Genomic DNA, 48608 nt, shown 5'->3' with positions numbered 1-48608 from the left:
AAGTATTATTGGTGAACTGGGAGATATTCGCCGTTTTCAGTCTGCCAATCAAATCAATGCCTTTATCGGTATTGACCTGAGACACTATGAATCTGGTAACTTCCTCGCTAAGGAACACATTACCAAGTGTGGCAATCCCTACGCTAGAAAGATTCTGTTCAAATGTATTCACAATATCGCTTCAGCCAGTCACACCAATCCCTGCCATATCTCAGACTTTTATGAGAAACGAAAAAGACAATCGCAAACGACTTCAACGAAGCCGCACACGATTGCCTCCATACATCGTCTCATTCGGACAATGTATTACCTCATTATGCATAACAAACTTTACGATTACGCTTCAACCCAAAATCGATAAAACTGTTTATGCTCTATCATTGTAACACCTTATCAAAAATTTTCAACATAAGGTGTTAATTTCGTGTACTCTTTTTTACACGAAACTTTAGTCCAAAAGAAAACAATTTCCTTATTTTGACTATTGAACTCAAAATATTTTTCGTCAAATACCTTGATGAACTTGACAAATGGTAGAAAAAGAGTTCCCGAAGGAACCCTTATATGTTTTTAACCCAAACGTTGTTTTGCATCGGCAGCACGTTGGAAGGCTTGACCGACATAGTTGATACAAAGCATCATGACCAAGATGAAAATGGCTGCTGGCAACCAAATCCAAGTCTTGTTTTCCAAGATATCTGCGTTACGGGCATTTGAAATCAAGGTACCCAAACTTGGGACTGTTGATGGGAGACCAAAACCAAGATAGGTCAATGAAGTTTCAATACCGATATTACCTGCAAAGTTGAGTGTCAAGTTAACGATAATCAATGAACTTAAGTTTGGTAAAATCTCACGGAACATGATCATAAAGTCACTTGTTCCAAGTGTTTTCGACGCATTGACATAATCCAAACTAGCCTCAGACAACGTTCTTGTACGGAATAGACGGGCTTTGGCTGTCCAATAAAATGCACTCATGATAAAAATGAAATGATAGATTGTATAGTTTTTAATAACTGTTACAAATACAATAATCAACATTGTTACCGGCAAAATCATGATAAAATCGACAATACGCATCAAGAAACCGTCCAATCGACCACCATAATAACCTGAGATTAACCCAACTGAAATACCAATGATACTGGTGATAATGGTAATAGTGAAACCAATGACAATTGAGTTCCGAGCACCGATAATTAGTTGACCAAAGATGTCTTTACCACCTTCATCCGTTCCCAAAATATAGCCATCAACTCCTGGCTCCAAGTAACGTCCTAAAAGATTGACTTTCATAACTTGCTCTTGGTCCATCACCAAGGCACCGATGAAAACAGCCAAAAGAACTGTTACCAAGATAATCAATGAAGTCAAAGCCAGCTTATCCTTCGTAAATTCTCGTGCAATGACTCGAAAACCACCCGGAGGAGTTGAAGCTGATTGTACTTGTTTTTTATTTTCTTTACTCACCGTACTCCTCCTTCTATTTCACACGGATACGTGGGTCTACAATACTCATGATAATATCTGAAATCAAGGTTCCCAACAAAGTTCCCATACCAAAGATTAACAAGAGGGCCAAAATGACACTATAGTCACGGCTAGAAATCGAGTTAAAGAACAATTGACCGATACCAGGATAAGTAAAGATATTTTCAATAAAGATAGAACCACCAATCAAACCAGTCAATTCATACCCCAAGAATGATGCAATAGGTAAAATTGAGTTACGGAAGATGTGGCGGTTGTATACCACACGCTCAGGTACACCTTTGGCACGTGCTGTACGAACATAGTCCTGACTCTTAGCATCGATAATCCCCGTACGGAGGTATTGAATAGTTACAGTTGTAGATAAGATGGCCATGGTAATCGCCGGCAAAATCATATGATGGAGACGACTTAATATAGCTGCAAATCCTTCTACCCCACCACCGATAGAACCACGTGTTGGGAACCAACCTAAACTAAAACCAAATAACCAGAGCATCAAAATTGCAAATACAAAAGTTGGCGTTGAGAAAGTCAAGAAATTGTAAACACCAATGACTTTATCAGCAAGTGAATTTTGATAACGACCCGCAATCATACCTAAAGGAAGGGCAATAGCATAGGTCAAAATCATGGTAAGCAATGATAACCAAATTGTGTTATTCAAACGCTGCATAATCACATCGATAACTGGTTGTTTAAAGAGGAAACTTTGTCCAAAATCACCCTGCAAAAGATTTCCTACCCAGCGAATATATTGAACCGGAATTGGATCGTAGTATCCAGCTGCAATCCGTTTTTGTTCAATAATTGCAGGGTCAATATTTGGGTCAATCATACCGGTAAATGGATCACCAGGCATCATTTTTGCAACAAAGAATGCTATGACACTCAGAATGATAATCTGAGGAATCATCATGAGTAAACGTCGTAATACTGTTTTCCACATCTTAGTTCTTACCTCCTTCTGGAAGGGCTACTTGATGAGTTGCTGAAAAAGCTTTCAAATCGTACACACGACCGTTTTCATCATAGTACTGACCTTGTTTTTCTTGGTACTCCTTCTCTGCAGCCAAACGTTTTTCCTTATTTTTCAAACGATTTACTGGATCAATTGATGGAATCGCTGATAAGAGACGCTTGGTGTAGATATGCTGTGGATTACTATAGATATCACTCTTATTTCCTGTTTCTACAAAGCGACCACGGTACATGATGAAGAGTTCATCACACATGTGTTGTACCACACCAAGATCGTGGGAAATGAAGAGATAACTAAGTTTGAATTCATCTTGAATACGTTTCATATAATTCAAGACCTGTGCTTGAACAGACAAGTCCAAAGCAGAAACAGGCTCATCAGCAATAATCAAACGTGGGTTACTAGCCAAGGCACGAGCAACACCGATCCGTTGACGTTGACCACCTGAGAATTCATGAGGATACTTAATTAAGGCTTCTTCATTGAGACCAATTGTATCCAAGAGCTGAAGAACTTTTTTCTTTTCTTCATCTGGTGAAAGTCGATCAAAATTTCGAATTGGTTCTGCAATGATGTCCAAAATACGTTTTTTCGGGTTGAAACTTGAAAGTGAATCTTGGAAAATCATCTGTACATCACGATTAAAGTTGCCTTTTTTTCCACGCGATTTGTTGGTTACATTTTGTCCTTCATAAATAATTTGTCCTGAAGTGGCACGCTCTAAACCAATAATTGCTTTACCAATCGTTGATTTTCCTGACCCTGACTCACCAACCAGACCGTATGTCTTACCTTCTTCGATTTCAATGTTTACACCATCCACAGCATAGACATGATCTGTAACACGGTTAAAGAAGCCACTACGAATTGGATAATGGACTTTTAAATCTTTTACTTCAATAAATCCCACTATTAGGCCTCCCCTTCAAAATAGAATGTTTCATGGCAAGTACAACGTACAAAATGGTTAGGTCCAACTTCATGCATAACCGGATTTTCTTCGTGTGTTGCAGCTTCAATCCACGGAATACGTGGTGCAAATCGACAACCTTTACGCAGCATCTTTGTAATTGGCGGTACAATTCCGTCAATAACGTGCAACTCTCCGCCTTCGTTTTCTGATTGCGGATTTGATTTCAAAAGCGAACGGGTGTATGGATGTTTTGGATTGGTAAAGAGTTCCTCAACAGGAGCAACCTCTACAAACTGACCACCATACATAACTGCTACACGGTCTGCCGTTTCTGCCACTACTCCTAGGTCGTGAGTGATCAAAATAATACCTGACCCTGTTTCTGCTTGAATATCATTTAATAAATCCAAAATCTGTGCCTGAATAGTTACATCCAAAGCCGTTGTCGGTTCATCGGCAATAATAATCGGAGGTTTACAAGATAAGGCCATGGCGATAATGATACGCTGACGCATACCACCTGACAACTCATGAGGATACTGCTTAAATGTACGCTTAGGATTTGGAATACCTACTTGAGCTAATAATTCCAAAACACGCTCCGTACGGGCATTGGCATCCAAATCTGTATGATAGAATAGTGCTTCATCAATCTGTGCACCAATGGTCATCAATGGATTTAAAGACGCCAAGGGATCTTGGAAAATCATACCAATATCATTTCCACGTACCGTATTGTACTTGGCCTCGTCCATCCCAATTAATTCCATATCATTGTATTGGATGCTACCTGTAATTTTGGTATTTAATGGATTATGTAGCCCCATAATTGTTGTTGCCAAAGTTGATTTACCACAACCAGATTCCCCAACAATCGCTAGGATTTCATTTTTTTGTAAGGTAATATCAACACCGTCAACTGCATCAAAATAATCATCACCGATGCGGAATCCAACGTGCAAATCCTTAATGTCTAAAAGCGGTTTTTCAGTAGCCACGCTTTTTCCTCCTTTGTTCATCAGTTCATTCAACTTCTTTCATCCTTCAAATCAAATATCCTTAAGTCTATGAAAACTGATCTTTTATATCTTTATTAATAAATCCATCAAGTCTATATAGAATTTGATAGCGTTTACTAAAAACTAAAAATGACATCAATCATTTTTTGTATACTGGTTCTACTATACCATAATTATCAGAAAATTCCAATAGCAATCTGAAAAAAGCCAACCAAGTTGGCTTTTTCAGATTCTATTATCTTCTTTTATCTTCTTTATAAGACTATTCTGCCGCTACACCTTTATCAGCTGTCAATTCGATATTTTCAAGAGCAATACCTTTACCTGAAGCTGAACCATAGTTAGAATCATAGTTTTTCACACGTTTGTTAAGTGCTGTAATAGACTCAGATTCAAATGTTGGAATAGCAAATGCTTGCTCGTGAGCATATTTTTGCCAAGCCTTGTAGTTTTCAAGGTTTGTTTTCTCATCGAATGAAGCAGTAGAACTAATTGCATCCAACAATTTCGTATTTTCTTCAGATACGAAACGTGACATGTTGAAGGCAGCGATAGGACCCCAAGTACCTGTTGGGTTTGGATCGTAACCAGTAGACCAACCACCAGCATACATATCAATTGCAGGGTCGTTTGCTTGAAGTGCATCGTAGAAAGTATTTACTTCAACTGTACGGCCAGTGTACAATTCAACATTCAAGCCAACTTCTTTCCACCAAGCAATGTATTGTTGTACAAGTGCTTCGTTCGCTTCTGTACGTTTACGAGCTGCGAAAGTGATTTTGAATTCTTTACCGTCTTTACCTTCACGAATGCCGTCACCGTTTGTATCCTTGTAGCCTGCTTCATCCAAGAGTTTCTTAGCTTTTTCTGGATCGTATGTATAGCCTGCCAATTCAGAATCATGAAGTTCGCCAAAGAATGAAATAATCAATGAGTTTGCTGGGTGGTACAAGCCGTTATACAATTTCTCACCAGCAGTCTTGGTATCAATAGCATAGGCAATCGCTTGACGAAGATTCACATCATTCATCTTAGCATTCTCATCCATAACGTTCTTGCCAGCAGCTTCGTCATATTTACCAAGGTTGAATGAAATATATTCGTAAACTGAATCCAAAGATCCAACGATGTTCAAGTTAGAAGCATCTTTATATGAATCCAACTGGTCAACAGGCATATCTGCGATATCGTAGTTACCAGCCTTCATTTCAGAAACGATAGTATCAGGAGACACGATATCAATCTTGAATGAACTTGTTTTTGGTGTTGTACCCTTGAAGAAGTGTTCGTTTGGAACGTAAGTGATAGACTCACCGTTTACGATTTCCTTGATTTTCCAAGGCCCCATACCTACAAGTTTAGCAGTACGTGAATACTCGCTCTTTTCCCAATCAGCCACAGGAATATCTTTGTAGATGTGTTCTGGTTGGATATAGGCAGGTACATCACCACCGGCATACATCATAGAAGGTGACATTTCTTTCACAGTCAATTCTACTGTGTAGTCGTCAACTTTCTTAATACCAGAGATGTCTGATGCTGTTCCTGCAACATACTCTTCCATACCAACGATGTTCAAGAATTTGTCATCAAAACGAACACCGGTATAATCTTTGCTTGCCATGGACTTGATAGTGAAGATGTAGTCATTGATTGTAAATGGCTCACCATCTGACCACTTGTAGTCTTTACCAGTCAAGCTAACAGTGATTTTTTTGCCTTCCACATCAAATTCAGCTTTAGCAAGACCTGAGTCATCTAATTTACGATCTCCATCGTAACCAAACATTGAAATATCAACCATTCCACCAAATGTTGAATCGATTGTGTTTTCAGTCAATTCATCGATCAAAAGTCCTGATGAAGTTGTAGCTGAAACCAAAGCGTATTTCAATTGTGCGTCTGCAACAGCTGAACCGTCTTGTTTCACCTCAGATGGGAATGACAAGGTTTGTTCAGATGAACTTGATGACGACTTAGCACCACAAGCTGCTAAAACAGATGCAGATAAGAGTGTGATACCTGCTAAGGCAAAGAGTTTTGTTGTCTTTTTCATAAAACACCTCTGTTTTTCTTTTTCTTTGACACATAATCATATGTCGTTATAGAATTCATTATATCATAAATTTTTCTTAAATAAAGTCTTTTTGTCAGAAAATTTTGTAAAAACATATTTTTTCATCATTTTCAGACTCTTTCAATCAATTTTCCTGATTTTTCATGCCATCCTTTGTGTTATAATGGAATAAAATCAAGTAGGAGGGAATGATTATGCAACATTTCCTATTTTTTGAGAATTATCATAAAATAGATAATCAGTCTCAAATCGGAAGAATTACTCTAAAAATAGTAATCAGCATCATTATTCTATTCATTAGCCTCTCATCTCTTTCTAGAGGAGTACGGGCAGAAGAATTTACATCAAAGGCAAATCAAGCCTTAGCAATAGAAGTAACGAGTGGAAAAATTCTGTACGAGAAAGACTCGCAAACACCTGTTCCAGTGGCTTCCTTAAGTAAACTTTTGGGCATATATTTAGTCTACGAATCCATCAAAAAGGGGGAGATTGATTTAGACACCCCTGTTACAATCTCAGAATACCCTTTCCAGCTAACAACCAATCCCAATATTACTAGCGTTATATTAGATTATCGGCTCTATTCAGTAGAAGAATTGATACACGCTGCTTTGATTAGTTCATCCAACAGTGCAATGATTGCCTTAGCTGAAAAAATCGCTGGTAGCGAGATAGCATTTGTTGATAAAATGAAAGCCAAACTCAAGGAGTGGGGAATTAGCGATGCAAAAATTGTCAACTCATCCGGCCTTGACAACTCTTATTTAGGAGAAAATATCTATCCTGACTCTTCCGAAGAAGATACCAATACCCTGTCAACACTTGATTTAGCCATCATTGCTAGACGGTTAATCATTGATTTCCCTGAGGTGTTGGAGGTTACTTCCCAATTGAGCTATGCAATCGACGGTTACTCATATTATAGTTTTAACCAGATGGTAGCTGGAGGGATATATGAACGTGGTGGTGTTGATGGCTTAAAAACAGCTGTTTCCCAATCTGCTGGAGTTTGTTTTATAGCCACAACGAAACAGGCAAACATGAGAATTCTTACAATATTACTGAATGTAGAAGGGGGGTTAGAAACACCTGAAAATCGTTTCATCGAAACAAACCGACTAATGGACTACATCTACTCCACTTTTACCTACACCACACTTGTCAAAAAAGGCGATGCTTATGAAAATAGCAAAATTAAGGTCTTTAATGGAGCAAAAGAAACAAGTCCAGTTGTAGCTGCAGCAGACCTGTCTGTTGTCCAACGAAATCAAACCGAAAAACCTGCTATAGCAATATTTACTACCGATTTCAGTGAAATACAAGCACCTACAAAAGCAGGAACAAAAGTAGGAAAATTGCAAATAGAAGACACCGACTTAATTGGAAAAGGTTATATTGCTGACCAAGCCAGCATTGATATGGTTCTACCTACTGAAGTAAAAAAAGCTCCCTGGCCAGTTTCCTGGTGGAACAACTTTGTTAGATATGTAAATGAGAAATTATAGCACAAAAATTTAGGTATATAAAAAGTAGAGTATAGTAAAATAGATTTAATAATACAAAACAGCTTAGACTGACGTTATTAGAAACGTTGATCCTAAGCTGTTTTTGATTGTAAAATATTAACAAAAGGTAAGATTTTTTAGTATTTGTCTCGCCTCATCTCCTACGTCGAATGGAGGTTGAGTTGGTAAGAGTTCCTACGGAACTCCTAGCTACGTATCCTTTTCTGACAGGAAACGACGAGCGTGGAAGGAATAGGATTTTTATAAATTATTAGGATTGCAAAGAAAAGCGACTACCGTCTCACTATTTCCAACGAGCGTTGGCATTTCAATGTAGAGTGGCATTCGCTACTCCTCATCTCCCCCCTCGGTTGGTGAGAGTTCCTGCGGAACTCCTTATTACATATCGCTTCCTTACAGGAAGCGACGTCAGTAGGATAAAAATAGTCTCCCAGACTATTTTTATCCTACTGACCCCTCCATCTCATAGGCAATCAGTCTGTTGAGTTCGACTGCGTATTCCATTGGGAGTTCTTTTGTGAATGGTTCGACAAAGCCCATGACAATCATCTCTGTGGCTTCGGATTCAGATAGACCGCGGCTCATGAGGTAGTAGAGCTGTTCTTCTGAGATTTTTGAGACTTTGGCTTCGTGTTCGAGTGCCACTTGTGAGTTGTGAATTTCATTAAATGGAATGGTGTCTGACTTGGAAATATCATCCATAATAATGGTATCACACTCGATATGACTAATCGACTTGGCTGAGTTTTTGGCAAAAGTTACTTGGCCACGGTAGTTAACTTCTCCACCGCCACGGGCAATAGATTTGGATACGATAGACGATGAGGTCCGCGGTGCATTGTGGATCATCTTGGCACCGGTATCTTGGACCTGACCCTTGTTGGCAAAGGCAATGGACAACATGGTCCCACGCGCACCTTCACCTTCTAGGTAAACCGCAGGGTATTTCATGGTTGTCTTAGCACCAAGGTTTCCGTCAATCCACTCTACTGTAGCATTTTTCTCAGCACGAGCACGCTTGGTTACCAAGTTATAAACGTTGTCAGACCAGTTTTGAATGGTGGTATAACGCATATAGGCACCTTCGTGGGCAATGATTTCCACAATAGCAGCATGGAGACTTGCCGTTGAGTAAGTCGGAGCTGTACAGCCTTCCACGTAGTGAACACTTGCTCCTTCATCCACGATGATAAGGGTGCGTTCAAACTGCCCTGTTCCTTCATTGTTGATACGGAAGTAGGTTTGAAGCGGAATATCCAACTTAACACCTTTTGGTACGTAGATGAAAGTACCACCTGACCAAACCGCTGAGTTGAGGGCAGCTAGTTTATTATCTGACGGTGGAACGAGCTTTCCGAAATATTTTTTGAAAAGTTCTGGGTATTCCTTAAGGGCTGTATCGGTATCTGTAAAGATAATACCGTGCTTGTCATACTCTTCCTTCATGTTGTGGTAGACCACTTCTGATTCGTACTGGGCAGAAGCACCTGCTAGGTAGGCACGCTCAGCTTCTGGAATACCGATGCGTTCAAAGGTTTCCTTGATTTTGTCCGGTACATCATCCCAGCTACGTGCCGGCTTATCTGACGGTTTTTGATAGTAAACAATATCATCAAAATCCAGTTCAGACAAGTCGGCTCCCCAAGTCTGCATAGGCATTTTCTTGAATGTTTCATAGGATTTCAAACGGAATTCCAACATCCATTCAGGCTCGCCTTTGATACGGGACATTTCACGAATGACTTCTTCGTTCAAACCCTTACCTGTCGAAGCCACCAGTTCCACGTTCTCGTCATGGAAACCGAATTTGTATTCCCCAAGGTCAATGGGGGTTGGTTCAATTCTTTCTTCTGACATAATATAAGATACTAAGCCCCTTAAGAAAGCAAATGAAAAATAGGGAATCGACCTCGTGTGCAAACACACGCGGAGATTTATCTTTTTTCAAAAGCTTGAGGGCCTGTTCAATTCCAATCAGAAACTGAACAATCCTTTCTATCTGATTTTCATTTTTTATTTATTTGTTTGTTGATGCTTAGTTAGCACTGTCACTTCGTTCCAGTGCTTTCTTCAGGGCATTCCACGGTAATGTGGCACACTTGATGCGTTGGGGGAATTTGGCGACACCTGCAAGGAGCGAGGCATCCCCCAGTTCCTTCCGACGTATGTCTTCTTGGCCTTGGACCATTTGTGAGAAGATTTCGGCTAGTTCTTCAATATGCTTAATTTCTTTGCCAAGCACTGCCTCAGTCATCATAGAAGCTGATGCGGTTGAAATGGTGCAGCCAACGCCGTCAAAAGCAATATCGGTAATCACTTCATTTTCAATCTTGACTGATAGTTCAATCACATCGCCACAGGTTGGGTTGTGGAGTTCCAATTTTTCCACTCCAGCCAAACTCCCGCGGTGACGAGGCGACTTGGAGTGTTCAGACACAACTGCCATATAAAGAGAGTCTAATCTAGATAGGGCCATTGAAAAACTCCTTTGTCTTGATGATTGCCTCGACCAACTTATCACAGTCAGCCTTGGTATTGTAAATGTAAAAACTTGCTCGTACAGTAGCAGGCACCTGCAAATATCTGAGAAGCGGTTGGGCACAATGGTGACCTGCCCGTACCGCAACTCCTTCATAGTCCAGAGCAGTTGCCACATCGTGTGGATGCAAGTCGTCCAAGTTAAAGGCAATAACTCCCGTCCGCTTGGCCAGGTCCTGACTACCATAAATGGTCAAACCTGGAATAGCCTGCAATTTTGGAAAGACATAGTCAACCAGTTCTGCCTCGTGGGCCTGGATAGCGTCCATACCAATTTCGGTCAGGTAATCAATGGCCGCTCCCAGCCCAATCGCACCTGCAATATTGGGCGTTCCTGCCTCAAACTTCCAAGGTAATTCCTTCCAAGTAGCTGACTGCTCATAGACAAAGTCAATCATTTCACCGCCGAATTCAACTGGCGACATGAGATTGAGCAATTCTTCCTTGCCGTAGAGAACACCAATTCCTGTTGGACCTAACATCTTATGAGCTGAAAAGGCATAGAAGTCCACGTCTAATTCTTGCACGTTGACGGCCATGTGGGGAACTGACTGGGCTCCGTCCACCACCAAGTAGGCACCGACTTCATGCACCAGCTCTGCTATTTCCCCAATAGGAGCCACGCTGCCTAAAACATTGGATACGTGTGCTAGGGAGACGAACTGGGTCTTAGAAGATAGTAGTGACCGCAGGTGGTCCATGTCCAGCTCGCCGTCTTTTAGGGTCACATAGCGGAGCTTGGCACCTGTTTGCTGACAGGCTTGCTGCCAAGGGATGATATTGGAGTGGTGCTCTTGAACTGAGATTATAACTTCCTGGTCTGGCAGGAGAATTTCCTTTGCAAACTGAGCCACCCAGTTAAGACCGGTTGTCGTTCCTCTGGTAAAGAGAATTTCCTTACTAGACTTGGCCTGGATAAAATCTGCCACCTTCTGCCGAGCCGCCTCGTAGCGAGCAGTTGCCCGTTCCGAAAGGGTGTGAACGCCACGGTGAACATTGGCATTATCCCTCTGGTAATAATCCACCAGCACATCTAGTACCTGCTGCGGTTTTTGAGTGGTCGCCGCATTGTCCAAATAGACCAGCGGCTCATCGTTAACAACTTGGTCTAGGATTGAAAAATCCTTGCGAATGCGTTCCAAATCCATATCTTATCTCTTTGTTAGTTTTTCTTCAATCACGGCAATCAGTTGGTCACGAACTTCCTTGACAGGAATTTCGGTAATGACTGCGCCAAGGAAACCACGAACAACCAAGCGTTCAGCAGTTGCTCGGTCCAGACCACGACTCATGAGGTAGTACATGTCTTCTGGATCCACCTGACCGATTGAGGCTGCGTGTCCAGCTGTAACCTCATTCTCATCGATAAGGAGAATTGGGTTGGCATCGGAGCGAGCCTTGTCAGACAGCATGAGGACACGGCTTTCCTGCTGGGCATCCGCACCTTTAGCACCACGAACAATGTGTCCGATACCATTAAAAGTCAAGGTTCCGCTTTCTAAGATAACCCCATGTTGCAGGATGTGACCGACCGAATTATGACCGTAGTTGGTCACGCGCGTATCCACACCTTGGACCTGACGACCTGATGACAGTCCAACAACTTTGAGGTTGGCATGGCTACCGTTTCCTTTTAATTCACTATCCAAATCGGCAACCACATTTCCTTCGTTGAGCAGACCAATCGCCCAGTCAATCGTTGCATCGTTTCCGAGATAGCCGCGACGGTTGAGGTAGGTATCCAAATGCTTGCCAAGGCGGTCAATGGCCGCAAACTTGATTTGGCTACCAGCAAGGGCGATTACTTCCACGACAATATTGGCTGAAGTCGCTGCTGTGCCGTCGCCTAAACTTTCAAAACGCTCCAGGTAATTAAGCTTGGCATTTTTTCCAGTGATGATGAGGACGCGTTTGTTAAAGGCAACTGGACTAGTGCTGTCTTGGTAGAAAAGGGCCTCAACTGGCTGGTCGATTTCAACATTATCTGGTACGTAGAGGACAGCTGTTGCGTTAAAATAGGCTGTGTTGTAAGCCGCTAATTTGTGCTCATCGTAGGCTACGGCAGCACCGAGGTACTTTTCAAGTACATCTGGAATGATGTCCATAGCCGATGCGAAATCTGTAAAGACTACACCTTTCTCTACAAGGTCAACCGGCAACTGCTCTAGAACCGTTTGGCTGCCAACTTGGACCAACATAGGATTGTCACCGATAGCTGTAAAATCTGGAACGGCTCCGATTTCATCATTTGTGGCTAGGATTCCGTCACCAAGGTTCCAACGATGAAATTTGACACGCTCAATAACCGGCAAGTCCAGCTCTGCTATTTTGTCAAAAGCCTTAAGGCGCAGGTCTGTCAACCAGCTTGGTTCTGCCTGCAAGGCTGAAAATTCTTGAATCTTTTCTTTGGTCATAGCTTCCTCCAAAGACTTAAATGTCATCTTCTTTGTAGTCGATGCCAAGCTCTGCTGCAACTTGGACATATCCTTCTTTTTCCAAGCGTTGCGCCAATTCTGGTCCGCCTGAAAGCACGACACGGCCTTCCATCATGACATGGACAACATCAGGAGTGATGTAGTTGAGCAAACGTTGGTAGTGGGTGATAATCATAGCACCGAAGCCCTCACCACGCATGGCATTGATCCCTTTCGATACAACTTTAAGGGCATCGATGTCCAGGCCTGAGTCAATCTCATCAAGAAGGGCAAAAGTTGGTTCCAACATGAGTAATTGCAGAATCTCATTGCGTTTTTTCTCACCACCTGAGAAACCTTCGTTGAGGTAGCGCTCTGCCATTTCCTCTTTCATGTTAAGGAGTTCCATTTTTTCATCCAACTTTGTGATGAAATCACGGACAGAAATCTTGTCTTCGTCTTCCTTACCAGCGTTCATTGCGGCACGAAGAAATTCCGCATTGGTGATCCCCGGAATTTCCGACGGGTACTGCATAGCCAGAAAAAGTCCCATACGGGCACGCTCATCGACTTCTAATTCTAAAATATTGACACCGTCAAACAAAATCTCACCTTGGGTGACTTCATAACTTGGATTGCCCATGATGGCTGCTGAAAGGGTGGATTTCCCTGTTCCATTCGGTCCCATGATGGCTGCAATTTCACCTGTTTTAAGGGTCAAGTTGACGCCTTTTAAGATTTCTTTGCCTTCGATTTCCACATGAAGGTCTTTGATTTCTAATACTGACATGTCGGTCTCCTTTATTTATTATCCTTTCTATTATACCAAAAAAAGAGCCTGACGGCTCTTATCTTGTTTAGAAAGATTCTTATTTTCTTTTTTTTGAATGGCGACAAATTGCCCGTTTTTCTTTAAAATTAGCTATTGATTCTTGACGGTAACTACTATTTCCAATGAAACGAAGGAGATTTAACAGTGGGGTACGATTTTCGCCAAAAATACCAATTAACTCACTTAGAATTTCAACACCTAGCCCCATTGTTAAGACTAATAAAACCCCACCTACTCGACTGGAAACATTCAGCAAAAGAGAGGTCAATGAAAAAATAAAGGAAATGGCATAAATGACCAATACTGTTCCCCTATGTGTCAATCCTAAAGATAAGAGTCGGTGATGCAAGTGCATCCGGTCTGCCTCAGAAATCTTTCGACCAGATAACTTACGGCGGATAATAGCCATAACCGTATCTGTAATCGGTACTCCCAGGATAATCATAGGGGTCACTACTGCTACTGCCGTAGAATTTTTCAAGCCTTGCAACGACAGCACACCAATCATGAATCCGATAAACAAGGCACCTGTATCACCCAGATAGATAATCGCCGGATTATAATTATAAGGCAGAAAACCGATAATAGCCGCTACCAGAATAAAAATAGTCAAGGTCAAAAAGATATTGCTATCATGGAGGAAAAAGTAGGAAACAATTCCCATTGTCGTCAAGGAGATAATCGACACCCCAGAAACTAAACCATCTAGACCATCGATCAAATTAACGGCATTAGTTATAGCAACAATCCACAGTACAGTTAGAAAAAAGGAGAGCCATTCCGGAAAGATAATAAAGGGACCACCAAACGGAATCTTGAAACTATCAAAATGAAATTCCGTACAGAACCAGATAATAGAGGCAGCAATTACAATCCCTAGCATCTTAGGAGCCGGTGTCAATTCTTTTACATCATCAATATATCCAGTAACTACAATGATTACTGATGCTAAAATAAGAGGCCAAATGTAGTCAAAATAGGTACCATGATAACTGACATGTGTCACAATACCTGGCAAGAACCATATGGCAGCTAAGGTAAAGGAAATGAAAATTGCAAGGCCTCCCGCAGAAGGCATGGGTACTTTATTAATACGACGGGCATTTGGATGATCGACTGCACCAACTCTGAAAGATAAGAATCGAACTAATGGTGTGATAATCGCTGAAACAACCATGGTTGTAATGATGACCATGATGTACTTTAATGCGAAAGGAATCATTATAGCGAAACCTTTCTAAGCTCGTCAATGGCGGCAATTGGTACAAGCACATGACCATGTTCCTGAAGATAAGGACGCGTTAATTTGCTATCATTTGTAAACTCTAACATTCTTGAGAGTAAGTATTCTGGATAGCGTTTTGAACGGTGCTCAGTCTTGATTAAAACAGTCATATAATAACGCTTGTCCAATTTATATAGTTCCGACTCTTCAATTGGATAGTCAATCGAACCTACAAATGTTAAAACTTCCTCTATGTCGTCAAATTCTAAAATATAATAAATATAAGGTTCTTGAGGCTCCTCTTCTTCCTCAGCCTCCTCAACTTCCTCTAAGTGACGAACAGCAGCCATATCTTTTGAACTTTTCTCTCGAACAGTCTGCTCTAAACTCTTAAAAAATTCATCCGGAGACATACTAGAAACATCTCCAAAATCTGACAAATCTGTAAACTCATCAAAGTTTAAATTTTGATCCAAATCTGACTTTGTCACAAAAATATCCACTCTGTCTGGTTTTGGCGTTACTCTGAAACTAAGCATACCGCTCTCACGAAATGTTAAGGGTAGGTCCAATTCTTCCAAAACAGAATAGAAAAATTCTTCCGTCTTTTCTTGAGGAATCAAGAAGTCCGAGAGTTCCATCCCTCTTTCTTCTAAATCATCCATTTTAATTGTAATCTTCAATGTTGAATCACTTATTTGTTTTACTTTCATAATTACCTCATACAATGAATGATTTTCTAAAATTTTACCATCCATTTTCAATACTCATACATATCTCATTCCATTATACTAAATGACCGCTTGAAAAACAAAAGAAAAGCAGGTTGCCCTGCTCTTAAAACAAAAATGTAACAAAGGAGTATACTAACAAAATAGCTCCCAAAATAATGCGATAATATCCAAATACTGTGAAGTCATTTTTCTTCACAAAATCCGTCAAGAAGCGAATAACGACCAATGATACCAAATAGGCTGTCAAACTTGCAACAAGTAGAATTATTATTTGATCAAGTGTCAAGCTGTTGCCATCCAAGAAGTATTTTACGGCTTTCAAACCACTGTAACCAAACATAGTCGGAATGCCGAGGAAGAAGGTAAAGTCAGCTGCGACTGTTCGACTAGTCCCAAGAATGATTGCTCCAAGGATAGTAGCCCCAGAACGACTGGTTCCTGGAACAATACTTAAAACTTGGAAACAACCGATGAGAAGAGCGGTTTTATAAGACATTTTAGATAGGTCTGTCACCTGGGGTTTTACATCTTTGTTTCGATTTTCAATCCAAATAAAGGCAACACCATAAACAATCAAGGCAATGGCAATAGGCACCATGAAGTTAAAATGTGCTTCAAACCAACTATCTAAAGGTACAGCAATTAAAATGGAAGGAATACAGGCAATCACAACTTTCGCCCAGAGTTGCCAAGTCAATTGAACATCATGTTTTGTCTTCCCTGGCTGAAAGGGATTCAAGCGCTCAAAATAAATGGTCATCACCGCTAGAATAGCACCCAACTGGATAACAATATTAAACATTTCTAAAAAATTTTCAGATTGGTTCAACTTCACGAATTCCTGAAATAAAATCAAGTGACCTGTTGAAGATACAGGCAACCACTCTGTAATTCCTTCAACAATGCCTAAAAATATGGCTTTCAACAATTCCAAAATCATAATAAACTCCTTTTTATCAATTCTAATTATTATACCATAAAAAAATAATACAATGATAGTTCAAGGATATTGAAATTTGTCAGAATTTTTAATAAAATGGTGTAATACCATTAAATAAGGAGAATTTATGAAACATAAACTTAGCATATTTCTGCTGACACTAATTGCTGTCTTTTCTATGGCAACCGGTGTTAAGGCAGATGAATACCTTCGGGTCGGTATGGAGGCAGCTTATGCACCATTCAACTGGACTCAAGAGGACAACAGCAATGGAGCTGTCCCGATTGAAGGAACCAACCAGTATGCCAACGGCTACGATGTGCAGATTGCCAAAAAAATTGCAGCATCACTAGACAAGGAACTTTTGGTTGTTAAAACAAAATGGGAAGGACTTGTCCCTGCTCTTACTTCTGGCAAAATCGACATGATTGTCGCTGGTATGAGCCCGACCGAAGAACGAAAAAAAGAGATTGCCTTCTCAGATAGCTACTACACCTCGATTCCAACTCTTGTGGTTCGTTCGGACAGTGAATACGCCAACGCAAGCAGTCTAGCTGATTTTGCTGGTGCAAAAATTACTGCCCAGCAAGGAGTTTACCTATACGACTTGATTGACCAAATTCAAGGTGCAAACAAGCAGACAGCCATGGGGGATTTTTCTCAGATTCGCCAAGCCTTAGAATCAGGTATTATCGATGCCTACGTCTCAGAACGTCCAGAAGCCCGTACAGCTGAAGCTGCAAACTCTGTTTTTAAAATGGTCGAATTGTCTGACGGCTTTACGACCAATGCAGAAGATGTGACCATCGCGGTAGGTATGCGTAAGGACGACAACCGAATCAACCAGGTCAACGAAGTTCTTGCAGGCATTTCTGAAGAGGACCAAATCGCCCTCATGGACAATATGATTGAAAATCAACCTGCTGAAGAAACCAGCGAAGGGGAAACCCCAAGTTTCATTGCCCAAGTTTGGAATATTGTTGTAAACAACTGGCAGCAATTGCTTCGTGGTACTGGAATGACCTTGCTTATTTCCATCTTAGGTACCATTATCGGTACAGCCATTGGTCTATTGATTGGTGTTTTCCGCACTGCGCCAAAAGCTGCTAACAAGGCCCTTGCAATCGGTCAAAAAGTTTTCGGTTGGTTCATTACTATCTATATTGAAATTTTCCGTGGTACTCCAATGATCGTACAATCCATGGTTATCTACTACGGTACTGCCCAAGCCTTCGGTCTTAACCTTGACCGTACCCTCGCTGCCATTTTCATCGTATCCATCAATACCGGTGCCTACATGAGTGAGATTGTCCGCGGTGGTATCTTCGCCGTTGATAAGGGACAATTCGAAGCTGCTACAGCTCTTGGATTTACCCACAACCAGACCATGCGCAAGATTGTTTTGCCTCAGGTTATTCGCAATATCCTCCCAGCTACTGGTAATGAGTTCGTCATCAATATCAAGGATACTTCTGTATTGAACGTTATTTCCGTTGTAGAACTATACTTCTCAGGAAATACCGTAGCGACACAAACCTACCAGTACTTCCAAACCTTTACCGTCATTGCCATTATTTACTTTATCTTGACTTTCACTGTGACACGCATCTTGCGAGCAGTTGAAAAACGCTTTGACACAGACACCTATACAACTGGTGCCAACCAAATGCAAATCGAGGTGCCTCATGACTAAGAACATCATTCTTGAAATTAAAAACCTAAAAAAATCCTATGGACAAAACCAGGTCCTAAAGGATATCTCAGTTAATGTCGAAAAAGGTGAAGTCATTTCCATTATCGGATCCTCTGGTTCTGGAAAATCAACTTTCCTTCGTTCCATCAACCTTTTAGAGACACCAACTGAAGGACAAATCCTCTACCATGGCCAAGATGTATTGGCCAAAGGCTATGATTTGACTACATACCGTGAAAAACTAGGTATGGTTTTCCAATCCTTTAACCTTTTTAACAACCTCAATGTCTTGGAAAATGCCATCGTGGCACAAACTACTGTATTAAAACGCGATCGTGCAGAAGCTGAAAAAATCGCCAAAGAAAACCTCAATAAGGTCGGTATGACTGAGCAGTACTGGCAGGCCAAACCAAGCCAACTCTCTGGTGGTCAAAAACAACGGGTAGCTATTGCCCGTGCCTTATCCGTGGATCCAGAAGTCATTCTCTTTGATGAGCCAACTTCTGCTCTTGACCCTGAAATGGTCGGAGAGGTACTCAAAACCATGCAGGACCTTGCCAAGTCCGGCTTGACCATGATCATCGTGACGCACGAAATGGAATTTGCCCGTGATGTTTCAGACCGTGTCATCTTTATGGACAAGGGTGTCATCGCCGAAGAAGGCACACCTCAACAACTCTTTGAAAATCCACAAGAAGAGCGGACCCGCGAATTCCTGCAGCGTTTTTTAGGATAAGCTTTCACACCTATAGATAGCAACCTTACCAGCTTTTGAAGCTGGTAAGGTTTTTTTGAAACAAAAAAAGAAGACCAAACGGTCTTCTCAGTAAATATTCTAAATAAAATGATTATTTAGATTAGTTTTCAAATTTCTTGTGGTTTTTATCGTAAAAATCAATCAAACCCAAGGCAGTAGCAAATGAGATATTGTCAATTTTAGCGCGTCCTTGTGCAAGAGCGATAACTGACATTTCACGAGCATTAGTTTCTTTAGAGATACGGTAGCCTGTGATTTTCTTTTCGCGTACCCAGCCGACAACAGCGGCAACTTTTTCGTAACTAGTCATAATGAGCCCCTTTCCTTTTTATTCGTGCAATTTAGTATAGTATAAATCGCTTTGACTTGTCAAGTAAAATGTTCGTTTTTTACTCATTTTTTTACCTGTAAAGCAGACAATATTTGTGTACGAACATCTTCTACTCCACCAGCATTAGCTGGTAAAAAGATTGTTTGATTACCTCCTTGTGCAAAATTATTTAATGTATCCAAGTATTGGTTGGTCAATAGGATAGACATAATCTGCTCTTCCGTCATACTGATGTTGGACTCTTTCAATTCACGAATAGAGTCCGCCAAACCATCTACAATAGCCTTCCGTTGTTGTGCAATCCCCACGCCATGTAGGCGGTCTTTTTCAGCCTCTGCTTCAGCAGCAGTAACTATTTTAATCTTATCGGCTTCTGCCAATTCTTGGGCCGCAACCCGTTTCCGCTGAGCTGCGTTGATTTCATTCATTGATTGCTTAACCTCGGCATCTGGTTCAACCTTGGTAATCAAGGTCTTGACAATGACATAACCGTAAGTCGACATCTCTTCTGCGACCTGTTTTTGTACTTCCAGGGCGATTTCATCTTTTTTCTCAAAAAGTTCATCCAAGGTCAACTTAGGCACCGAAGAGCGCAGGGCATCTTCGATATAGGATTTAATCTGAGCCTCTGGATGCATGAGTTTGTAGTAAGCATCTGTGACATTATTTTCATTGACACGATACTGCGTAGCCACATTCATGGTTACAAAGACATTATCCTGGGTCTTGGTTTCCACCACAATCTCACTCTGCAGCATCCGCAATTGGATACGAGCCGCAATGACATCTACCCCAAAAGGAATCTTAAAGTTAATCCCTGAGGTAGAAGTTTTTTGGTACTTCCCAAACCGCTCTACAATAGCAACTGTTTGCTGCTTGACCACATATAGCCCCGAAACAACTAAAACCAAGGTAAGCAATACAACAAATAAGAAACTAACAATAAAAATTATTGGACCAAGAACCATACCTACCTCCTATACTAGCATTTTATAAAGCGAATCATTTTCATGAAGATTGATATACTGAGGATCGAAATCTTCTAGGCGAGAAAGAAATTGGACATAATCTTCCTTATTGCCCAAAGCAATCCCGATCAAGACTGGACCAGTACCTTTATTGGCACGTTTGATGTACTCAAAGCGAGTAATATCATCATTAGGTCCTAAAATATCATTTACAAATTCACGCAAGGCACCCGGGCGTTGTGGGAAATTCACTACAAAGTAATGTTTAATTCCCTCATAAATAAGAGCCCTTTCTTCCATTTCCGGCATACGGTTGATGTCATTATTTCCGCCTGAAATGATACAGCAGATCGTCTGCCCCTTAATCTTATCTTTGATGACTTCTAAGGCTGCCACCGTAGCTGCACCAGCTGGCTCTGCAACAATTCCGAGCTTAGAATAGAGATCCAAAATGGTCGCTGAAATCCATCCCTCGTCAACACCAATCAGCTTATCGACATGTTTGCGAGCTACTTCATAGGTTGAAGCCCCAACCTTTTGAACAGCAATACCGTCCGCAAACTTATCAATGCTCGCCAATTTGATAGGACGTCCCTTATCAAAGGCTGCCTTCATGGAACGGGCACCGTTGGCTTCAACGCCGATAATCTTAATTTCAGGAGCATTTTCTTTCAAGAATGCAGAGACTCCGGCAACCAATCCACCTCCGCCTACTGGCACAAGGATTTGATCAAAACTAACGGACTGCTCCTCAGCTTCTTCTAAGATTTCGTAGGCTACTGTACCTTGACCAGCTTGTACATTGGCATCATCAAATGGATCAATAAAAGTTTTTCCACTCTCTTTTGTAAACTCTTGTGCTGCTTGGGCAGATTCATCAAAAGTATCGCCTACTAAACGAATATCAACAAAATCTCCACCGAAGAAACGAACCTGTCCAATCTTTTGCTGGGGGGTTGTAATCGGCATAAAGATTGTCGCAGGAATCTGCATTTCTTGACATGTATAGGCAACACCTTGGGCATGGTTACCCGCCGAGGCACAGACTACCCCTAGTGATTTTTCTTCATCAGACAATTGTGAAATCGCATAGTATGCTCCACGAATCTTAAAGGAGCGAACCCGCTGCTCATTCTCACGTTTGATATAGACGGTCGCACCATATTTTTCGGATAAATAACGACTGTAATCCAGGGGAGTTCGGACAACTACCCTCTTTAGAACTTCATATGCCTGTTCTACATTTTTTGCTGTAATCATTTTTTACTACTTTCCTTCTGTAACTATATTATACCAGTATTTAACAAATATTACTAACAATTATACGCATATTTATAATAATATCGCAGAATTGATTTATATCCGATCTTTTGTCAATCTTTTGAGTCATCTTATTAATAAAATGGTCAAAAGAGCTGGTTAACCCAGCTCCTTTATTCCTATTTTCTTGACAAAAATTGTATACTCTTCATCCAAGCCATGTAACACAGATACTTGGAACTACAGACTGCGAGTGGAGATGCACTTTACTTATACAAAGGGCATTTCCGTCCACTAAACTTGCCTCGCGTTTCCGTTTTTTTTGGCGAGGGCTCTAACAGTTTGGGGAACTATCGGAGGTAGGAGATAAAGCTTGCGACAGTAAGTGTCAATTGGACTTTCCTCACATTCTAGTTTTCAGGCGAGCAACTGCTTCCTTCAAAGGTTCCCCAACCTTTGAAGCTGTCAGAGGTGGTAGATAAAGCTTGCGACAGCAAGTGTCAACTAGTCCAACCCCGGACTTTCCTCACTCTCTCGTTTTCAAGCGAGGGCGTATGGTCGCTCTCACATTTCTAGGCGACCAGCTGAAAGAGTCTATCCCCAGACTCTTTCACTCCCCCGGACTTGCCTCGCTCTCTCATTTTTAGGCGAGGGCGTATGGTCGCTCTCACATTTCTAGGCAACCAGCTGAAAGAGTCTATCCCCAGACTCTTTCACTCCCCCGGACTTGCCTCGCATTCTCGTTTTCAGGCGAGGGCTAAAACAGTCCACTGGACTTTCCTCACTCTCTCATTTTTAGGCGAGGGCTAAAACAGTCCACTGGACTGTTTTAGTTATAAATCTTGAATGAATCGTCGTCGTTGCGGCTGACGAATGGCATTGCTTTGCGGAGTTCTGCTCCGACTTTTTCGATTTCGAGTCCTTCTGCTTCTTTACGGTATGCTTCCATACGTGGACGGCCTGCTTTATAGTCGTTAACGAAGTCATTAGCAAATTTACCAGACTGGATATCTGCAAGGACTGCCTTCATGTTTTCTTTAACTTGGTCTGTAATCACGCGTGGGCCTGATACATAGTCACCAAATTCAGCAGTGTTTGAGATAGATTGGCGCATTTTCTTGAAGCCACCTTCGTAGACAAGGTCAACGATAAGTTTCATCTCGTGAAGAACTTCGAAGTAAGCCAATTCTGGTGCATAACCTGCTTCTGTCAAGACTTCAAAACCTGCCTGCATAAGGGCTGTCAAACCACCGCAGAGAACCGCTTGCTCACCAAACAAGTCTTCTTCCGTTTCTTCCTTGAAGGTTGTTTCCAAAAGACCTACACGAGCCGAACCAACTCCTTTTGCCCAGTCCATAGCGATGTGCTTGGCATTGCCAGTAGCGTCTTGATACACAGCGTAAAGAGCTGGTACACCGAAACCTTCTTCAAAGGTACGGCGAACCAAGTGACCTGGTCCTTTCGGTGCACACATGAAGACATCCACATCTGCTGGTACCTTGATAAATTCAAAGTGAACATTGAAACCGTGGGCGAAGCCAAGAGCATTTCCCGCTTCCAAGTTTGGAGCAATTTCTTCATTGTAAAGGTCTGCCTGGATTTCGTCTGGAGCCAAAATCATGATAACATCGGCTTGTTTTGCTGCTTCTGCCACTTCAAAAGTTTCAAAACCGTCTTCTTTTGCCTTGTCAAATGACTTACCAGCACGCACACCGATGATAACATCGTGCCCTGTATCGCGCAAGTTTTGAGCATGGGCATGGCCTTGTGAACCATAACCGATAACGGCGATACGTTTGCCGTCAAGTGCTGCGACTGTTACATCTTTTTCATATTGCATTGCTACTGTCATAAAATTCTCTTTTCTATTTTTTTAATTATTCTATAAAGTTTTAAGACTAATCTCGACTAAAACCTGTTGCTCCCGTACGGGCGATATTCTTGATGCCGTATGGCTGAATCACACGCAAGAGGGCGTCAATCTTATCTCCGTCGCCAGTCATTTGAATGGTAATGGAGTGCGGTGCCACATCGACAACGCTAGCGCGGAAAGGTTGGATAATGGCTAAAATTTCTGCCCGTTTTGCTGGAGGTGCCGAAATTTTAACCAGAATCACCTCCCTTTCCAAGTGGGGAATATCCGTCAAATCACGGACACGGACTACATCAATCAAACGGTTGAGTTGCTTAATAATCTGTTCCACTTCGTCCATGGTTGCTACATCGACAATCACTGTAACTCGGGAAATGCCTTCTACTTCTGTCGGACCAACAGATATGGACTCAATATTGATTTGCCGGCGAGATAAAACACCTGTAAAGCGGTTGAGGACGCCTGATGAATTCCGTAATTTTGCTGTTAACATTCTACGCATTGAACTTCACCCCCAACATCTCTGCATTGCTCTTACCTGCTGGAACCATTGGTTGAACGTGTTCTGCTTTGGAAATATGCACTTCAATCAACATCGGTCTATCTTCCAAAATAACTTTCATATCCTCAGCCAGGGTCGCTGGATTGTCAAAACTGTAGTGAGCAATGCCGTAGGCTTCAGCTAGCAGCTGGAAATTTGGCTCCGCATCAAAGACAGACTGACTGCGGCGTTTGTCATAGAAGGATTCCTGCCACTGACGGACCATGCCAAGCGAATGGTTGTTAATCAGAACCACCTTAATCGGTACACCATAGCCATTGAGAATAGCTAGTTCTTGGTTGGTCATCTGGAAACCACCATCACCAACAAAAAGAACAACTTCACGGTCAGGGTTGGCTAATTTAGCACCGATTGCTGCTGGAATACCAAATCCCATAGTTCCCATGCCACCTGATGTCACTAACTGGCGAGCATGTTTATAAGGATAGAACTGAGCGGTCCACATCTGGTGTTGCCCGACGTCTGTGACCACAATCGCATCTCCTTTGGTTAATTGACCAATTAATTCAATAGCCTGTTGTGGTTTGATAAATTCAGAATCTCCCTCATACCAGAATGGTGCTCTGCGTTTATTTTCTAAGACCTGGGCGGTCCAGTCAGCGTAATCTGTTTCCACAGTTTCCAGCTTGAGCAAGGCTTGGAGAGTTGCCTTAGCATCTCCTACGACTGGTATGGCTGTTTTCTTAACCTTACCGATTTCAGCTGGGTCGATATCAATATGGGCAACGGTTGCGTTGGGTGCATAGCTGAGAGGATTACCTGTCAAACGGTCATCAAAACGAGCTCCGATATTGATGATATAATCCGCATCATTCATAGCCATATTGGCAGCATAGGAACCATGCATACCACCCATACCTAGTGCTAATTCATGCTCAATCGGCATAGCACCTAAACCTAGCAAGGTAGAAACAACTGGGATTCTGTAACGTTCCGCAAAGGCAATCAACTCTTGATTGGCATCTGCGTAATTGACCCCACCACCTGCAAGAATAACAGGTTGCTTAGCTTGACTCAGTTGTTTCAAAATTTTCTTGACCTGTAAACCATTTGGCTCAACAGTTGGTTGATAACTTGGAAGTTGAACAGTTGGATCGTGGTAAAAATCAACTATTCTCTCTTGAATATCTTTTGGAACGTCAATGACAACCGGACCTGGACGACCTGTTGTTGCGATATGAAGAGCCTCTGTAATGACACGAGGAATATCAGCGGTATCTCTAATTTGATAATTATACTTGGTAATTGGCATGGTCATTCCCAAGACATCGGCTTCTTGAAAGGCATCCTTACCGATACCTCGTGTAGCCACTTGACCTGTAAAGACCAAGAGGGGAACACTATCTCCCATAGCGTCCGCTATTCCTGTGATGGCATTTGTTGCTCCTGGACCAGAAGTTACAATCGCTACCCCCACCTTTCCTGATGATTTAGCGTAACCTTCTGCCTCATGCACTGCACCTTGTTCATGACGAGCCAAGATATGTTGAATACCCTCATATTGGTAAATCGCATCATACAAAGGTAAGACCGCTCCTCCTGGATAACCAAAGACCAGGTCTACCCCTAATTGATGCAAGGTATCCAAGATTAGATAAGACCCCGAACGTGGTTGGTCTAGTTGAATTTCTTGCACGAATACTCCTCCTCTCTGCAAATGTTATCTACTATAATATCACAAGGAGATAGAATGTCAAGGAATTTTCTGAAAATTCCTACATTTGTTCGTTTTCTTAAATATTTCCGAAAAAATTCTTAAAGCAAACTTAAGCTAATCTCAAGCACCCTCTGGTTTTAGCTTGCTTTTAGGAAAGTCCCGTATAGTAGACTCATCAAGAAAAACAGACGAGGTTTATGATATGTATTATGTAGTGATACCGGCCTACCAGCCAGATGAAAAATTGATACAACTCTTAGAGGTCATGAAAAACAGACTAAACTGCCAGGTCATTGTTGTAGATGATGGTAGTACAGGCGAATCCAAAAATATTCTGGATATTGCCAAAACCTTTGCCATTGTTCTCCACCACGATGTCAATAAAGGAAAAGGACAGGCCCTCCGAACAGCCTTTAGCTTTATCCAAGATTTGCGAAAGCCTGGTGTCATTGTTACCGCTGATGCAGATGGTCAACATGCTGTGGATGATATAGACCGTGTCGCACGCGCCGCCATGAACCTGCCCAGTCGCCTCATCCTTGGTGTTCGTCAATTTACCAAAGACATCCCTCTCCGTAGCCGATTTGGTAACAAACTAACTAGAGTCTTGTTCAGACTACAAACCGGTGTCAATGTATCCGATACACAAACTGGCTTACGCGGTTTCCACACCGACATAATTCCATTTATGTTGGACATTGAGGGTGACCGCTACGAATATGAAATGAATATGCTGACCCAAGCAAGTCAAGACTATAAAATCACGGAAGTTCCCATTCAAACTATTTATATCGATGATAATGCCAGTTCGCATTTTCGTCCCATAAAAGATGGATTGCTAATTTACAAAAATCTCTTCAAATTTGCCCTGGCATCTTTTGGTGGTTTCCTAGTCGACTATGGTATCTATGCCTTAGCTTTGTTGGTGCTGACTGGACTACCAACAGCTGCACGTTTGTTAGCTGCTAACACCATTGCTCGCATCTGCAGTGCTAGTTGTAATTTTGCTCTTAACAAGAGGTTAGTCTTTAAAAATAAAGAAAGTATTGCACGAACAGGTGCTGGCTACTTTACTCTAGCTCTCATTCTCTTCCTAGCTGATACAACTCTTCTTTATCTTTTCCATCAAATTCTTGGACTTAACCTCTACATTGTCAAACTTGTGGTCGGTATCTTCCTCTTTCTAGCCTCTTGGTTCATTCAAAAAAATATCATCTTTAAAGAAAGGAAATCATTTTCCCATGAAATTGCTTAAGAAACCCTTTGCCTATGCCTCCATCTTTGGAATGTTACTAACAAGTGGATTTTCCTACTCTATGTTGAAAACCTTCGTGCTTTCCGAAGCAATCACAACGGTTGCTGCAAGTAACGCCACAACTAGCAGCCAAAACACAGCTACTTCATCGTCGTCAACTGCCGCAACCACTGCAACTAATGTCTCTACAACGGATACTAGTTACACTGATGACAATATCCAAATTAACTTAGAAACCATTACTACCAACAACACAACTGTCTATGTAGCAGATATCCAGGTCAGCTCTCCAGAGTATCTAAAGACAGCTCTAGCCCAAAATACCTACGGTACCAACGTCACGGCCAAAACTTCTGAAACCGCCACTGCAAACAATGCTATCCTAGCAGTCAACGGTGACTATTACGGCGCCAACTCAACTGGTTATGTCATTAAAAACGGCGTCCTCTACCGTGACACTGTCCGCGACAATGCAGCTTACGGTGACTTGGCAATCTACGCCGACGGCTCATTTGAAATCATCTATGAAAATGAAATCACTGCTCAAGAATTGATTGACAAGGGGGTCGTCAACCTCTTAGCATTCGGTCCATCATTGGTAGAGAACGGTGAAATCGTGGTCGATACTTCAACAGAAGTTGGACGGGCCATGTCTTCCAACCCTCGTTCAGCCATTGGTATCATCGATGAAAACCACTATATCATTGTAGTCGCAGACGGCCGTACTTCTGAAAGTGAAGGTCTATCCCTCTATCAACTGGCAGAAGTTATGCAGCAATACGGTGCAACGACAGCCTATAACCTTGACGGTGGCGGTTCATCAACCCTCTACTTCAACGGCCAAGTCATCAACAATCCAACAACAAACGGAAATACTATTTCAGAAAGGGCGGTAAGTGACATTGTCTACATCGGTTACTAATCAAACATCTACGCGTACTGCACGCACCTTCATTACCTACTTGGCTACAACAGCCTTCCTCTTTATCTTCAGTCGTATCTACGAAAGCCTTAGTTATGGCGAGGTTTCGATTTTCATGCATTATATGTTTTGTGTGACCCTGATTGGTGGAGCTTTACTACTTGGTATGCTCACTCTAAAGCCAAACTTATCACGAATGACTTTTAATCTCTGGAATTCAGGTGTTGCCACCATTACAGCAGGCTTCCTGCTCCGTGGTATCATCAACCTGTCTGGTCGTTCAACCACCTTGGACCAACCCTATTGGTTTATCGGTGCAGGATTCTTAGTTCTTGCCTTGATTAGCCTCTTCTTCACTGGAAACAAGAAAGCACAGCTCCGAGCAACTGCTCAGTAACAAAAACAAACTAGAACAGCCTTTGGAACATCCAAGGTTGTTTTGTTTATTTTTGCAAAATTCAGAAATTTCACATCATTTAACAAATCCTTTTTCATTTCCCTCATAACTATGGTATAATAAGAGAACTAATCACCAGAAAGATAGGGAGAAGAGAAATGACAGATAAAGATACACTCAAAAACCTCCGTCACCGTAGCTCTGTTTACGATTCGATGGTCAAATCGCCCAACCGTGCTATGTTACGTGCAACCGGCATGACCGACGATAGCTTTGAGAAACCGATTGTTGGGGTTATTTCGACTTGGGCTGAAAATACACCCTGTAACATCCACCTGCATGACTTTGGAAAACTAGCCAAAGAAGGGGTTAAAGAGGCAGGGGGCTGGCCTGTTCAATACGGCACCATCACCGTTGCAGACGGGATTGCCATGGGAACTCCTGGTATGCGCTTCTCACTGACTTCTCGTGATATCATTGCTGACTCTATTGAGGCAGCTATGGGAGGACACAACGTGGATGCCTTTGTCGCTATCGGAGGCTGTGATAAAAACATGCCTGGTTCCATGATTGCCATCGCCAACATGGACATTCCAGCTGTTTTTGCCTACGGCGGAACCATTGCGCCAGGTAATCTCAATGGTAAAGACATCGACTTGGTATCCGTTTTTGAAGGAATCGGAAAATGGAACAACGGTGACTTGACCGCTGAAGAGGTTCGTCAAATCGAGTGTAATGCCTGCCCTGGCCCTGGTGGTTGCGGTGGTATGTACACTGCCAATACCATGGCGACAGCCATTGAGGTAATGGGCATGTCTATTCCTGGCTCTTCTTCTCACCCTGCTGAATCTCCTGAGAAGAAGGCTGATATTGAAGAAGCTGGCCGTGCTGTTGTACGCATGCTAGAACTTGGCATCAAACCATCTGACATTATGACGCGTGAAGCATTTGAAGATGCTATTACAGTCACCATGGCTCTGGGCGGCTCCACCAACGCTACTCTTCACTTGCTAGCCATTGCTCACGCTGCAAACGTTGACTTGACCTTGGAAGATTTCAATGATTTCCAAGAACGCGTGCCTCACTTGGCAGACCTGAAACCATCAGGAAAATACGTCTTCCAAGACCTCTACAATGTCGGTGGCGTCCCAGCTGTCATGAAATACTTGCTCAAAAACGGCTTCCTCCATGGTGACCGTATCACCTGTACAGGTAAAACCGTTGCGGAAAACTTGGAAAACTTTGCAGATTTGACACCTGGACAAGATGTCATCATGCCACTTGAAAATCCAAAACGGGCGGATGGACCTCTGATTATCTTGAAAGGTAACCTAGCTCCTGAAGGAGCGGTTGCCAAGGTTTCTGGTGTGAAAGTCCGTAACCATACTGGCCCTGCTAAGGTCTTTGACTCAGAAGAAGAGGCGATTGATGCAGTCTTGACCGATGAAATCGTAGATGGTGATGTTGTCGTTGTCCGCTATGTTGGGCCAAAAGGTGGGCCTGGTATGCCGGAAATGCTGTCGCTTTCATCTATGATTGTCGGAAAAGGCCAAGGTGACAAGGTAGCCCTTCTAACAGACGGTCGTTTCTCTGGTGGTACTTATGGTCTGGTTGTTGGCCACATCGCTCCTGAAGCTCAGGATGGTGGTCCAATTGCCTACCTCCGTACAGGTGATTTGGTGACGGTTGATCAAGATACCAAAGAAATCACCATGCACGTTTCTGACCAAGAAATCGAAGAACGTAAGAAAACAACTGTTATTCCACCACTCTACTCTCGTGGTGTTCTCGGAAAATACGCCCACACCGTATCCTCTGCCTCTAAAGGAGCTGTTACGGACTTCTGGAGACCAGAACGCAGTGGGAAACAGTAATGAATTTATTAACCCCTGTCAAATGACAGGGGTTTTACAAGGAGAAAATCAAATGAAACTAAACGTCGAACTCTCCCGCTTTCGTGTTAAGGAAGGCAAAACCATCCAAGTAGATGAATGGATGGCCTTTCTCAACGAACACATGGAAGACACCCTTCTCACTCTTGAGGGAGAAAAAATGTATGTCGAAACCATCTTCCGCGAGGTATTGGACGGACGCGAATACCTTTACTGGTATTCTGTTCAAGCTGAAGGAGGGATTGAAGTCGAAGATTCAGAATCCTATATCGACAAAAAACATTTAGAATATTGGGAAGAATGCATCGACCCGAGCTATGGTATGGTCAATTTGGATCCACAAGTTATCATGATTCCCAAGCCTGTTTATGAAACCATGGAAGAATTAGACAGACAATACGATGAGATATTTAAAAAATGAGCTGCTCCACGCAACTCATTTTCTTTTTATTTAGGACTAATCCCCAGTGTAATCCGTCCCAGACGGCTGATGCGTGTCATTTTCCAAGTAGGAGACCAGACGATTTCGACCTGGGCATCGGTGATGCCTTCGATTTTCTTCAAGGCTGTAACCAACTCACCTGGCATGGTATCAGCGCAAGAACACCCTGCATCTGTAAAGGTCATGATAACCTTGCAAAAACCATTTTCATCCAAATCTATCTCATAGACTAAGCCCAGATTGTAAATATCCAATTCAATTTCCGGGTCATAAATATTCTCTAGGACTTCGATCAATTGACTTGAAAGTGCAGCTGCTCGGTCATTGATTTTTATATCGTCTCTCATTGGAATTCTCATCTTTCTTGTTTTTATCATTTTCTCATATTTTTCAATAATTTTCAAGAAAATACAAAGAAATTGTCTGAATATTCGATTAATTACCCCTGGAAGAATGATAGGATATCTTGACCCAAAATAGATGCAGGCCAAACAAATTTTCCAATTGCTATGACTTTATCAAATATGTCAGAAAATCACCATATTGCAAGTCATCCACAAGCATTACTTACTATTCCCAACCGCTGCTGTGACGAAGGCAGTATAGAGTCCTTCAGGACGATTTGGTCGAGATTGGAGTTCTGGGTGATACTGACAGGCCACAAAGAACTTGTTCTCAGGAATTTCAACGATTTCAACCAGGCGGTTGTCTGGCGATACACCTGAGAAGACAAAACCAGCTTCTTCAAATTGTTGACGGAAGTCATTGTTAAACTCGTAACGGTGGCGGTGGCGACGTTGGACAACTTCTTGGTTGTCATAGGCTGCAGCAGCCTTTGAGCCACGTTTGAGTTTGCTTGGATAGAGTCCCAGACGGAGTGTTCCGCCCAAGTCTTCGACACCAATTTGGTCGCGCATAATATCAATAATAGGGTACTTGGTTTCTGGATCCAGCTCAAAACTATTGGCTCCTTCTAAGCCAAGAACGTGGCGAGCAAATTCCACACAAGTCAACTGCATACCCAAGCAGACGCCTAACATAGGCACATCATTCTCACGGGCATAGCGAATGGCTTGAATTTTTCCTTCGGTACCGCGTTGACCAAAGCCGCCAGGTACGAGAATGCCTTGCGCTTGTCCAAGTCGGTCAGCGACATTTTCTGACGTCAAGTCGTTGGCATTGACCCAATCCAACTCAATTGCTACATCATTGGCATAGCCTGAGTGTTTCAAGGCTTCTACAACTGAAATGTAAGCATCTTGGAGCTCGACGTATTTACCAACAAGGGCAATTTTGACAGTCTTCTTGAGATTTAGAACCTTGTCAACCATGGCTGACCAATCTGTCATATCTGCTGGTGGCACATCTAATTTCAAATGGTCACAGACAATCTGGTCCATATTTTGTGCCTGCATATTGAGCGGAATTTGGTAGAGGTGTTCAACGTCCAGTGATTCAATGACCGCTTCTGGTGCCACATCACAGAATTGAGCCAACTTATTTTTAATCCCTTGACCAGCTGGCTGTTCTGTTCGGATTACCAACATGTTTGGTTGAATACCCAGTCCACGTAATTCTTTGACCGAATGCTGGGTCGGCTTGGTCTTCATTTCTCCTGCTGCCCTGAGATAAGGCAAGAGGGTGGTGTGGATGTACATGACATTATCAGAGCCAACATCCGCCTTCATCTGACGGAGGGCTTCAAGGAAGGGGAGACTTTCAATATCTCCAACAGTTCCCCCAACTTCTGTGATAATAACATCTGCATCTGTTGTGCGGGCTGCCCGCTTGATTTTGTCCTTGAGAGCATCTGTGATATGTGGAATAACCTGAACCGTTGCCCCTAGGTACTCTCCCTTGCGTTCTTTCCGAAGGACTTCGCTGTAAATCTTACCAGTGGTGACGTTTGAATATTTGTTGAGGTTGATGTCGATGAATCTCTCATAGTGACCGAGGTCCAAGTCAGTTTCTGCACCATCATCTGTCACAAATACTTCCCCGTGTTGGTAGGGACTCATGGTCCCTGGGTCAATGTTGATGTAGGGATCGAATTTTTGAATAGTAACTTTCAATCCTCTGTTTTTCAAGAGGCGGCCCAAACTTGCTGCTACAATTCCCTTACCAATCGATGACACAACGCCACCAGTTACAAAAATATATTTTGTCATGCAAACTCCTTCTCTACTGTCATCATCATGACGGGGTGTAGATTTCAATAATGATGAAGAAAAAACAAAAATAGCTCCCTATTGACTAGGGAGCTCCGACCTCAAAAGAGGTGCCCGATAATATATTATCGAAAAATATAAGCCTTGTCAAACACAAGTTTATATTACTACTCGTCAATGACTTCTTCATCAGAATAGTCATCATCTTCTTCAGCCAAATCAACCGTTTCATCATCTAATTCATCTTCTGGAATGATTTCATTGATTTCGGAGTCATATGATTCAACTTCATCCTTTTCATCATCTGGATTCTCATCATCATATTCTGATGAAGAATTATCAGAATAATTATCCTCGTCTTCTGGATCATCATGACCATAGTCAATCGCATCCTCATCACCGTCCATGAAGGCATTAACACGCTTTTTCTTACGTTTCGGTGCATCTTCGTCGTCTTCCTCAAGAGTAATCACTTCTTCATCGATTTCATCGATTGCATACCATGAACGAAGGCCCCATTTGTTTTCACCTAGCGGAATGAAGCTACCATCCACATTCAAATCTGAATAGAAAGTTGGCAAGGCTGCACGAATGTCACTGTTTGATTTTTCAAGGTAGTTTTGAATTTCATTAACCAAGTCATTGAAGTACATTTCATTATCACGGCCACGTTCTTCCAAAATAGCACGTGCCACTTCAATCATGGAAAGTTCACTTTTTTCTTGTCCTGCAAATACGTTTAGTTCCAAGGGTCTTCTCCTTTTATGTCTTTCCTTTCTATTTTACGCTAAAATTGGCAAATAGTCAAAGATAAGTGAATTTTTTTAGAAAAGAAAGGCCTAGTTGGTACTGCTAACTAGACCTTTTTTCTCCCTAGCGACTCACTAAGCTTCCTCTCTTTTCTTGAAGAAAAGAAATGCTGATAGACTTGTCAAGCTAGCCACAAGATAGAAATTCATATTTTCTACAACTCCCGTGACAGGAAGAGTTTTAGCAGAAGAAATCTGCCAAACTGGATTTTGTGATCCTGCTACTGATCTTACAAGATCCGGCTTAGGCCCTTCTGGAAGTGTCAGATCCTTCTCCGGTATTGAAGTCACATCTGCATAGTCAGAACCGTGTTCCAATTCTACTTGGTTACTAAAGCCGTCACCATCGGTATCTGTAGTCAAGTCAAAGATTGGAAGGGCTGGGGCGGTTACAGAGGAACCATTCATAGCCAAATGACCGACTGGTAATTCAAAGAATGTTGGATCACCCTTGGCTGCCACCTCAGGAACTGTACTTGCATCAGCATAATCAGAACCTTGCTCCAATTCTACTTGGTTATTAAAACCGTCGCCATCCGTATCGGCTGATAGATCAAAGACCGGAAGATCTGGGGCGGTTATAGAGGAGCCATTCATAGCCAAATGACCGACTGGTAATTCAAAGAATGTTGGATCACCTTTAATTGTCACATCAGGAACTGAAGCTGCATCAGCATAATCAGAACCTTGCTCCAATTCTACTTGATTGCTAAAGCCATCGCCGTCTGTATCAGCTGACAGGTCAAAGATTGGAAGAACTGGGGCGGTTACAGAGGAACCATTCATAGCCAAATGACCGACTGGTAATTCAAAGAATGTTGGATCACCCTTGGCTGCCACCTCAGGAACTGAAGCTGCATCAGCATAGTCAGAACCTTGCTCCAATTCTACTTGATTGCTAAAGCCATCGCCGTCCGTATCGACTGACAGGTCAAGGGTTGGAAGAACTGGAGTATCATTTGTGAGAGATTTTCCTCCATTTTCAATGTCTCCCTTGGCTGTCAAAATTAGATTCAAATAGTTGCGAACTGCCTCTTCGACCTTATAAGTCGTCGGAGTATCTACCACACCATAGCCTGTAGGCACTTCAATACGGATTGAATAGTCCCCATGTGTAACCAAACGTTCAAAGACTTCCGGAGCATAACGAGCACGAGTAAGCTCAAGCTCTTCTCCGCTCTGATTAACCAAATATACTTTAGTTCCCTCTGGTACTAGACCACCAAAATCTGCAAGAACCGGAGAACGGTCTACAGCAATTACTCGGAAATCAATACCAACTAAACTATTCTCTTCTGAAACAGTAAATGTTTTAATGAGAGGCTCACCGTCAATGAGACGAACTTCATCTTTATCGAACAAATGCAATTCAACTGTGTAGGTTCCAAATGGAAGCAATTGAATATTACTTGTCGGACCCGCTGGTTTCAAGAGTTCAAGCTGGTTTCCTTCCGCATCTCTAATAATATAGTTGTAGGCGGTTGGATGTTCTTGATCAGTCTGATCATTGATGATCTGAACAACAACGACCCCATGGTCGCTTGGTACTTCAGCAAATTCAGATAGGTTTGCACTTAAAACATTACCCGCCTGATCCTCTACTGCATAGAAGAAGCTAGAAATGTCCAGTGGACGACCTAAGATGTCCTCTGTCGGCAATTGATACACACCATTTTCATCTGGCTGTACATAGACACGACGTGGCTGGGTCAATACTTCTTTCAATGGACGACCAGTTGGACCAATGTTATTAGGATCTTCAATTTCTACTGGTTGCCCATTCTCATCTTTTGTATGGATGACATAATAAACACGCTCACGGTAAATCGGCATACCGTAGGCAATCGGAGAACGTGGTTTAAAGGTCATTGCCTCCATATCCACAACACCTGTTGTAATAGCAGGGCGAACACGATTCAATTCAATAGTATAGGTAATGAATTGCTCCTTGGCACCAGATGTTTCAGGCAGGTATGAAATAACGTATTGATACTTACCATCTGGCAAATCTTGACCGTTCTTATCCTTACCTTCCCAGGCAGATGTTTCAATCAAATGTGCACGTGGATTAGTAGGACGACCAGCATAGAAATTCTTCGGCCCGCTGATTAAGTCCCCTTGCCATAGTGGAGTCGTACGTTCTGTATCATCTGCAGCATAAACTGTCGCTTGCAAATTACGGAAGTTACGAAGGAATACACCACGGAAAACAATTCCATCTCGGTTTCCGTCTCCATTTGGAGAAAGAGCGAGGATTGGCTGACCATTCTCATCTTTTTTCAAGAGGAAATTTCCGTCTGCATCTTCAAAAGTACCCAAGATAAATGGAGATTGAATACCATGTTCACCTGTTTCGTGGTTAAATTCCGCTTTACCAGATAACAAGGCTGTGTAGAAGTTTTTCTCATCTACTGCCAAACCACCTGTCACAGAGAAATCATTTTCTGTATAGAAAGGAGCTTCCTCGGTAGAAAAATCATAAATCGATTTCTCTAAAACTGCCAAATCTTGGAATTTCCCTCGGAAACCAACGAATGGAAGACTGACCAGATCCATTTGATCATCTTTATTTAGGAAGCGAATAAAACCTTCCAAATAATAACCATTTGGCATCAATTGAGCCAGTTCCTCTGCATAACTAGACGCATCTAAAGAAATAGTCACTGTCTTGCTAGAATATGCATCGACAGTAATTTCCTGTCCCTCAACCTGTGTCAATTCCCGTGGCGTCAAGCTGAATGTACCGTTCTCAACAGCATCCGTATTCAAGTGTGTCTTGTAGGTAACAGTCTGAGCCTTGTCAGATGTATTGTAGAGCGTCACATCAAAGCTGAAGATGTCTTGAACATTACCTAGTGAAATGCTCGGATACCCTTCACTACCTAAAACATACAAGTCTGTCGCAATAGCCGCTGGAACATCAATCAAACCTGAACCTTGCTGTCTTGGTGAAACATAAGCATTGGCAGCCACATCAAAGTGTGGACGAGCTGTTGACATCAAGACTTGCTTGATACGGTCTTGAAGAGCTTGTCCTGTCAAGTCAGGATATCTCTCCATCAATCCTTTTTTAATAAGAGCTACGGCACCTGCAACATGCGGAGAAGCCATGGACGTACCGTTCATGCTAGCATACTTGCCATCATTGATACTGGAATAAATAGCTCCACCCGGTGCAGTAACATCCGGTTTCAACTCACCATCTGCCGTTAAACCCCAGCTGGTAAATTCAGACATCTGATTGCCCTCTGGATTGTCCATCATGGCTTTCTTTTTGTCAAACACTAGCTTGTAGGTGTCTGTACCTGATTTATCTGCCAATTCCAAACCAAGTGCTTTAGGAATGAAGATAGACGGGATAGAACGAGCCTCTCTTGAGGTTACCGCCATTGATAGGTCATTACCTGTGTCAATGTTGTTGAAAATAACTGCTCCAACTGCTCCATTTTTCTTGGCTTCAGCAATCTTAGCATCAAACGAAATCGTACCACGTTGGATTAGAGCGACTTTGCCATTAAGGTCTTTCCCTTGGAAATCTTCTGGATTACCAATACCGACAAAAACGTAATCGTACTCTTGGCTGGTATCAAAGTCTGGTAGACCGCTAGGCTGAGTGTAGGTTCCCTTACCATTGTTAAATGCTGGCTGGTTCTCCATACCTCGAATAGTGAAGACATCTTTAACAACATGGGTATTATTGAAAGAAGCCACCGCAATGGAATCCTTAGCTGCTGCCGGAGAGGCTACTAGACCATAATCTGGATTTTCAACCCAAGGATTATCCTGTCCATCTCCCCAAACACGATCGTTACCCGCTGCAATAACAACGGATACTCCACGTTTCTTGGCATCTTCAATTGCTTGGTTTAAAGCAACACTGGCATCAATCAAAGAACCTGCTGCCGAACCCAAACTCAAGTTAATGACATCCGCACCCAATTTGACAGCGTCTTCAATCGCTCGAATATATAGAAACGGCTGGGTTCCATCACCAAAATTCTCTGAAAAGACACGCATAAACATAAGCTGAGCTTCAGGTGCTACACCCACAATCTTTTGCCCAATGCTATCTTCCTGAGAGGGATTTCCTGCTGCAATACCTGCAACGTGACCACCGTGAGTGGCTTCCTTGCTTTCTTTTACCTCATTATTTGTATCTAGATAATTATAAGCAAAGACGATTTTCTCACTGTACCATTGACCGTAATGAATACCCGCCTGCTCTTTTACTGCCGCAAACTCTTCTTCACTTTGGTATTTGGCTTTTGTAACATCTGTCAAACGATAGGCATCGTGTTCTACATCAATACCAGAGTCAACGATGGCAATGACCATCCCTTCTCCCTTGTTTCCCGTCTCCCAGACAGTTGGGACATTGATGAGAGCATTACTTTCTTCTGAAAGCACTTCAACTGTAGTTTTTTCAACAGCTGTGCCTGAAGATGTAGTAGTAGCCAGTTCGCTTGCCTCTGGCTGTGAAATAGCTGAGCTAACTTCCTCATTAATCGAGTTAGATATAGATTCTGTTGAAGCAACAGTATCTGCTACTTTTTCTTCTGTCGATGACAGATCTAAATCTTGACTAGTTATTGGAGCTGATACTAGTTCTGCTTGAGATTCGGTTAAACTTTCCACTGTAACAGGTGGAAGGCTACTTGTCTCATCAGCCCAAACAGGCACGGCCACACAAACAGTCCCAGTCAAGACAGCCAATAAACTACTTGCCTTTAAGAGTTTATTGACCAAACGGCGATTTGTCATAAACATAACCTCCTTGTTTAGATTTGTATACTATATACAAGAAGTATTTTAACACGAAATCGCTTACAGCACAATATTGAATTTTCTGATTTTTTTAAAAATATAGATAATTCTGTTTATTTCCTGTATAAAAAAAGCTTCTGCCTACCACAAAGATAGTCGGCTATACTTGCTAACTATTTTAGGTAGTACAAAAGCTATTTTCTTATTCTGAGACAGGAACTAGCACCTTCTCTGATTTGGTTTCAGTAGTTTCTGTCGGAGCTGGAACTGGTACATCAGCTACTGCCGGTTGGCTGGATACTTCTTCGCTAGCCGGTTTAGCAACTGGCTCAGCATCCGATTGTGATGCACTTGTTGGAGCAGTCTCACTCTTGGTTTCTTGCGCTTGGTCGCTTGTTGGTGTGCTGCTTGCCTCTGTTGTTTCCTCAGGGGTGAAGCGTTGGGCTGGCGTTGCAATAATCGAAGAGGAGCTTGGTTTCGTTGCTACCTCTACTGGTTTTGCAGGCTGGACAGGTACTGGTTGAGTCGCCGCTAGCAAGGCCTCTGCTGGTGCCAATTCCGTTTGCGGATGGAGCGCAGCTTTTTCCACTCGGTAGAAACCTGAACCATCTGGTCTCGGGATACGGAAGGCCGTTTGAGAAACCTTTGTTTTTGGATCGACAACATCTTGTGGATCAAAAATGTATCCATCCTTGGTTGTAAATTTACCAGCCGCCTTGGCAGCTTCAATTTCCTCATAACTGTGGACAATCTGCCAATTCTTCAATCCTTTCCGTTGCTCTTGCGGTGTTACACGTTTGGCCAATTCATCTCGGTCACGCTTGTCTAATAGGGCTTGAACCGCAGCTAATTCCTGACTGGAGAGCTCGCTCTTTTTCACTGAACGCAGGCTATCGTCGTCTGCACGGGGCAGACTAAATGCATCACGGAAGGCAAAACTTCTTGGATCCAATACATCCTCAGCCGCAAAGATATAGCCATCAGCTGTCGCAAATCGCCCTTGGGCACGGGCTGCTCCCACCTCTTCTGCTGTATGGACAATCTGCCAATTTTTCAAACCAGCCCTCTTATCCGGTGCCGTCGCATTGAGAATTGGGGCAATCTGATCCGCTGCTTCATCATGACTATGACCGCTGCTGGTCCAAGCTGCAGGACGAACTTCAGGATGACGCATGAGATACTTGATTGTCGCAATCTGTTCCTTGTTCAACCAGGTATATGGCAGGACATGGATGTGGTCAATATGCGGAATGACAAAGACTTCCCCGGTATCATAGGTAGCATTTCCACCACGCATTGGAAGCTTATGGATTGGCACAAGCAGAGCCGGTGTCAAATCCCCTTCTTTAGCAGGGCTGACATCAAATAGATAGGACGGATCTTTCTCCATCAAGCGCAATTCTGCAAATGAAATCTTCATCAAATCTAATTCCTGACGGGCATAGAAATAAGCCTTGCCATCCACTTCCATCCAATAGCCCACCCGACCTTGATGACTAGCCTTACGCAAAACTGCCTGACTGTCAAATTCGGGGCGGTTTTCAGGATTTCCTTGTCCTTCTGTCGCTGGAGGGGTTACTGGTTTTGATGGAACTGTTGTCGAATGACCACCAGCATTGACCTGGGATTTTTCAACCAACCATACTGCAACTTCCTTCAATTCAAATTCTTCTAATTCACCAAAACCAACATAATGGAAATGGTCTCCGTGGCTTGCAATCAAGCCATGTTCATCAACAGAGGTAATCGAAGCCTTGCTGAACTGATAACCATCACTAGTAAAGTAAGCTTTGCCATCCAAACCCTTACCATAAACAGCTATCGGACGCCCCTGCCACATACGAGTCGGTTGTTTGGTAGTCCCTGTCGGCTTAGTTTGGTTAGTTGGCAAGGCTGGAGTTGGTGCCGGATTGGAATGAACTTGGTGACTAGTTGCTTGGTGTCTGGTACCACCATTTTCCTGGCCGATGCTTGCACCACTTGTGCCAATCATTCGGGCAATCTTTTCCTCCAAGGCAGACATCTGACTGTAAGGAATAAAATGGAAATGATCTCCGTGGGGCACAATTACACCGGTAGCTGTTTTTTTACTGATAGCTCTTGGATCAAATACTAAACCATCTGCTTCAACATGACGTTGGGATAAAGGTGTCGCATCCAACTGAGCCAACAAGCTAGCCAAATCTTGTCCTTGTACTGAAACAGGAGTTTCCTGCCGGGCTTTCTGAGTGTGATTTCCATAATGATTTCCAGTGGTTGACTGATTGCTACCCTTTTTATCCCAAAAATCCTGAGCCGCTTTTAACTCTGTAGCTGAAAGATCTTTTTTCGGGATGAAATGGAAATGGTCCCCATGAGGAACAATAAAGCCATCACCGGTATCTTCAATGACATCTGTCGGATTAAAGACATAACCATCGTCAGTCTTATAGGGACCGTCTGAATGGCTAGAACCTGCCACCTGTCGCTTGCTATCAGCCGATGTAATCCCTTTCTGTCGTTCAACTTCTTCCTTGCTCCGGACATTTTTCTGCTGTTTGGCATCTTTCAAGTAAAGGTAATATTTCCCATCTACCTTGATAACATAGCCATCTTGGACCTCATTGACAATGTGTCCGTCTTGAAGAACATAATTCGGATCTTTCATGACCAATTCTTCACTAAAGATAGCATCGAAAGGCACCTTGCCATTGTAGTAATGGAAATGATCTCCGTGAGAGGTCACATAACCTTGGTCTGTAATTTTGACAACAATCTGCTCAGCATCAATATTTTCCTTGGCCGAAACCTGTTCCGGAGTTAATTGCTCCGCGACCAGCGACTCTTCCTTTTGACTATCTTCAATATAGGACACTCGATTTTTTTGTTCTTCTGTCGCCTGATAACGACCCAACTGGTAGCTACACAAACTCATCCCCAAAACAAGGGTTGCTACCGAACCAACAAGAGTTTTCTTCTTCATTTTATCTCCTTTATCAATGATTATTTCAATTCTTGAGCAAGAGTTTCTAAGACCTGCTCTAAGTTTTCTAAATAGGTTAAGTTATTTTCTGGATCGGCCTCAAGAGGATCCAAGACCTTCAAGTCCACACCTGTCGAAGTTGCCAGAGCCTTGGCCAATTTATCCGACGTTCCCTTTTCGGTAAAAATCGTTTGTACCTTGTAAGTATCGACAAACTCTTTAATCTCTGCCAACTGCCTTGGGCTAGGCTCTTCCTCAGACACCCCTGCTATCCCTAACTGCTTTAGACCGAATCGTTGGGCAGTATAGGAAAAGGCTGTGTGCTGGGTCACGAAGGTTTTTGAACTGGCCTTCGCAAAGATCGGAATATATTTGTCAGCCAACTTTTTGGCATTCTCATCCAAAGCCTTAGCATTTTTCCGATAATAATCCGCATTTTCAGGATCACTCTCTGCCAAAAGTTCCCCAATTTCAAGGGCTTCCTGTCCGACCAAGACCGGATCCAGCCAGGTGTGGGGATCATACAAACTAGCCTCATCAATCCCCTGACCAACTTCCATATCTTCTAAGCCAGGAACTTTTGACAAAGGCAGGCTTGTAGATGCTTCTAAAACCTCCACTGAAGACCCTTGTAAATTAGGATCCAGACGCTTAGCCCAGGATTCTAAAACCCCCGAGTGATAAATAAAGACATCTGCATCATAAATCGCACGAACATCGCCAGCAGACGGCTCATAGGAATGAATTCCCGACCGCGAACCGATCATTCGAACATCATTCTTATCTCCCGATACTTCCTTAACCAATGAATAAATAGGGTAAAATGATGTCACAATCCGCATTCCTGACTGAATCTGACTGGCCTCTTTCTGAACCGAGCAAGCCAGCAAGCATAAACCAGCTAGAATAGAAAGACAGGCTCCAAGTATTTTCTTTAGCATATTTCCTCCTTTTCACAAAAAAACATTAACCAGTTAAGTTTATATCACAAAATAATTAACCAGTCAAGTATTTTTCGAAAAATATATACTAATTTCTCAAAAAACAAAAAGAAAACCCGACCAAGTCGAGTTTCCAATTTGCATTATTTCACAGTTGCTGTGCTTGTGATGACTTCAACTGCTTTTTTCACTGTGATGTCATGTTTCAACATGTCTGGTGAAAGCAAGCTACGAACTTGTGCGACTTCCATATTGTAAGTTGCTGCCAAGTCTTCGATTTCTTTGTTGATTTCTTCTTCAGTTGCTTCGAAACCTTCTGCCTTCGCTACTGCTTCGACAACCAAGTTGGTCTTAGTACGTTTTTCAGCGTCAGCTTCGTATTGCTTATGCAAGTCCTCACGAGTTGTACCAGTGATTTGGAAGTACATATCTGGTGAAATACCTTGTTGTTGCATACCACCCAAGAATTCGTTGATGGCACGGTGAACTTCTTCGTGAATCATTTCTTCTGGCAATTCAACGATTTCAGCGTTTTCTACAGCCAATTCAAGAGCTGCTGATTCAACTGCATCGTCAAAGGCAACTTCTTTTGCTGCTTCCAATTCTTTGCGGTATTTAGCTTTCAACTCATCAAGTGTTTCCACTTCTTCGTCGATGTCTTTTGCCAATTCGTCATCCAAAGCTGGAACTTCTTTTGCTTTTACTTCGTGGATTTTTGTCACGAAGAGGGCTGGTTTACCAGCAAGGTCTGCTGCTTGGTAGTCTTCTGGGAAAGTCACTTCAACGTTTACTTCCTCACCAGCTGCGTGACCTACCAATTGTGCTTCAAAACCTGGGATGAATTGACCTGAACCAAGTCCAAGTGAGAAGTTCTCACCTTTACCGCCGTCAAATTCAACGCCGTCGATTGAACCTACAAAGTCGATAACAACTGTGTCGCCTTCAGCTGCTGGGCCTTCTTTGATAACCAATTCAGCCAAGTTATTGCGTTCACGTTCGATTTTCGCATCAACTTCTTCATCTGTTACTTCTTTAGTAGCTTCTACTGAAACTGCCAAGTTTTTGTAGTCACCCAACTTTACTTCAGGTTTTGTCACAACTTCAGCAGTGATTGTCCAGTCTTGACCTTTTTCCATAGACACAACGTCGATTTTTGGTTGTGCAACTACTTCAAGACCAGCTTCTGCAACAGCTGCTTCATAAGCTGCTGGTAAAAGAGCGTTTACTACATCTTGGTAAAGTGCTTCTTCACCAAATTTTTGGTTAAAAACGGCACGTGGCAAGTGACCTTTACGGAAACCTGGAAGATTGATATCCTTCTTAACTTTGTTGAAAACGCGGTCCAATTCTGGTTTGATAGCATCTTGACCGATTGTGAAGGTCAAAACGCCGCGGTTTGTTTCTTTTGCTTCAAATGATACAGACATTCTGTCATTCTCCTTAAAATTTTATTGCATACTCTTCATTATAACACAATTGACAGGGATTTCAACGATTTTATGACGGACTTTTGGGAAATGGCGGAGCTTCTGCCCAATCTTCTAGTCTGGTTGTTGACCGTCGTGGGCTAGCCATTTGCAGTCTGTCAAGGTCATTTCTGAAAAGATCGCTTCAAAAGAAGAGTTTTCCGGTGAACAGGCGTAGATACCGAAATGGATTTTACCGCCGCCTTGATGCAGGTGGCAAATCCGCATTTGCTCAAAATGAACACCGTCTTTAGAATTTTCGATGCAGAAATCACTACCCCGTCGGCTCAAACGGTAGTAAATTGACTTGACAGAAGCAGGAATTTCCTGGGTTGCCCAGTCTGAAAAGCCCTGATTGGTCACAACGCTGCCCAAATGCTGAAAATCTTCATTTTCATACTCAATCGAGCCCTTAATCCAGTTTTCCGAATCCTGATAGACCACGACGCCACACTGATCAAAACGAGTATGACTATTGGAAAAATCCGTCTTAACCGTAAAGGAAAAATACTCTTCCTCCGTATCCATCAAGAGCAGGGGAGCATTGTCATTGACAAAATGGTAGTAGGTTTTCTGCCACAAGTCTGTATGAGCTTGGGTTGTGATTCTGATTTCATTATCCGAAATCTGATAGTTTTCTGGTTCTCGCACCCAGTAAAAATTTTTGGTGTTCATGTTACTCCTTAGTTCGTTCGTCTATAAAAGTCATCATCCGCTCAAATGCTTTGGCAGATACCGGGTCATTTCGTAAATTCGCCACAAAGCCATGCGGCTTTTCAAGCCCTTCTTCTGCCAAAGGATCGACCAATTCATTCTTAACTCCCGATTGCTTCAAGGCTTTATTGAGCGACACCATATCTGTCCGATACTCGCTTCCCAGAAGGAAACTAGCTGGGTAGTCTTTATTCACATAGGAAATCGGGTTATAGGCATTGATTTCTTCCTCACTTAGATAGATGGTTTCTGAAACATAATTTCCAACCAACATCTTCGTACCTAGGCTAAATTTGGCGTAATCTAAGGGAGCGTCGTCGATGACCAGGGCCTTGACATGTTCTTTTGCAATACTTGGTTCAATGTTCAATAGCTGAGCGTACTCCTGATTGGCTAAGACACTACCATATTGAGCCACCATGATGGCACCTGCTGATGAGCCCATCAAGACAACATTGTCCATGTTCAAATGGTATTCTTCAGCGTGGTCCTTTATGTAGGCAATGGCCTGATTCATTTGAATCACAGGCGTTGGAAAATGATGATCTGGTACAAGAGCATAGTCAACATTGACCACATTATATCCTTTTGACACGATGTCGTCAATGAGATAGGTGGCTTGGCTGGCAGCCAGAGGGTCCCCCATATTTTTACTCCCTCCAAAGAATCCACCACCATGGAAATAGAAGAGGGTTGGTCGGTCAGCTTCAAAATTTTGGTCTGGATAAGTAATATCTAAAAAGCTGTTAGGGTAGTCCTTGCTATAGGCAATCTCACTTTTCAGATACTGACCATTCTCTTTCAGACCATCAATGGGCTCATAAAGAGGACTGTAAGAGTTCGGTGAACTCTCCTTATACATAAACGATTGAATGACACCGACTACCAACTGCGGATGATTGGTAACAGACACATAAACAATGAGACCAAGACTAGCTACAATCCCAAGGATCCATAAGATAATTTTTTTAAATTTTTTCATACTATTCTCCTAATCTAGTAGTTCTAACCCGTAACTCTTAACCTCTCCGTTAACCGCATCATCCAGCCATTCTGCCACACTCTTGTCTTGAGACATAGGGGTAAAGAATGTTGGAAAGTTAATGGTGGTGTGCTGAGTAGCTGTGGTTTTTTCATCTTTATCATAGTTCCAGATAAAAATACCCACTCCCTCAATCTGAGTTTGAAGTTCTTGCACCATCTGTTTGAGCCTGATTTGAAAGTCATCACTACTTGCTTTTGTCGCATCAGCTAGTTGCCCTTGGTCAATATAGGCTTGATATTGCTGAAGAACTCCATCTCGATAGGAAATATCAAACAATATCTTAACACTATCCCCGCGTTTCTCATGGAGGGCTACTAAGCTATCTAAAACAAGATTGTCTGAATGCAGGCGGTCACTAATAGAAGTCGGTGTCTTCCAGACATTTTCTGCTATGCTTTTCCAATTATCATGTCTCAAAAAGGAACTGTCCACTGCAACGGTGACATTTTTTGCTGTTGGAAAATGAGAAATGACATCATCCGCTAGCAGTGAGGTCGCAAATCCGCCAGCTGAAAATCCAGTCACCAGAAGTGTATCGGGATTGCCAATGTGCGGTTTGGCTGCTGCTAATATACTTGACAAATTATTATAACCCTGATGATAAATCGTTTGTTCCTTACCTTTATCATCTACGTAAGTAAAATTCTGTGTGCCAGCATGAAAATCTCCTGTCCCATACGGAAGCACAATCATAGTCCAGTCCTTAAATGGATTATCTTCCTGCGAACTACCAATTCCCCAAGTTGCGACATAATCTTGATGGCCAGTTGTGGTCGCAAAATAGCGTGTGCCACCACTAGCAGTCTCTTCATTGATACTCACACCACCACCGAAGAAATAGACCATCACCTTATTCTTCTCTTTACCGATACGAAGCAGGCCGTGTGCCTGATTGCCCTGAGAATCTACAACCCCTTCGGGACTGAGGCTGTACCATTCATTCACTTGTGGGGTCTGGTCAACAAGCTCAGGAGCTGACCAGCCAAATGTCTTTTTGTAGGCAATAAAACCAAGCAAAGCTAGGGTGGCTATTACAGCTGCTACTATTTTCCAAACTTTTTTCATACTTTCTTTTTTCTGTCCTTTATGGTATATTTTTAGAAACAAGTGTTTCGCTTTTTATCAGTATAGCAGATGAACAGTGGGAAAACCAGTCCTAGCTCTGCTATTTGCCCAAAAGGAAACAAAGGAAAGGAAGTGTTTCGCATGGAAAGAGTGAAGCGGAAAGAGTCGTTATTTGTGGAGAGTGTCGTGGAGGCTTTGTGGGAGTTGTTGGAAGACAAATCCTTTGAAAAGATTAGTGTGTCAGAGTTGGTGGAGCGAGCCGGCGTCGGTCGGGTGACTTTTTATAGGAACTTTTCTAATAAGGAAGAGGTTCTCGAACGGTCCTTCAACTTGGAGCTGCAAGCCTGGTTGACCGAACGGCAGATTGACTTGTCGGATTGGTCAGATACTCATCTCTTACTGGCTTTACGGCAATTTTTTGACTTTTGGCATGAACAACAGGATAAGATTCGCTTGTTGACAGCCAACCATTTGGACTACTTGCTCGAGAAGGTCTTGGATCGCTATTTCAAAGAAAGGCTGGGGGACTTGACCGATGATTTTCACCTGCAATTTATTGTGGGAGGATTTTTCCGAGTGCTTAAAACCTGGGTTGCTAGAGGCTGTAAGGAAAGCCCTGATGACATCATGCGGTTGATGGGAGAGCAATAGGACAAGCTTATCAACGTTCTTGACCAGACCAAGCAAAAAGACTTAGGCAACTGTTTTTCAGTCACTCTAAGTTTTATTTTTGTGCGTAATATCATCTCTCTGGATATTTTTAATAATGATTTCAAGTACTGTAATACAAATCTGGAGAAGCAGCGTTAGGCTTGAACCTCTCCTCAATCGAATATCTATAATGAAAATAAAGCTACTCTTACACGCATTGTAAAAGTAGCTTTAAAATTAATTTAGTATCGTCATGATTAGCATCATTCTACTTCCTCCTCGGTTTCAAGGCTGACAAGCCGTGTGCCTTGACGGTTTGGAGAAGATAAGGCCAGGCATGTTGACTGATGGTGACAGATTTTCCCTTGGCCAAGCCTTTCATCTGGGCCTCGTAATAACTGACACCGATTATGGGACCAAGAGCCTTATCCAGTTTTGGAAGACCTGTTGTCAGGCGAGGCGTTGTCAGTTGCACATCACCGACTTGACGGTAATCATTGACAAGACTTGGACGAAAGACAAAGGGTCTGGCAAGACCAATCATGGACACACCATCCTTGATAGCCTCCTCCATCTGAGTGACTTTTCGGAAACCGCCTGTTGAAACAATAGGAACAGAAGTCAAATCCGCTAAGGCAAGGGCATAGGTGACAAATCCAGCACCATTCTCATAGTCACTACCAAAAACAGGTGTCTCATAATTGCCACCTGAAATTTCAATCAGATCAATACCCAAGTCGGACATGGTTTTCACCACATGCTTACAATCTTCAAAACCAAAGCCTTCTTCCTTAAAATCAGAAGCATTCAATTTCAAGGCGATGGTAAAATCTGGTCCCACTTTTTCACGCAGACCTTGATAGACTTCCACCAAGAATCGCATGCGATTGTCCAGACTGCCACCATAGCGGTCCGTCCGCTGATTATCTGCTGGTGAGAGGAATTGATTGATCAAGTAACCATGTGCAGCGTGTAACTGTACACCTGTAAATCCTGCTGCTTTTGCCCGAAGGCCTGCTGCAATAAATTTATCCCTAGCTTCTTTGATATCAAACACGGTCATTTCTCTCGGTGGACGAAAGGCCGAAGCTGAGCCTCCAGAAATCGGAATGGCACTGGGTGCAATCGGAGTTTGATTGATCGACCGATACATCTGTTTGCCAGGGTGATTGAGCTGGAGCCAGATAGGCACACCGTTCTTTTTACCAACGGCTGCCCATTTCCGAAATTGAGCCAAGTGAGCGTCTGAATCAAGGACCACATTGCCCGGCTCACCAAGGTAGCGGCCATCCACCATGACATTACCTGTCACTAAGACAC

40 protein-coding genes (1 of these 40 only partly in view) are annotated in these 48608 nt (G+C 42.6%); 10 read left to right on the top strand and 30 right to left on the bottom strand.

Annotation, left to right across the window (positions count from 1 at the left end; translation table 11 throughout):
* On the top strand, nt 1–361 hold a 361-nt coding region (locus NF418_RS03860), incomplete at its 5' end, for a transposase (protein ID WP_256778516.1).
* Nucleotides 362–570: 209 nt separating this feature from the next.
* Here NF418_RS03860 and NF418_RS03855 read toward each other — a convergent pair.
* The 5 genes from NF418_RS03855 to NF418_RS03835 all read right to left on the bottom strand — a co-directional run bounded on the left by NF418_RS03855 (nt 571) and on the right by NF418_RS03835 (nt 6464).
* Entirely contained in the window at nt 571–1473 is a 903-nt protein-coding gene (locus NF418_RS03855) for an ABC transporter permease (protein WP_256778515.1), read from the bottom strand.
* 13 nt (nt 1474–1486) lie between these two features.
* On the bottom strand, nt 1487–2443 hold the full coding sequence (gene opp4B / locus NF418_RS03850; RefSeq protein ID WP_105160732.1) for an oligopeptide ABC transporter permease: 957 nt from the start codon (nt 2441–2443) through the stop codon (nt 1487–1489).
* 1 nt (nt 2444) lies between these two features.
* The gene (locus NF418_RS03845; RefSeq protein ID WP_105109597.1) at nt 2445–3386 is read right to left on the bottom strand and encodes an ATP-binding cassette domain-containing protein; all 942 of its coding nucleotides are present in this window, start codon (nt 3384–3386) and stop codon (nt 2445–2447) included.
* 2 nt (nt 3387–3388) lie between these two features.
* Nucleotides 3389–4408: an ABC transporter ATP-binding protein gene (locus NF418_RS03840; protein WP_172096890.1), complete on the bottom strand. Its 1020-nt coding sequence runs from the start codon at nt 4406–4408 to the stop codon at nt 3389–3391.
* A gap of 262 nt (nt 4409–4670) precedes the next feature.
* Entirely contained in the window at nt 4671–6464 is a 1794-nt protein-coding gene (locus NF418_RS03835) for an oligopeptide ABC transporter substrate-binding protein (RefSeq protein WP_256778514.1), read from the bottom strand.
* Between the two features lie 209 nt (nt 6465–6673).
* Between NF418_RS03835 and pbp3 the strand changes: the two genes are divergently transcribed.
* Nucleotides 6674–7990, top strand: a complete 1317-nt coding sequence (gene pbp3 / locus NF418_RS03830; protein WP_256778512.1) for a D-alanyl-D-alanine carboxypeptidase PBP3 — start codon at nt 6674–6676, stop codon at nt 7988–7990.
* A 462-nt stretch (nt 7991–8452) separates the two neighbouring features.
* Here pbp3 and sufB read toward each other — a convergent pair whose 3' ends face one another.
* The 8 genes from sufB to NF418_RS03790 all read right to left on the bottom strand — a co-directional run bounded on the left by sufB (nt 8453) and on the right by NF418_RS03790 (nt 16697).
* Nucleotides 8453–9868 (bottom strand): Fe-S cluster assembly protein SufB, encoded by a 1416-nt coding sequence (gene sufB, locus NF418_RS03825; protein WP_256778511.1) that lies wholly within the window; start codon nt 9866–9868, stop codon nt 8453–8455.
* Nucleotides 9869–10046: 178 nt separating this feature from the next.
* The gene (sufU, locus tag NF418_RS03820) at nt 10047–10487 is read right to left on the bottom strand and encodes a Fe-S cluster assembly sulfur transfer protein SufU (protein WP_256778509.1); all 441 of its coding nucleotides are present in this window, start codon (nt 10485–10487) and stop codon (nt 10047–10049) included.
* The gene (locus NF418_RS03815) at nt 10474–11697 is read right to left on the bottom strand and encodes a cysteine desulfurase (RefSeq protein ID WP_256778508.1); all 1224 of its coding nucleotides are present in this window, start codon (nt 11695–11697) and stop codon (nt 10474–10476) included. Before NF418_RS03815 ends, sufU begins: the two co-directional genes overlap by 14 nt.
* 3 nt (nt 11698–11700) lie before the next feature.
* On the bottom strand, nt 11701–12963 hold the full coding sequence (sufD, locus tag NF418_RS03810; protein ID WP_256778506.1) for a Fe-S cluster assembly protein SufD: 1263 nt from the start codon (nt 12961–12963) through the stop codon (nt 11701–11703).
* Between the two features lie 16 nt (nt 12964–12979).
* Nucleotides 12980–13753, bottom strand: a complete 774-nt coding sequence (gene sufC / locus NF418_RS03805) for a Fe-S cluster assembly ATPase SufC (protein WP_002938165.1) — start codon at nt 13751–13753, stop codon at nt 12980–12982.
* Nucleotides 13754–13832: 79 nt separating this feature from the next.
* The gene (locus tag NF418_RS03800) at nt 13833–15017 is read right to left on the bottom strand and encodes a glycosyltransferase family 4 protein (protein WP_256778505.1); all 1185 of its coding nucleotides are present in this window, start codon (nt 15015–15017) and stop codon (nt 13833–13835) included.
* Nucleotides 15017–15733 (bottom strand): adaptor protein MecA, encoded by a 717-nt coding sequence (gene mecA / locus NF418_RS03795; protein ID WP_256778503.1) that lies wholly within the window; start codon nt 15731–15733, stop codon nt 15017–15019. Before mecA ends, NF418_RS03800 begins: the two co-directional genes overlap by 1 nt.
* Before the next feature lie 124 nt (nt 15734–15857).
* Nucleotides 15858–16697, bottom strand: coding sequence for an undecaprenyl-diphosphate phosphatase (locus NF418_RS03790; protein WP_256778517.1), 840 nt, complete (start codon nt 16695–16697; stop codon nt 15858–15860).
* A 124-nt stretch (nt 16698–16821) separates the two neighbouring features.
* On the opposite strand from NF418_RS03790, the gene NF418_RS03785 reads away from it, so the two are divergent.
* A complete protein-coding gene (locus tag NF418_RS03785; RefSeq protein WP_256778502.1) occupies nt 16822–18387 on the top strand; it encodes an ABC transporter substrate-binding protein/permease in 1566 nt (521 codons plus the stop codon).
* Nucleotides 18380–19123: an amino acid ABC transporter ATP-binding protein gene (locus tag NF418_RS03780; RefSeq protein ID WP_256778501.1), complete on the top strand. Its 744-nt coding sequence runs from the start codon at nt 18380–18382 to the stop codon at nt 19121–19123. Before NF418_RS03785 ends, NF418_RS03780 begins: the two co-directional genes overlap by 8 nt.
* 121 nt (nt 19124–19244) lie before the next feature.
* On the opposite strand, the gene NF418_RS03775 is transcribed toward NF418_RS03780, so the two are convergent.
* From NF418_RS03775 to NF418_RS03750, 6 genes are all read right to left on the bottom strand, one after another.
* Complete coding sequence (locus NF418_RS03775) at nt 19245–19454, bottom strand: capsule biosynthesis transcriptional regulator (protein WP_009910800.1); 210 nt, start codon at nt 19452–19454, stop codon at nt 19245–19247.
* Between the two features lie 83 nt (nt 19455–19537).
* The gene (locus NF418_RS03770) at nt 19538–20443 is read right to left on the bottom strand and encodes an SPFH domain-containing protein (RefSeq protein WP_256778500.1); all 906 of its coding nucleotides are present in this window, start codon (nt 20441–20443) and stop codon (nt 19538–19540) included.
* A gap of 9 nt (nt 20444–20452) precedes the next feature.
* Nucleotides 20453–21703 (bottom strand): threonine ammonia-lyase IlvA, encoded by a 1251-nt coding sequence (gene ilvA / locus NF418_RS03765; RefSeq protein ID WP_256778499.1) that lies wholly within the window; start codon nt 21701–21703, stop codon nt 20453–20455.
* 829 nt (nt 21704–22532) lie between these two features.
* Entirely contained in the window at nt 22533–23555 is a 1023-nt protein-coding gene (ilvC, locus tag NF418_RS03760; RefSeq protein WP_105107776.1) for a ketol-acid reductoisomerase, read from the bottom strand.
* A gap of 46 nt (nt 23556–23601) precedes the next feature.
* Complete coding sequence (gene ilvN / locus NF418_RS03755) at nt 23602–24078, bottom strand: acetolactate synthase small subunit (protein ID WP_172022613.1); 477 nt, start codon at nt 24076–24078, stop codon at nt 23602–23604.
* Nucleotides 24071–25774, bottom strand: a complete 1704-nt coding sequence (locus tag NF418_RS03750) for an acetolactate synthase large subunit (protein ID WP_256778496.1) — start codon at nt 25772–25774, stop codon at nt 24071–24073. The genes ilvN and NF418_RS03750 overlap by 8 nt, the downstream gene beginning before the upstream one ends.
* A 223-nt stretch (nt 25775–25997) precedes the next feature.
* On the opposite strand from NF418_RS03750, the gene NF418_RS03745 reads away from it, so the two are divergent.
* From NF418_RS03745 to NF418_RS03725, 5 genes are all read left to right on the top strand, one after another.
* Nucleotides 25998–27050, top strand: coding sequence for a glycosyltransferase (locus tag NF418_RS03745; protein ID WP_256778495.1), 1053 nt, complete (start codon nt 25998–26000; stop codon nt 27048–27050).
* Nucleotides 27037–27972 (top strand): phosphodiester glycosidase family protein, encoded by a 936-nt coding sequence (locus tag NF418_RS03740; RefSeq protein WP_256778493.1) that lies wholly within the window; start codon nt 27037–27039, stop codon nt 27970–27972. The genes NF418_RS03745 and NF418_RS03740 overlap by 14 nt, the downstream gene beginning before the upstream one ends.
* Nucleotides 27947–28369, top strand: a complete 423-nt coding sequence (locus NF418_RS03735; protein WP_248043955.1) for a hypothetical protein — start codon at nt 27947–27949, stop codon at nt 28367–28369. Before NF418_RS03740 ends, NF418_RS03735 begins: the two co-directional genes overlap by 26 nt.
* A gap of 158 nt (nt 28370–28527) precedes the next feature.
* Complete coding sequence (gene ilvD / locus NF418_RS03730; protein ID WP_256778492.1) at nt 28528–30243, top strand: dihydroxy-acid dehydratase; 1716 nt, start codon at nt 28528–28530, stop codon at nt 30241–30243.
* A gap of 52 nt (nt 30244–30295) precedes the next feature.
* Nucleotides 30296–30682, top strand: coding sequence for a DUF6176 family protein (locus NF418_RS03725; protein ID WP_256778491.1), 387 nt, complete (start codon nt 30296–30298; stop codon nt 30680–30682).
* A gap of 26 nt (nt 30683–30708) precedes the next feature.
* Here the strand turns inward: NF418_RS03725 and NF418_RS03720 are convergent, their stop codons facing one another.
* The 10 genes from NF418_RS03720 to NF418_RS03675 all read right to left on the bottom strand — a co-directional run bounded on the left by NF418_RS03720 (nt 30709) and on the right by NF418_RS03675 (nt 46637).
* Nucleotides 30709–31050, bottom strand: coding sequence for a metal-sulfur cluster assembly factor (locus NF418_RS03720; protein WP_256778490.1), 342 nt, complete (start codon nt 31048–31050; stop codon nt 30709–30711).
* A gap of 216 nt (nt 31051–31266) precedes the next feature.
* The gene (locus NF418_RS03715; RefSeq protein WP_256778489.1) at nt 31267–32871 is read right to left on the bottom strand and encodes a CTP synthase; all 1605 of its coding nucleotides are present in this window, start codon (nt 32869–32871) and stop codon (nt 31267–31269) included.
* Between the two features lie 167 nt (nt 32872–33038).
* The gene (gene rpoE / locus NF418_RS03710; RefSeq protein WP_105144329.1) at nt 33039–33620 is read right to left on the bottom strand and encodes a DNA-directed RNA polymerase subunit delta; all 582 of its coding nucleotides are present in this window, start codon (nt 33618–33620) and stop codon (nt 33039–33041) included.
* A 135-nt stretch (nt 33621–33755) separates the two neighbouring features.
* A complete protein-coding gene (locus NF418_RS03705; protein WP_256778488.1) occupies nt 33756–38441 on the bottom strand; it encodes a S8 family serine peptidase in 4686 nt (1561 codons plus the stop codon).
* A gap of 205 nt (nt 38442–38646) precedes the next feature.
* Nucleotides 38647–41406 carry a pneumococcal-type histidine triad protein gene (locus NF418_RS03700; protein ID WP_306172659.1) on the bottom strand — a complete coding sequence of 920 codons (2760 nt, stop codon included), beginning with the start codon at nt 41404–41406 and terminating at the stop codon, nt 38647–38649.
* Nucleotides 41407–41426: 20 nt separating this feature from the next.
* Nucleotides 41427–42347 carry a metal ABC transporter solute-binding protein, Zn/Mn family gene (locus NF418_RS03695; protein ID WP_256778487.1) on the bottom strand — a complete coding sequence of 307 codons (921 nt, stop codon included), beginning with the start codon at nt 42345–42347 and terminating at the stop codon, nt 41427–41429.
* Between the two features lie 143 nt (nt 42348–42490).
* Nucleotides 42491–43774, bottom strand: coding sequence for a trigger factor (tig, locus tag NF418_RS03690; protein WP_256778486.1), 1284 nt, complete (start codon nt 43772–43774; stop codon nt 42491–42493).
* Nucleotides 43775–43888: 114 nt separating this feature from the next.
* Nucleotides 43889–44488 (bottom strand): DUF1349 domain-containing protein, encoded by a 600-nt coding sequence (locus tag NF418_RS03685; RefSeq protein ID WP_256778485.1) that lies wholly within the window; start codon nt 44486–44488, stop codon nt 43889–43891.
* A 1-nt stretch (nt 44489) separates the two neighbouring features.
* On the bottom strand, nt 44490–45509 hold the full coding sequence (locus NF418_RS03680) for an alpha/beta hydrolase (protein ID WP_256778484.1): 1020 nt from the start codon (nt 45507–45509) through the stop codon (nt 44490–44492).
* Nucleotides 45510–45518: 9 nt separating this feature from the next.
* A complete protein-coding gene (locus NF418_RS03675; protein WP_256778483.1) occupies nt 45519–46637 on the bottom strand; it encodes a pectinacetylesterase family protein in 1119 nt (372 codons plus the stop codon).
* Between the two features lie 141 nt (nt 46638–46778).
* Between NF418_RS03675 and NF418_RS03670 the strand changes: the two genes are divergently transcribed.
* Nucleotides 46779–47288, top strand: coding sequence for a TetR/AcrR family transcriptional regulator (locus tag NF418_RS03670; RefSeq protein ID WP_306172658.1), 510 nt, complete (start codon nt 46779–46781; stop codon nt 47286–47288).
* 268 nt (nt 47289–47556) lie between these two features.
* Here the strand turns inward: NF418_RS03670 and NF418_RS03665 are convergent, their stop codons facing one another.
* Nucleotides 47557–48608: the 3' portion of an NADH:flavin oxidoreductase/NADH oxidase family protein gene (locus NF418_RS03665; protein WP_256778481.1), read on the bottom strand. The gene runs 160 nt beyond the window's last position; only the last 1052 of its 1212 coding nucleotides appear in the window; its start codon lies beyond the right edge, outside the window — the gene reads right to left on this strand; its stop codon occupies nt 47557–47559.

Source organism: Streptococcus suis (assembly GCF_024509555.1).
GTDB classification, from domain to species: Bacteria; Bacillota; Bacilli; order Lactobacillales; family Streptococcaceae; genus Streptococcus; species Streptococcus suis_AD.
This window is presented reverse-complemented; position numbering and strand designations above follow the sequence as displayed.

What these genes read in the sequence shown, in the direction of transcription:
- ilvD (WP_256778492.1), top strand. Translation starts at nt 28,528, where the DNA reads ATGACAGATAAAGATACACTCAAAAACCTCCGTCACCGTAGCTCTGTT.
- NF418_RS03800 (WP_256778505.1), bottom strand. Translation starts at nt 15,017, where the DNA reads ATGATTCCTTTCGCATTAAAGTACATCATGGTCATCATTACAACCATG.
- NF418_RS03675 (WP_256778483.1), bottom strand. Translation starts at nt 46,637, where the DNA reads ATGAAAAAAGTTTGGAAAATAGTAGCAGCTGTAATAGCCACCCTAGCT.
- NF418_RS03725 (WP_256778491.1), top strand. Translation starts at nt 30,296, where the DNA reads ATGAAACTAAACGTCGAACTCTCCCGCTTTCGTGTTAAGGAAGGCAAA.
- NF418_RS03695 (WP_256778487.1), bottom strand. Translation starts at nt 42,347, where the DNA reads ATGCTAAAGAAAATACTTGGAGCCTGTCTTTCTATTCTAGCTGGTTTA.
- NF418_RS03740 (WP_256778493.1), top strand. Translation starts at nt 27,037, where the DNA reads ATGAAATTGCTTAAGAAACCCTTTGCCTATGCCTCCATCTTTGGAATG.
- NF418_RS03715 (WP_256778489.1), bottom strand. Translation starts at nt 32,871, where the DNA reads ATGACAAAATATATTTTTGTAACTGGTGGCGTTGTGTCATCGATTGGT.
- NF418_RS03700 (WP_306172659.1), bottom strand. Translation starts at nt 41,406, where the DNA reads ATGAAGAAGAAAACTCTTGTTGGTTCGGTAGCAACCCTTGTTTTGGGG.
- NF418_RS03835 (WP_256778514.1), bottom strand. Translation starts at nt 6,464, where the DNA reads ATGAAAAAGACAACAAAACTCTTTGCCTTAGCAGGTATCACACTCTTA.
- NF418_RS03685 (WP_256778485.1), bottom strand. Translation starts at nt 44,488, where the DNA reads ATGAACACCAAAAATTTTTACTGGGTGCGAGAACCAGAAAACTATCAG.
- NF418_RS03840 (WP_172096890.1), bottom strand. Translation starts at nt 4,408, where the DNA reads ATGAACAAAGGAGGAAAAAGCGTGGCTACTGAAAAACCGCTTTTAGAC.
- NF418_RS03770 (WP_256778500.1), bottom strand. Translation starts at nt 20,443, where the DNA reads ATGGTTCTTGGTCCAATAATTTTTATTGTTAGTTTCTTATTTGTTGTA.
- mecA (WP_256778503.1), bottom strand. Translation starts at nt 15,733, where the DNA reads ATGAAAGTAAAACAAATAAGTGATTCAACATTGAAGATTACAATTAAA.
- NF418_RS03720 (WP_256778490.1), bottom strand. Translation starts at nt 31,050, where the DNA reads ATGAGAGACGATATAAAAATCAATGACCGAGCAGCTGCACTTTCAAGT.
- sufU (WP_256778509.1), bottom strand. Translation starts at nt 10,487, where the DNA reads ATGGCCCTATCTAGATTAGACTCTCTTTATATGGCAGTTGTGTCTGAA.
- NF418_RS03785 (WP_256778502.1), top strand. Translation starts at nt 16,822, where the DNA reads ATGAAACATAAACTTAGCATATTTCTGCTGACACTAATTGCTGTCTTT.
- ilvC (WP_105107776.1), bottom strand. Translation starts at nt 23,555, where the DNA reads ATGACAGTAGCAATGCAATATGAAAAAGATGTAACAGTCGCAGCACTT.
- tig (WP_256778486.1), bottom strand. Translation starts at nt 43,774, where the DNA reads ATGTCTGTATCATTTGAAGCAAAAGAAACAAACCGCGGCGTTTTGACC.
- sufB (WP_256778511.1), bottom strand. Translation starts at nt 9,868, where the DNA reads ATGTCAGAAGAAAGAATTGAACCAACCCCCATTGACCTTGGGGAATAC.
- NF418_RS03705 (WP_256778488.1), bottom strand. Translation starts at nt 38,441, where the DNA reads ATGACAAATCGCCGTTTGGTCAATAAACTCTTAAAGGCAAGTAGTTTA.
- sufD (WP_256778506.1), bottom strand. Translation starts at nt 12,963, where the DNA reads ATGACCAAAGAAAAGATTCAAGAATTTTCAGCCTTGCAGGCAGAACCA.
- NF418_RS03780 (WP_256778501.1), top strand. Translation starts at nt 18,380, where the DNA reads ATGACTAAGAACATCATTCTTGAAATTAAAAACCTAAAAAAATCCTAT.
- NF418_RS03680 (WP_256778484.1), bottom strand. Translation starts at nt 45,509, where the DNA reads ATGAAAAAATTTAAAAAAATTATCTTATGGATCCTTGGGATTGTAGCT.
- ilvA (WP_256778499.1), bottom strand. Translation starts at nt 21,703, where the DNA reads ATGATTACAGCAAAAAATGTAGAACAGGCATATGAAGTTCTAAAGAGG.
- pbp3 (WP_256778512.1), top strand. Translation starts at nt 6,674, where the DNA reads ATGATTATGCAACATTTCCTATTTTTTGAGAATTATCATAAAATAGAT.
- NF418_RS03775 (WP_009910800.1), bottom strand. Translation starts at nt 19,454, where the DNA reads ATGACTAGTTACGAAAAAGTTGCCGCTGTTGTCGGCTGGGTACGCGAA.
- NF418_RS03815 (WP_256778508.1), bottom strand. Translation starts at nt 11,697, where the DNA reads ATGGATTTGGAACGCATTCGCAAGGATTTTTCAATCCTAGACCAAGTT.
- NF418_RS03670 (WP_306172658.1), top strand. Translation starts at nt 46,779, where the DNA reads ATGGAAAGAGTGAAGCGGAAAGAGTCGTTATTTGTGGAGAGTGTCGTG.
- NF418_RS03745 (WP_256778495.1), top strand. Translation starts at nt 25,998, where the DNA reads ATGTATTATGTAGTGATACCGGCCTACCAGCCAGATGAAAAATTGATA.
- opp4B (WP_105160732.1), bottom strand. Translation starts at nt 2,443, where the DNA reads ATGTGGAAAACAGTATTACGACGTTTACTCATGATGATTCCTCAGATT.
- sufC (WP_002938165.1), bottom strand. Translation starts at nt 13,753, where the DNA reads ATGTCAGTATTAGAAATCAAAGACCTTCATGTGGAAATCGAAGGCAAA.
- ilvN (WP_172022613.1), bottom strand. Translation starts at nt 24,078, where the DNA reads ATGCGTAGAATGTTAACAGCAAAATTACGGAATTCATCAGGCGTCCTC.